Genomic DNA, 57,671 nt, shown 5'->3' with positions numbered 1-57,671 from the left:
CGGCGGAACAACGGGTTCACAAACCATCTCCGCGCTTCAGAACTTCCAGTTTGACCTGACATTTCTGGGCACATGCGGTCTTTGCCGTCAAAATGGTGTCAGCGCGTATGATGCCGAGGACGCGGACGTGAAGCGCGCGGCCATCCGAGCAAGCGACCGGGTTACAATCCTGGCGACAAAGGAGAAGCTCGACACCCGTTTGCCGCACCGGATCCTTGCTTTCGACGGGATCGACAGTCTGGTCCTGGAAGAGCAGGTGAGTGAAGAGTGCCGCCTTGAATACAAGACAGAGACAAACCGGATCGTGGTCGCAGCGCCCCCCGCGGCGCGACGGACGCTTGTCCGATGAGTGCGGATGCAGCCGGTCTTTCGCCTGATCGTCCCGAAACAAGGCTTGCCACGCGTCTTGCGTTTTTCGCAGCCGGGTTCGTGCTCGGATGCTGGTCGCCGCTCATTCCTTATGTGAAACAAAGACTCACCCTCGATGATGCCGGTCTCGGACTGCTTCTCCTCAGCCTGGGTGCAGGTTCGGTTGCGGCAATGCCGCTGGCCGGTATCGCCTGCACCCATTTTGGAACGCGCAGGGTGACGGTTGCGGGCGGCCTGGGTCTTGCGATCCTGTTCCCGGGTGTCGGGTTCATCGGTTCGGTGTGGACCATGGGCGCACTGGTCATCCTGATCGGGGCCTTTCTCGGCATGCTTGAAGTCGGCATGAATTCGCATGCGGTTGAGGTTGAACGCGCGTCATCGAACCCGCTCATGTCCGGGTTTCACGCCCTTTTCAGCATTGGCGGTTTCGCAGGCGCTGGTGGAGCAACGCTGTTGCTTTCGCTCGGCGCGATGCCTGCTTTCACCGCCGGTGCGTGCGCCGTAATGGCGCTGGCGGCTATTCTCGTGTCGTCTCCGATGTTGTTGAAAGCAGAACCGCGGGCAGAATCGAATGCCATTGTCTTTCCAAGAGGCATCGTTCTCGTGATCGCCCTGCTCACCGCCACGACATTTCTGGTCGAAGGGGCGATCCTGGACTGGGGCGCGTTGCTTGTCACCGAACAGGGGCTTGTCGGCATTGCAATGGGCGGCTTCGGCTACATGCTGTTTTCTGTCGCGATGACAGTGGGCCGGATATTCGGCGACAGGTTCGTTGCGGCCGTAGGCAGCCGACGTTGTCTCCTTTGGGGCGGGGGGCTGACGATCGCCGGGATACTGCTTGTGACGCTGACGCCCCATATTGCTGTTTCCGCAATCGGGTTTGTCGCGATCGGACTGGGTGCGTCCAACATCGTGCCGGTTCTGTTCAGCCTTGCCGGAACCCAGAAGGACATGCCGAGCGGGCAGGCGGTCGCTGCCGTCGCGACGACCGGCTACGGAGGCATCCTGCTTGGACCCGCCGCGATCGGTTTCGTGGCAAACGCCACCAGCCTTCAGACCGCCTTTCTGGCGCTTGCACTGCTCATGTGCCTGGTGCCGCTTCTGGCGGTACGCGTGACGCGGAAAACCTGACGTCAGGAACACTGCCAGGTTGTCATCACCACTTGGCTCGCGGGACGCTTGAAAATCAACGCCCGGATGCCTTGGTTAGAGGCCGAGACCGCCGAGGCAGTTGTATTTCACGTTGAGATAGTCATCGAGGCCGTATTTGGAGCCTTCGTTGCCAACGCCGCTTTCCTTGAACCCGCCGAAGGGGGCAACTTCGGTGGTGATCACGCCTTCATTGACACCGACAAGACCGTATTCAAGTGCCTCCATCACACGGAAACACCGGCCGAGATCCTGCGAATAGAAATAGCAGGCAAGACCGTATTCCGTATCGTTGGCCAGTTGAATGGCGTCGGCTTCGGTGTCAAAGCGGAATAGGGCCGCAAGCGGACCGAATGTCTCTTCGTGCGCGACCTTCATGTCCGGAGTGGCTCCAAGAATGAGTGTCGGCTCGTAGAAGGTGCCTTCGCCGTCAGGCCGGTTTCCGCCGGAAACGAGTTCGCCGCCCTTGCTGAGGGCGTCCTGCACATGGGCCGCTACCTTGTCGACGGCAGCCTCGTTGATCAGCGGGCCCTGGGTGACACCGGCCTCAAGACCATTGCCGACCTTCAGTTGCTCGGCCATCGCGGTCTTCAGCTTTGCCGAGAAGGCATCGTACACGCCCGCCTGCACGTAGATACGGTTCGCACAAACACAAGTTTGACCGGAGTTGCGGAATTTGCTGGCGATGGCCCCGGTGATCGCCCGGTCGAGGTCGGCATCATCGAAGACGATGAAAGGCGCATTGCCGCCGAGCTCCATCGAAATCTTTTTCATGTTCTTGCCGGCATTCGCGGCCAGCAGCTTTCCGACCCTGGTCGACCCCGTGAACGTAATCTTGCGCACAGCCGGGTTTTCGCACATTTCCTCGCCGATTGCCGGAGCATCGCCGGTGACGATATTGACGACGCCCGCCGGAAGGTCGACCTGGTCGGCCATGATTCCGTAGATCAGCGCTGAGTAAGGCGTGAATTCGGCCGGTTTCATGACCATCGTGCACCCGGCCGCAAGCGCAGCGCCGAGTTTCCTGGCGATCATCGAGTTCGGAAAGTTCCAGGGCGTGATTGACGCAACTACGCCGACCGGTTCCTTTGTCACCAGAATGCGCCGGTCCGCCCAGGGTGAGGGGATCGTATCGCCGTAAATGCGCTTTCCTTCTTCGGCGAAGAAGCGGATGTATTTCACACCAAGCGTGATTTCACCCTTGGCCTCGGCAAGGGGCTTGCCCATTTCCGTGGTCAGGAGCACGGCAAGGTCGTCAACCTGGTCCATGATGGCATCGCACAGCTTGTGCATGTAATCCGCGCGTGCGTCTGCCGTGAGCGCTTTCCAGGCGGGATGGGCCGTTTTTGCCGCCGCGATGGCGCGGGCCGTCTCGCCGCGTCCGCAATAGGGGATCGTTCCGACACTTTCGCCGGTCGCCGGATTGGCAACCGCGATTGTCTGGCCGCTGTCCGCATCAACCCATTCACCGTTGATGTAGACGTGCTGCTTGATTAGAGCGGTGTTCAAGGACATGGATCACTCCCGATTTTTATGCGCAGAAGGGCAGCCGAGAGGCCAGCCGGACCGGTTTTGAAAGAGATAGAGCGCCTCTCGGCTGTCTGGCAAGCGCTTTTCAAGCCGGAGGTGAAATTGCGTCTTGCGCGGCGACTGAAGCGATACGGGCGAATCCCCACAGACGCGGCACGCAGTTCCGGGCGGGGTGTTCGCAAAACTGTTCTGAAAGGAAAACGGGCCCGTCAGGGCCCGATAGGTTCGGTCAGGACCCGCTGAGGCGTTCCTGCAGCATCGCGATTTCATCTGCAAGTGCCTGGGCCTGCTTCTGCACCCGGTCGAGTGCGACCTTCATGCTGTCAAGGTCCGTGTTGTCATGATCTTCCGCAAACGGAGGAGATCCGCGGCCGACAAGAAGCCATGTCGGGCTGACATTGAGAACACCCGCGAGCAGAACCAGCTTGTTGGAACGCGGTTCGGAGCGGTCGCTTTCCCAGCTTTGCATCGTCGACGTCTTGATTCCGAGGCGGCGGGCAAGCTGAGCGGTCGACAGCCCGGAGGCGTCCCGCGCCTTGCAGATACGCTCGCCGAGAGTGTATTCGCTGCTTCGTGTCGTCATGACTGAACTCCCGTCGAGGCCGGTTCGATCCGTCACCAAATGAACGGTTTCGTTCGCCAAGAACGGAACATTTTTTCTGAAATTATGGGTCATGGCGCGCACACTTGCATGATCGGCCTGTGCAGTGCAACAGCTGCCGGGCGATTTGTCGCATTGAGAGCGTGCCGCGGCGGGATTGAGCAAATTGCTCAGTAGATTTGACGGTTTTGGCGGACCGTCAGTACTCGCGTTCGAAGAAGATTCCGGCCTTGGATTCCCCATCCGCACCCACTTCACCCCGGACCTTCAGCCCGCGATCAAGATCGATATCGACCTTGACACGGCTTGAGCCGGACCCGGTCCCCTGTTCGACGCCGAGATAGATATTGTCGTTGATGTATTTCCCGACGGCGACGGACGGTCCGTCCTCGCCATCCGTGTTGATGTCGATGGCGTCCAGTCCGAGCGATTTGCGAAGCGTCGCCAGCGGGCCGCTGTCACTGCCACCCGTCAGCGTCGCGATTGCAGCCGCCAGACTTGCTATTTGCGTGGCTGAAAGATTGCCGACACTTTTGCCGAACAACAACAGGGCCAGAACCTCGTCCTGGGGCAGTTCCGGCGAGGAGCTGAACGCGATTTCCGGGTCATCCGCCTGGCCGCTTACGGTGACCGTGATCGTGGTGTCGTTTACGGTCGTCGTCGCTGCGAAATCGATCAGCGGCGTCAGCGAGCCGTCAAAGGTTGCGCTTCCGCGCGAGAAGGTCAGGCGGCGCGTCAGAATGTCGAGCTGGCCGCGCTTGAGCGAAAACGCCCCGATGGCCTGTGGGTCCGCGGTTGTGCCGACCACCTTGAGATTGCCCTGAAGCTCTGCGTCCAGCCCACGCCCCCGGATGAATATCCGGCCCGGTGCGTTGAGCACGATGTCCAGACGCGGGGGAACCGACTTCTGTTCCGCCTGCGATTGCTTGGGTTCACCGCCCAGATCCGCAACCTGTTGCCGGATCGCCTGAGAGGCGTTCACGTGTTTCACGTCGACCGGCGGAATGGCACCCGGAAGATATTCCGGGATCGAAACATCTGCCTTGTTGATCGTTACGGTCCCGCCGATAAGCGCAGAATTTGAAGGAGAGGCGAGCGGTCCGCTGATCTTTATATCCGCGTCGACTTCTGCCGTTACCAGACCCGGGTCGACATAGCGTCCGCGATTGAGCTTGATTGCCAGGTCTGCCGGAAAGCCGTTATTCATCCCCACGGTGCCGGAGGCAGACAGTGAGCCTCCTGTGGCAAGCTCACCCGTAATCGAATTCAGCGACGCCTGTTCCTGTGTCACGGTTGCCGTACCGCCTATGTTCTGCACGGTCAGACCGGTCGACAGGCTGGTGACCTTGAGACCCGAAGGCGTCGCGGTGATCTGGTATGTCGGCGCAGAGGTGGAGCCACCAACCTTGCCTTTTAGGGAGACAGCGCCGTCACCCCGAATTCCGGCTTCGAGCATGGGGCGTTTCAACGCGTTGATCGGAACGGTCCCGTCGAGCGTGATCGCGATTGCGTTGGGCTGCGACAGGCCGACGGCACCGGAGGCGGTAAAGGCCAGTCCGTTCGGATCGTTGACCGTGGTTTCCTGCGATACCTGGTTGTCCTTCAGCGTACCCGCCGTCTTGAGAGAAAGGGCGGCAAGCCCGTTGTTTTTCAGCTCGGTTGCGGTCAGACCTGCGCCCGTGATCGACCAGGTCGCTTCCGGCGCTGTCGAACTGCCCTGGGCTTTTACCGATCCGGAGAGTGTTCCGCCGAGCCCGAGTGAAGGAACAAAGGCATTGGCGAGATTAAGCGGCACGGAGTTGAGTTCAGCGGACATGTCAAGCGACTGTCCTGCTTTGCCCGACAGCGCCAGTGACCCGTCGCCGAGCTTGAGCTTGAGTGGCTGGATATCCGCGGTTCCACCGGTATAGGAAATCCGCGTTGCCTCCAGCAACTGGCTTGCGAGACCCTGGTAGCGCATCGACAACTCGGAAAGGTCGACAACGTAACTGTCAGATGCCGGTTGCGAGACCCGGGCCGCCAGGGAAAGGCCGTCGTCATTGTCCTGGTCGATCTTGACGTCTGCATTGACAGATGTCCCATCTCCCTCAGGCTTTGCCAGCAGCCTGATTGCGTGAACCGGTGTTGCATCCGTGATGAGATCCGAAAGCTCGACATCTGCTGTCGCTGTTTGCGGAGAGTAGGGGGCCGCAATGTCCGCCTTCACTTTGACGCTGCCGATGCTGAGCGACGGAACATCAATGTCGGAGCCGGTCAGATCAATCGCGAGTTTCTTCGCGTCCGGATCGGCGAGCACACTTCCTTTCAGCTGTCCGCCGATTTCGGTCAGGACGAGCGGTGACAGTGACTCAAGATCCGGAGCGTTGATCTCAAGATCACCTTTCAGTGTCTCGACCGGCTTTTCCAGATCGGTGACCGCAAGTGCGCCTGTGACCGTGTTTCCGGCAAGTTTCACCGAAAGCGGATTGATATCGGCACCGCCATTCTCGCTCTTGAGCTCGATATCAACGGAAAGAGGCTGGCCCTTGAGACTGGCCGAAGAGGTTACCTTGGCGCTTGGTGCGGCCATGTCCGCGACCGCCGTCGCAGCGAACTCAAGTGCGTCCAATGGTGTGCCGGCAAGCAGGATCTGTTCGGAGGAAGCGTCCAATTCGACATTCAGTGCATCGACTGGCCCGGACGTCGTGGCGGTCAGCTTCGCGGCCCCTGCAAGCTGCGTATCAATCTTGCTCAGATCGGAAAGGTCAACTGAGACATTGGAAGCCAGCTCTGATTTTTCGTAATGAGCGGTTCCGTCGATCGCGATGGCGGCGTTCTTGATCGAAAGGCTTTCCAGTGTGATGTCGTCCACGCCCGCAAGAGCAACGACGGCATCGAATTGGGTTGATCCGGTCATCAGTGCGTCCGCCTGCGCAATGCCGGTTACCACGTCCTGTGTCGTGACCGCGGCTGTCGCCTTGCCGGAAATCCCGGCCGGGTCCAGGTCTGCTGAGAAGGTTGCGGATACGCTCCCACCGAGGTCACGCTGAGCGAGCTTTGCAAAGAGACCGAGATCAGCCAGCGAAAGCCGTCCCTGGCCGCTAACCTTGCTCGCCGACAGCAGCGTGTCCGTGAGGGTCAGTGCAGCTGCGGATGAGGTCAGCGCCAGATCGGAGATGCGGGCCTCTTGCGCGCTGCCATCCGCTGTTCCCGAAGCCTTGAGCGACAAACCGCCTGAGAGAGGCTCGGTCTCCGCCGTCAGGCCTTCGAGATCGGCGATTGTGACATCCAGGCCGAATGGTGAAGTCAGGACATCTGCTTGCAGGTTCGCACCGTTTCCGCTGGCTTCAAGCTCGATCGCGCCTGTCCTGGCCTCGGTCGTCTGGAAGGACCTCATGCCGATCCTGGTTGACCAGTCAGCTGCTGACTGGCTGCCGTTCACTGAGACGGTTGCGTCGAGGGGACCGAACACGATGCGTCGATCGCCAAGGTCGAGAGCGATTAACGCGTTGTCGCCTGCATTGACCGACATCTTGGCGGCAGCATTGATCTTGTCGTCGGCAAGGCTGGCAGACGCATCCAATGCCACGGTTTGGGTGTTGAGTTTGATTTCGCCCGACAATGGGGCGAATGCCTGCGTCAAGCGTGCGCTGCCTGCCGCGTTTGTCGTGCCGGTGAGAAAAGCTTTCGCCTGTGGCGGTGCGAGCGGCTCAAGGTCTCCGTCCAGATCGAACGTCAGAACCCGCTCCGCATCGTTTTCTGCAAGATTGGCGGACCCGGTGACGGTTGTCCGCCCATCCAGCGCGATCCCGAGATCTGCCGCCCAGTCCGTGAGCGGGCCGCTTCCCTTCAGCTCCAGCCGGATCGCCGGAAGATCGGGAACTTGGAGAATGCGGGCGGCCATTCCGCCACGCGGCTCAGACAGAACAAGATCGAAGGCGAGGGTCTCCGCGGAAGGTTCAAACTCGGCGGAGGCATTCAGTTTCGCGTCGATGCCGTCAACGCGTTCAACATCCAGCTTGCCCGAAACCAGGGCTGGGTCTTGCATGAACGCTCCGGAACCGGCGACCGAGAACGACACGGGTTCACCGATCACGGGAGCGCCGACATTGATCTCGTCGAGTTCCAGTTCTCCGAGGGAAATGTCCAGCGGCAGGGCAAGGCCGCCTGTCGCTTCGCTCGTTTCGGTTTCACCCTCGTTGGCCGCCGCCGGCTCAGAAGCGGGGAGCCGGTTGAGATCCATCCTGCCGGCCGTAATGGAGGCGACATCCAGGGTTCCCGATATGAGCTGGAGCGGATGCCAGTTCAGGCCGAGTTGCTCGGCTTCGAACCAGACGCCATCCTGATCGGCGAGCGAAATGTCCTCCACGGCGGCGTTCAGGCCGAAGCTGAGATAAAGCCCTTCAATCCTGATGGTCTGGCTTTCGCTCGAGGCAACCGAACTGACCACATTTGACACGAGGTTGCGACCCGAAGGGACCTGCAGAATCGCAATCAAGATCAACGGAATCGCGATCATGATTACGATGAGAAATCCGATAATACGCAGTGTCAGATTTAAAAAACGCATGAGGATCAGGGGATTATGCTGTCCGGTTCCAGGCGGCGGATCAATCGGGTTTCAGGTGTCTCGCGGATTCGGCAATCTGATTCCAGGCAGCCATATTGCCGAACGGGTGTTCCAGGCGCCAGGACACTAGAAGGCCTGACTCAGGCCCACATAGAGCGCGAAATCCGGATCGTCCTTACCGGGATCGAGTGGAATTGCGGCATCAACACGAAGCGGGCCTATGGGTGTAAAGTACCGCAAACCTGCGCCAACGCCCACCTTCAAATCTTCTGCAAAATCGGGAACACTGTCTTCATAGGCATTACCTGCATCGACAAACCCGACAACACCGATGGTTTCTGTCACCCGAACCCGAACTTCCCCTGACAGTTCTACCAGGGATCGCCCGCCGACAACGTCGCCATTTACTCTGGGGCCGACATTGCGATAGGCGTAGCCGCGGATGGATCCGCCGCCGCCTGCAATGAATCGGCGGCTTGCCGGAACCGATTCGACCGAAGGCGCGAAAATGGACCCGAGCGTGACCTTGCCTGCCAGAATGAAACGCTTGGCCTGGTCTACTGCATAGTAGCTGGAGACCGTCCCTCTCACGAAACCCATCGCATTCGAGTTGAGCGTATCGTAAGCAGGCTCGGCGAAGATCGAGGCAAACACGCCCTTGGACGGGTTGAGCTTGTCGTCTCTGTTGTCGAACGTGAGGTCTGCGGGCAGCCCGAGGAGCAGATACTCGTTTTCACCGAACGCGTCTTCCTCGTCGGCAAAGAAAACCTCCGCGCCGGCGCGCCCCTTGAGGGTGTCTGAAAACTCGCGGTTGAGAAAGGCGTTGAAGGTCGCAGTTCGGCTCTTGTAGGCATCAGGGTTTTCCTGCCGCGCTTCAAGACTTGTGGAGAAGCTTGTGAGAGGGCCGAAGACGCCGGGTTTCTCGAATGCTATCCGCGCCGAGTATTCCTGGTTTGCAAAGCTTTCGGTCCCGATGCGTCCGACAGAACCTTCCACCGAGAGAAGCTCGCCGCGTCCGAAGAGATTTCTGCGCCGCCAATATGCTTCCACACCGAAGCCCTCGGTACTCGACCAGGACGCCCCCGCGCCGATCACATGCCGTTTGCGCTCGCTGACCTCGATCGTGATCGGCAGAGTGCCGTCAGGGCCTGCGATGTCGCCCTCGACAAATCGGATCGACGAGAAGATGCCGAGATCGTTCAGCCGCTTGCGGGCGCGTGAAATATCTTCCGGGGAGTAGATGCCGCCTTCCGGCAGCATGGCCTGCTGTTTGACGAAATCCGGATCGGTCACGTCGGTTCCGTTGACCGCAACGGGACCGAACCTGGCTTGCGGTCCAGCATCGGCCACAAGCGTGACATCCAGCTTGTTGGAACTGTGGTCGGCAGTGATCCGGCGCTCGGCGATCTTCGCCTTCGGATAGCCGCGCCCGCGCAGGAGCGCAACAATACGTCCTTCCGCGGAGAGGATCTTGCCCGATTCGGCGGGCTCGCCCGGGGTCAGTCCCCAGAAGGACGGATCGGTCGACAACTCGCTCGTATTCGATGATATGGCGACATTACCGAATGTGAACACGGGCCCGGGATTGACGAGTATAGACACCTTCACGGGCCGTGCATTCGGCAAATCGCTTTGCTCAAGCGCGGTTTCCAGGGGAATGCCCGCCAGCGTGATCGACACGGTTCCACCATACCGGCCCTCAGAGTAGAGTTTGGCGACAAGCCGCTCGCGGTCGGAAAGGGCGCGTGCGATCAAGCCGGCCTCGCCGGAAGGCGGCTTGTCCTGCTGCTGCACCAGCAGGGAGGCTCCCTTCAGGTCGCCGGTCAGATCTTCGTCGCCGGTGGATACGGCAAGTTCAGCCTCATATGGGGTCGGGTCCGGGACAGCTTCGCCCTGTTCTTCCTCTTCACCGCCAAAGGGTTTCCACCCTAAGATTTCGAACGCAGTCGCGGGAAAAAGCGGCAGTGACAGGCCCAAGAGCAGGGTGCCGATTGCTACAGCAGATTTTGAAACACGAAAAGGGCCGGCCGCCGCCCTGGCAACCAACGTGCTTGATACGGTTGACACCGCGCTCCGGGGAGCCCCGGAGAAGCAAGACGGTAGACCCTTCACTAACTGCCGCCTGACGGGTTGGTCCGACCGGCCTTTCCGGAATTGAAAAGCGATCGATCGGATGCTTATGCAGCCCTACAATCGCAAGCGTATGCTGCCATGGTTAAATCTTGCTGAATCTTGATAGACCATGATGAATGGCTGAAAGCAAGAGAGAAGACAACGCAAGGGGTTGCCGCAAACAGTTGAAGCGGTGGTTTTCCGCATATTAACATTGCATTCCCTTACGGAAAAGCAAACGCGCCTGACAGGTCCGGCGCGTTTTACTTTCTTCTGGATGTTTCTTGTAATCAGAAGAGTGGCTCTTCTTCCGCAAGGCCCATGAGACGACGGGCCGCGGTCAGGGTATTGACCATGAGCATTGCGATCGTCATGGGACCGACGCCGCCCGGCACCGGCGTAATGGCACCGGCATGTCCCACGGCCTCATCAAAGGCGACATCACCAACCAGACGCGACTTTCCTTCACCGCGTTCCGGCGCCGGTATCCTGTTGATGCCGACATCGATTACGGTCGCACCGTCCTTGATCCAGTCGCCCTTGACCATTTCAGGGCGTCCGACCGCAGCAACCACAATGTCCGCAGCGCGCACGACATCGGGGAGGTTCTGCGTGCGGCTGTGCGCAATGGTCACCGTACAGCTTTCCTGAAGCAGCAGGCTGGCCATCGGTTTGCCGACGATGTTCGAGCGGCCGACAACAACAGCGTTTTTGGCGGAAAGCGTATCTCCGAGAGTGCGCTTCAGCAGTACGAGGCTTCCGGCCGGTGTACACGGAACCAGCGCACTGTCGCGTTCCCCGGCGGTCAGGAGACCGACATTGACGGGATGAAAACCGTCGACGTCCTTCTCCGGTCGGATCAGGCGCAGGACCTTGCTTTCATCGATATGGCCGGGCAGCGGAAGCTGAACCAGGATGCCATGAATTTCCGGATCATTGTTGAGCTGGTCGACCAGCGCAAGCACGTCGTCCTCGCTGGAGGAGGCATCAAGGGTGTGCTTGACCGAATGAAAGCCGCAAGCCTCCGCGGCGCGGTCCTTGTTGCGGACATAGACCTGGCTGGCCGGGTCTTCACCGACAAGCACGACGGCGAGCCCCGGTCGTTTCCCGCTTTCCTGTAGAAGGGCGGCTGCCCGGCGCGTGATCTCATCGCGCACCGATTCCGCAATGGCTTTGCCATCAATGATTTGGGCCTGGGGCATTCAGCCTCCTTGTCGCTGATACGATTGGAACAAACGAATTCGGCGACCAGCTATAGAATGGTGACCGGAATTGAAAAAGGCAGATTGCGTCGTTTCTTACTCTGGTTTCGCCACGGCGGCGGTCCGCCTTCCTCAGGAACTGCGCGCAAACCTGTCCAGTTCCGAAATCGCGCAAACGATATGATAAAGCGAGCTTGCAGGGGCGGGCTCATCGGCAAAACTGCCGTCAGGCGCCAGTTTGTCGAGGTAAAGACCAGTCGGAGCGTCTTCAAAATAGACCCGCAGTGCCGCGACGGACGCCGGAATATCCGCCAGATAGGCGTCTCTTTCCGGACCGCTGGAAATTTCGGCAAGAGCAACCGCCGCCTTGATCCATTCGGTCTGTCCCCAAAGACGCGCAACCGGGTTCTGAACGGTGAAATCGTCGTTGAGCGCCATGAAGGTGACACTCCGGTTCTCGTCGATGCCGTAGGTCCAGGCGATGTCGTAAAGACGCCTGGCGGCAACCAGGGCCCCCGCATCTTCCCGCGAACGACCCCACCTGCACAACAGCCACGCCCATTCGAACTGGTGCCCGGGCTCCATGATGCGGCCTTTGTCTCCGGGCATGGGCGTCCAGTCGAGATCGAAAAACTCTCTGAGACCGCCGCTCACCGGATCGATGAAATTGTTCATCGCAAGCTCTGCAATCTCGTCAGCCAGCGCGGACCAGACCGGATCATCGGAAACGGCCTCCCAGGCAAGGCAGGCCTCGAAAAGGTGCATGTGCGGATTGGAACAGAGGGGACTTTTGTCCGGGTTCGCTTCGCGGAATCCGGCCTCGCCGTGCCTGTAATTTTCCAGCAGGAAATTCAGAAGGTTGGCGGCATGCTCTTCCGCGAGTGCTTTCCTGCTTTGAACAGAAGCGGCGATGTTCGCAAAGCCGAACAAGGCAAAGGCCTGATTGTAAAGATCGAACGTGTCGTCGACGATCTCGTTGTTCAGATTCGCTGCGGCGGCAATATACCCGGCCTTTGGCAGATAAGTGCGGGTGAACCAGTCAAAGAGGCCGGCAGCGATGTCTTCGGCAGGTCCGTTCCATCCGAGCCTTGCTCCTTCGAGAAACGAATAGATCTGCCGTGGCACGATGCGTGCGCGGCGCGGCACATCTGTTGCCTTGCGGTCGACAAGGTCGATGGCTTCAAAACATTCACCTTTGGAAAGATCGATGCCCTCTGCAAGCCAGATCGGAAGGGCTTCGTCGTTCTGCCACTTGATGAGATCAGCGGAGAGCTGCTTGATCGGCCCAAGGCCTGTGTTCTGGGGTGCCATTGAAGTCCTCATGTCCGGGAAGGCGAACATTCAAAGAGAGTCGCCGTGGAACCTGTCAGAACGTTGTAGCGAAAAAGTTTTAAGAATAAAAAACACTGGAACTTAAGAAGGCACCGGTCTGTACCGATCAAGTGGCAGGTGCCCCGCGAACGCGGGGGCACCTGGAGCCGGTTCAGACATTGCTGTCCGGGAACGACGCCTTGCGTTCGGCCATGAAGCTGACCAGTGCGTCGTCGATGGCCGGATCAAGTTCTGGCCCGGTATAGGACCTCAGCATTTCCTTCCATTTGCCGTTGGCCCTGCGAGCAGAGTCGAGTTCGCCGTCTGCGAGCCACTGCTCGTAGGAATTGTTGTCGGCGATCGAGGAACGGTAGAACGCGCTTTCGAAGTTCCTCTGGGTATGAGCGGCACCCAGGAAATGTCCGCCCGGGCCTACTTCCTGCAGGGCGTCCATTGCAAGGGTTTCGTCATCGACCTCGATGCCCTTCGCCAGGACATGCATCATGCCGAGCTGATCGGCATCCATGACGAACTTCTCGTAGGACGAACACAATCCGCCTTCCAGCCAACCTGCTGAGTGCAGCGCGAAATTTACGCCCGACTGCACCGTTGCAAGAATGGTCTGGGCAGATTCCTGCGCCGACTGGGCATCCGGCAACTTGGACGCGGTGAAAGAGCCGCCCGAGCGGAACGGCAGGTTGAGCCTGCGCGCGAGCTTGGCGGCGCCGTTCAGAAGCAGCGAGCCTTCCGGGCTGCCGAAGGTCGGCGCGCCGGACTGCATGGAGATGGAACTCACGAAGGCACCGAACACGACCGGCGCGCCGGGTCGTACAAGCTGCGTCAGCGCGCATCCGGCCATTGCCTCGGCCAGAACCTGAGACAGCGTTCCGGCAACCGTGACGGGGCTCATCGCGCCAGCCAGAATGAACGGCGACACGATGCAGGCCTGGTTGTTCTTCGCATAAACCTTCAGCGCACCGAGCATGGTGGCGTCGAACACGAGCGGTGAATTCGCATTGATCAGCTGGATCATGACACAGTTCTGATCGACGAAGCCTTCACCGAAGGTGATCTGCGCCATCTTGACGGAATCTTCCGCGCGTTCCGGCGCGGTCACCGATCCCATGAACGGTTTGTCTGAATGCTTGATGTGGGAATAGACCATGTCGAAATGGCGCTTGTTCACCGGCAGATCGACCGGTTCGCAGACGGTGCCGCCCGAATGGTGCATCCAGGGTGACATGTAGGCCAGTTTCACGAAGTTTCGGAAATCCTCGATCGTGCCGTAGCGGCGTCCCTGGTCCAGATCGGTCACGAAGGGGGGGCCGTAGACCGGCGCGAACACAAGGTTGTTCCCGCCGATTTCGACGTTGCGGGCCGGGTTGCGCGCATGCTGGGTGAACTGGGACGGCGCGGTCTTCAGGATCTCGCGCAACATGTCCTTGGGAAAGCGGACGCGTTCACCGTCGACATCCGCGCCGGCGTCCTTCCAGATCCGGAGCACTTCCGGGTCTTCACGGAATTCCAGTCCGATTTCTGCAAGAATGCGATCTGCATTCGCCTCGATCTTCAGGACACTTTCCTCGCTGAGGACGTCGTAGATCGGGAGTTTGCGGGAAATGTAGGGGACAGCCTGGCCGGCCGGACCAGCTTGCCTGCGCTCGCGGCGGGCGGATCGGCCTCTGCGGCCCGACGGGGCGGCGTCTGACATCATTCAGCTCCAAGGGTGGTTTTTTGAGTTGTGCGTAGTCTTTCTCAGGCGCAAGTGCAACCCGGCTCCAGATGCGTCGCACTTTGCCATAAATGCGTCATGTCCCTGACTTGATCGGATTTGACCTGCCGGTGCCGGGAAGCGGGTAGTGTAGCACCCTTGAGGGAAACCGTCGCTTGGGCGCGACAAAATGGGTTCAACGATTGAAGTCCATAGGTTCGTGGCCGGATGGCTCGACCATGGCATCCATGCCGCTCAGTCGCCTTCGCGAAGTCGTGCCGGTTGACGCGTCAGGGCATGGATTGCCGGATCAGGTCCGGCAATGACGCCGTGCCATAGACTATGTTTGTCGTGGCTTCTCTTCAGATCGGTCATCCCCGACTTGATCGGGGATCCATGCCGTTTCGCGTCCACTTGTCAGTGCGTGCGTGGTTGATGCATCAGGGCATGGATTGCCGGATCGAGCCCGGCAACGACCGAGGGGGTGCGCGCCAAGGTTATCAACTCTCTCCGCTCGCCATCCCGGCCGAGCGGTGCGCGCCGGGACCGCGGAGGCGCAGGCGTTGGCGTTTCTGCCTGAAGCAATCGCGTTCACGGTGACAAATGCCTTGGAAACGAGGTGGCCCCGGATCTTCTCAGCGCTGCGTCCGGGGTGACGAACAGAAGGAATGACAAGATTTCAGCCCACATGCCCGCCTCATCCTGAGGAGCGCATGCGCGCGTCTCGAAGGATCGGCCGCGAGTCACGAGGTTTGCCGCCGATCCTTCGAGACGGACCTTGGGTCCTCCGCAGGATGAGGGGGCGGTTTGGCCACCTGCATCCCACATCGCTACATGAACAGGCGGAAACAATCCCGGAGTTGACCCGGCATCCATGCCGTTTTGTCCGGTGGGCGTTATCTGTGCCGATGCGTCAGGTGTGCGGATTGCCGGATCAACTCCGGCATTCCGCAAACCCGTCTTGATATGCTTTCGTCAGACGAAGTTGAAATCGTCCTGATGAAGATCGGCAACGGTGACGCCTTCGAGCGTGATGGTGGTGTTCGCGTCGATCGTGATCACCGTATTGTTGCCGTCGTCGGTCATAGCCGCGAGGAGGGCGTCATAGGTGGCAAACAGCGCAGCGTCGAATTCCATCACGTCCTCGCTGCCGGAGCCAGCAGTGAAATCCGCAATGGTGTCATGACCGGTGTCGCCGAAATTGAAGACGAAAGTGTCGGACCCGGTGCCACTGGACAGGATGTCGGACCCACCGCCACCGGTGATCACATCGTCGCCGTCGCCGGCATTAATCGTGTCTGAATTTTCGGTCCCCGTCAGAATGACCTGTCCGTGTTCGTCCAGTTGAATACTGCTCAGCGTGGTTCCATCTGCAAACTCGAATTTCTCGATGTGCCGACCCTCTTCGATGATCCGGACTTCGCCACTCGAAGTACCGTCGTCCCAAGACATTGTCAGAGCATTGCCCCACGCCTCAATCGGATTGGTCCGCGTGCTGTAGTTGAAGTAGCCGAAGGTGATGTCGGCGAGGGTAAGATCTTTGAAGACGAGTGTGTCTAACCCTGTCGCACCAATCTCGCCCCTATGAGTGCGGACGAGCACACTTCCGGATTCCTTGCCATAAAGGTAGGTATCGTCTCCCTCGCCACCGTAGAGGTATTGCCAGCTGCCAGCTGAAGCCCCTGCATCCAATGTGTCATTGCCTTCGCCGCCATATAGGTAGTCGTCTACTGCGCTTCCGATAATCGTGTCGTCGTCTAACGTCCCCCACACTTCGAGTTTGCCATCTTCCCGCAGCTCAATTCGACTTGCCGTGGTCCCATCGGCAAACACGAATTTCTCAATGTGCTGGCCTTCCTCGATTATCCGGACTTCGCCGCTCGAAGTACCGTCGTTCCAGCTCATTGTCAGAGCATTGCCCCACGCCTCAATCGGATTGGTCCGCGTGCTGTAGTCGAAGTAACCGAAGGTGATGTCGGCGAGGGTAAGATCTTTGAAGACGAGTGTGTCTAACCCTGTCGCACCAATCTCGCCCCTATGAGTGCGGACGAGCACATTTCCGGATTCCTTGCCATAGAGATAGGTATCATTTCCCTCACCGCCGTAGAGGTATTGCCACAAGTCGCCTGCTGCCCCCCCGGCATCCAAAATGTCGTCGCCTTCGTTTCCATAAAGCCAATCCCGGCCTTCACCACCCAGGAGGATATCATTGCCTTCTTTACCGTAGATCTTGTCGTGACCCGTACCACCGATCAGCGTGTCGTCCTCGTCCGTGCCGACGATGACCTGATCGGGATCCCGCACCATCAGGTCGAATACCTGAACTGCCGGTGTGGAGCCTGCCTGTCCGTCAATGGCTGTCACCACGATGCTCAAGGTTCCCGACCAGCCAGGGTCCGGCGTGCCGGAGAATGTGCCGGTATCGTGATCGAATTCGAGCCACTCCGGCCAATCGCCGTCCGCGGCCGTGGTGATCAGCGTCAGCGTATCGCCATCGACATCAATGAACGCGTCCGTGGGGATGGTGAAGCTGACATCCGTGCCTTGATCAAAGAACTGGTCGGCAATGATGGTTCCGACTTCCGGATCGTCATTCACCGGATCGATCGTGAGGGTGAACAGTTGCTCGGCATAGTCGCCGCCGTTTTGGTCGTCTGCCCGGATGGCGATGACAATGGAGCCGTTGTAGTCTTGTGGCGGGTCGCCAAAGAAGGTCCTGGTGTCCTCATCGAAACGAAGCCAATCGGGCAACTGCGAATAGAGGATCAGCGGAAATGGACCGCCTGACACCTGCTCCCACTGCCAAGCTTCGTACTCGAGCGGGTCCCCGTCAACATCGGTGAACGCATCGGAGGGGATGGTGAAGCTGAAGGAGCTGTCCTCGTCGAAATTCTGGTCGCTGATCGAGGTGCCGACTTCCGGATCGTCGTTGACCGGATCGATGACGAGATCGAAGGCCAGCGAAACGGGATCGGCGGTGCCGCCACTTGCGTCCAGCTTGATGCTGAGCGTGCCGTTGTAGTCCTGCGGCGGGGTGCCGGAGAAGGTGCCGGTGGACGGATCGAAACGTAGCCAATCCAGGGGCGAACCGTCCGCCTGGGTGGCCGTCAGTTCCGGTGAGACGCCGAAATAATCGATGTAGGCATCCAGCGGAATCGTGAAACTGACTTCCGTATCCTCGTCGAAGGACTGGTCCGGCAGGAAAAGAGGAAGCTCGCTTACGGTGAGCGTGACGTCGTCGAACTGGTAGAATTCCACTTCGCTGACATGATCGGTATCTGTCGGATCGCTGATACGCGTGATCTGAAACGATCCGTCTGCGAGCTGCTCGATCGTGAATTCGTTGATGTTGCCGTCAAAGACAGCGGTGTCGTCGCCGCCCCGGCCGATCAGCGTGTCCGCCCCGGCGCCGCCCTCCAGAATATCCGCGCCGTTGTTGCCGTAGAGAAAGTCGTCACCATCGCCGCCGTTCAGGTGGTCGCCTTCATGGCCGCCGATCAGGATGTCGTCGCCCCCACCGCCGTCAAGCGTGTCGCCGCCTTCGTAACCCAAGAGCGTATCGGCGCTGTCGACGGGAATGTCCGGGTCTCCGACGGACGCAGAGGACAGGTTTTCGTCTCTCCAGATCACATCTTTTTCGCGCAGTTCGACAACGATTCTTCTGGTTTCAACGAGATTGCCGTTGTTGTCATAAACATCGTAGACGAGGTCGACATAACCGGTGCCGTTGCCGTTTTCGTCTATGGTATAGTTGTAGCCGTCAGCTGCAAAAAGTTCAGTTGCCTCGTAGATATAGTAGCCGTCCGTTTCGGGAAAGAACCCGTCATTCTGGCGATGTCCGGGCGCATCCGCCGGAACGCCATAGGTGTAGCCAAGAGCTAGCTCTTCTGTGCTCAAAAGCCTGACTGGTGCCGTGATGGTGTAGTCGAGACTGCGGATGCCCAACACTGTCGCATCTTCGAGGCTCACGAAACCAAAGACGGGTACGGTGCTCATTGTCATGTCACTTTCTCTGTGTGCTTGTTTTGCAGAGGAAAAGACCGGTCATGGTGATGGTCTGACGCGCAGATGCGCAGACGCGCTGAGACGCGGTGATTTGAAACGGGAGAGCGGACGGTCCGCGCGGAGGACACGGCGCTTGCAGGACCGCCGAGTTACGAAGGCGGTATTTTCGGAAATGGTGAAAGCGAAGCAGATCCGTTCAAGCGCATCAAACTTACCTGACGCACTGTCGGGTCCGGAGTTCTCGGTCTTGCGGGATTTGGCCTGTATGCGTGACATTTTGGGACCGGCTGTACTTTTTGGTTCTTTGTCGGCAACCGATCCCCACTGTCACCTTCATCCAATCCTTGATTGTTGGTTAATTTGATGCAACCAACCGATATTCCCGCAAAAAGTGCAATTAGGTTGTGAAGCTGCAAAATTGTAAACAAGGTACGTGTAATTTTTACGAGTATTTCTGTTCATCTCGTAAACTTCAGCGGCCACAACCTGAAGATCCGGCTTATGTGAAGTTTAGGTATTCATTAACCGTTTCACGTGAGGTGTGTGCCCGTTCCGCCGTCCTTGTTTCAGACCTGCCACGGAGGGGGATAGGCGCATCCCGGTGCAGGCCGCGGCCTGCGCATCGCCATGAGCCCGCCACCTGGGTGCGCCAACACCGATTTGGCAACACCGTGTCGTGGTCATAATGTCGCCATGACGCATTCACGCTATTCGTGGTCCGGTTCTGTCGCGATACTGCGCCCCAAAGATCGATGCGTCGGTCGTGCACATTATGAGCGAACGAGGCGGTAACGTCGCAAGCCGCTTCCGCGTTTTGAAGAGGAATGAAACATGTCAGCATTTCCTGACAGGGCACAAGTCGTCATCGTCGGGCTCGGAGGCATCGTCGGGGCATCGGTGGCGCACCACCTTCTGGAGCGCGGCTGGACAGACGTGGTCGGCATCGACAAGTCCGGGATCCCGACCGATATCGGCTCGACGGCGCACGCCTCTGACTTCTGCTACACGACCAGTCACGATTATCTCTCCGTCTGGACGACACAGTATTCCATCGACTTCTTCGACAGGATGGGCCACTACGCGCGGGTCGGCGGCCTCGAGGTCGCGCGCACGGGTGACGACACCTGGATGGAGGAAATCAAGCGCAAGGTCACCTCGGGCAAGGCGTTCGGCACCAATGTCCGCCTGGTCAATCCGGCCGAGATCAAGGAACTGTTTCCGCTGATCGAGGAAGATCAGGTCCAGGGCGGCATGTTCGATCCGGACGCCGGCCTTGTTGTTCCGCGCTCGCAGACCGTGGCCGGACGGCTTGTCGACCTTGGCGAGAAAACCGGCAATCTCAAGGCCTTTGCAAACACGCCTGCACAGTCGCTGATCGTCGAGGACGGACGCATCAAGGGTGTCGTGACCCATCGCGGCACGATCATGGCGGATCACGTCATTGTCTGCGCCGGGCTCTGGGGGCGCCAGATTGCGGCAATGGTGGGCGAGGATCTTCCGGTCATGCCCGTCGACCACCCGCTGACGTTTTTCGGCCCCTATACTGAATTCGAGGGAACGGGAAAGGACATCGGTTACCCCTTGCTTCGTGACCAGGGCAACTCCGCTTACATGCGTGACACGGGTGATCCGAAGACCGCGGAAGGCGGGCAGATTGAATGGGGATACTACGAGACCGACAGTCCGCGCATGTGCCACCCGCGCGATCTGCTTGAAAAGGACCAGGCGCGCCTGTCACCGTCCCAGCGTGACCTTGAAATGGAACAGGTCATCGAGCCGCTGGAACGCGCCATGGAACTGACACCGATCCTGGGCGAGCTCGGCTACAACGAGGGTCATTCCTATAACGGCCTCTTGCAGGTTTCCGCCGCCGGCGGTCCGTCCTGCGGCGAAAGCCAGAAGGTGCGCGGCCTCTGGTACTGCGTGGCGATCTGGGTCAAGGACGGTCCCGGATACGGCAAGCTGATCGCCGACTGGATCACCGACGGGCGTACAGAGATCGACCACGCCCCGATCGACTATTCCCGTTTCTATGCCCACCAGATGACCGAGGACTTCATTGCCGGCCGCTGCTACGAGGCGGCGCAGAAGATCTATTTCCCGGCGATCCACCCCCGTGAACCCTATGCAACAGGGCGCGGTGTTAAGCGGTCCCCGTTCTACGAGCGTGAAGTCGAACTCGGCGGCCATTTCATGGAGCTTGGCGGCTGGGAGCGGGCGCATGGCTACGCCGCCAACGAGCATCTGCTGGAGAAATACGGCAACCGTGTCCCGGTACGCGAGGCGGAATGGGACAACCGGCACTTCTGGCGCGTCTCCAATGCAGAGCAACTGGCCATGAGCGAGGACTGCGGCATCATCAATCTGTCGCATTTCTACATGTTCGACGTTTCCGGGCCGGATCATGTAGCGCTGCTGGAGTGGCTCTGTGCAGCCAAGATTGGTGGAGACAACAATATCGGCAAGGGCATCTACACCCATTTCCTCGACGACGAGGGCAACGTGCGTGCCGACCTGACCGTCTTCCGCATGGCCGACAGGTGTCGCATCGTTGACGGGGCCGATGCCGGACCACGCGATTATCACTACGTCAAGCGCATCGCTGCGGACAAAGGCTTCGATGTGACGGTGACCGATGTCAGCGAAGAGTTCACGACAATCGGCATCTGGGGACCGAATGCACGCGAGAACCTCAAGAAGGTCGTCGCCGACCCGGCCGAGTTGGACATTGAGAACTTCCCGTTCGCCGCGATCCGGCAGATCGAGATCGCCGGAAAGTCCGTCTCCGCATTGCGCCTGTCCTACGTAGGCGAGCAGGGCTGGGAGCTGCACATGAAATACGAGGATGGCCTGGCCGTCTGGGATGCGCTCCGGGAGATTGGCGTGATGGCGGTCGGAGTGGAAACCTATGCAAACTCCCGGCGCATGGAAAAGAGCCTTCGGTTGCAGAACGCGGATCTCCTGACACAGTACAATCTGTACGAGGCCGATCTTGCGCGCCCGAAGGTCAAGGAAGCCGACTTCCGTGGCAAGGCGAAGCACCTGGAATACCGGGCACGCGACAAGCAGCCTGCGATGCTCTGTACACTTGTGATGTCGGAGAACACCGACGGGAGCGGCGTCAAGCGCTATCCGGTTGGGGCCATGCCTGTCATGGATCCCGAGACGGGCAAGACCCTGGTCGACAGTCTTGGCCGGATTTCCTACACGACATCGGTCGCCTTTGGGCCGACAATCGGAAAGAACATCGCGCTCGCGTATCTTCCTGAGGACTATTGCCAAGTCGGCCGCAAGCTGAACGTGGAGTACATGTCGGAGACTTATCCCGTGGAAGTCGCAGGTGTCGGCTACGCGCCGCTCTATGATCCGGAGAACGCGAAGCCGAGAAGCTGAGTGGCGGTTTCGTGCATGCCGCGCTTGGCCGTCTGAGTTTGTTCAGGCCTGCACCGGGACAACCGGCGAAACCCTCGTGGACATCTGCGCGGGTTCTGCTATTGCAGGCACCAGTATTGTTATGGGGTGGCCACGCCGCCTAAATCTGATTTGAAAGACCTCCGCATGTCGAAACTTGAAGACCTGCTTTCGCGCAAGGGCGCACTCCTTGCCGATGGCGCAACGGGAACCAACCTCTTTGATATGGGCCTGGTTTCCGGTGATGCACCTGAACTCTGGAACACGGACGAGCCTGACAAGATCCGGGCCCTTCATCAATCCTTCGTGGATGCGGGTGCCGATATCATTTTGACAAACACATTCGGCTGCAACCGCCATCGGCTGAAACTTCATCAGGCTGAAGGCAGGGTGAAGGAACTCAATGCCGCCGGTGTTGAGCTGGCACGCGAAGTTGCCGCGACCGTTGACCGTGAGGTTCTCGTCGCCGGGTCCATCGGTCCGACCGGAGAGCTGTTCCAGCCCCTCGGTGCCTTGAGTTTCGAAGACGCCGTCGCAGCCTTTCGCGAGCAGATGGAGGGGCTTGTGGAAGGTGGGGCCGATGCGCTCTGGGCCGAGACAATGTCCGCCGTGGAGGAAATGAAGGCCGTCGCGGAGGCTGCCAGGGACTTCGACCTGCCGCTCGTGATCACTGCAAGTTTTGACACGGCGGGCAAAACCATGATGGGACTGCCGCCCAAGGGCCTGGGCGATCTCCAGTCCGAGTTTGCGTGTACGCCGGTGGCCATAGGCTCCAATTGCGGCGTCGGCGCATCGGATCTGCTGGCAGCCATCATGGAAATCACGGAAGCTTATCCGGACGCGATCGTCGTTGCGAAGGCCAATTGCGGCATCCCTCAGATCCAGGGTGACGAAGTCGTCTATACCGGAACGCCGGACCTGATGGCCAGATACACTCACAAGGCGCTTGATGCCGGCGCTCGCATCATTGGCGGCTGCTGCGGCACATCGGCGGCGCACCTGGCCGAAATGCGCAAGGCGATCGACAGCCACTCAGCGGGCGCGCGCCCGACGCTCGACGACATCCTGAGCGACATCGGTCCACTCGTCTCGCCGCCGAACAAGGCAGCGGATGCTGCAAGGGCAGAGGGAGAGGGGTCTGCGACGAGCGGACGTCGGCGCGGACGGCGCAGGGCGTAAGCAAAGACGCCAAATGCCCGGCGGGCATCAGCAACTACCGGGCTTTGCATCCTCAAACGGCGTATCTGTTTCCTTGAGGCTTGCCGAGTCGATTGCCATTGGCTGGTAGGGCGGATCGGTCTGCATGCCTGGATTGCTCATGTGGATCTTGTAGCAACCGGAATAGACGAGGCTCTTGCCGTCTGTCTGCACGGCCTCGATGACCACGGGCAGGGCCCAGTAGATCTGACCCGCCCCGGGATCTGGCGCGGTTGATCCGAACTTGACCGTAACTGATTTGGTTTTGGCGTATCCGGCAGACCAGTCTTTGAAACTCTGAGGCCCTGTATCCGGTTTGAAATAGCCATAGGCTTGCGCGTAATATCGGTTGCTGATCGCATGGTAGTAGCTTTCTACAAGCTTCTGTGGGCTCGAGCGGTCGTCCATGTAGGTCCAGTTATCCGCAAGTGCTTCAACTCCTGGACCGTGAACCGTCAACAGGACGGCAGCGGAAAATAGGCCAGTGGCAAAACGGGTTTTTCGCATCCGGGTTTCCTTTGAAATCGACGGTTTTCTTTCTTCTGGTGGCTGGTTGGTCTGGAAGGAACTTCCTGCACTGCCGATCGTGACTGGAAGTCTGATCATTGTCGGCAGTGGCCTTGTTGCGCTGAATGCCACAATTGTAACAGGGCGCAACCGCGATAGACAGGAAGCAACCGAGTGACGTTTTCCGGGAACCTGCCCTTGCAATTATTCCACTTTGACGTTTACGTAAAAGAAGGTCGGAATACCGGCGTGAATTGAATGGGATAGGAGACGTTCATGCAACTCGTCATGACAGCTGAAGAGATTTCGGCATTTCTGGACCGCGAGTTTCCGCAGATCCATGCGGGCGGCCGCGCCTATTCCATCGAAGGCGTTTCGGAAGGCGAGGCTGTCATGCGTCTGGCGGCGACAGATATTCATTTGAGACCGGGCGGCACTGTTTCCGGCCCCTCAATGATGGCGCTTGCCGATCTTGCCGCCTACGTGGTCATCCTGGCGCATATCGGTCCGGTGGCGCTGGCCGTCACGACGAATTTCAACATCAACTTCCTGCGCAAGCCACAACCGGGAGATCTGCTCGGCACGTGCCGTCTGCTGAAACTCGGCAAGCGCCTGGCGGTGGTGGAATGCGGAATTGCCGGGGCAGGGTCGGAGCAACTTGTCGCCCACGCGACGGCCACCTATTCCGTACCGCCGAGAGATTGACGAACCACAAACTGTTGGTTCACGGCGTATTTGGGTGTATTTAATGAGGTATTATAATACCGTTTTTATAAAGATATGAAAAATATAGCGAAATTTGATCGCCTCTGAAAAAATCATTCTTGACCGTATATTTTCATCGGCGTATAAGCTGCCTCGAACGAATTCAGGGTCCGTTCGCTGGTTCAAATGAAACCGCGCGGGCCCTTTCTTTAACCAACCAAGTTGGATCAAACACATGAAGACCTTCTCTGCCAAGCCGGCTGAGGTCGAGAAAAAGTGGATCTTGATCGACGCAGAAGGCATGGTTGTCGGCCGTCTCGCCGCTTTCATCGCCAACCACCTGCGTGGCAAGCATCTGCCGACCTACACGCCGCATGTCGACACCGGCGACAACATCGTCGTCATAAACGCCGACAAGGTCGTGCTGACAGGCCGTAAGTACGACAACAAGAAATACTACTGGCACACCGGTCACCCGGGCGGCATCAAGGAGCGCACTGCGCGTGGCATCCTGGAAGGCCGTTTCCCGGAGCGTGTCCTGGAAAAGGCCGTGCAGCGCATGATGCCGGGCGGCCCGCTGTCCAACAAGCAGCTCAAGAACCTCAAGGTCTACGCTGGTCCGAACCACCCGCACGAAGCTCAGTCGCCTGAACTGGTCGACGTCAAAGGCCTCAACGCAAAAAATGACGGCAGGAGGGCTTAAGAATGGCTGAGCTGCAATCCCTGGAAGAACTGGGTGGCGCGGTCGATACCGCTGCTCCTGAAGCTCCGGTCCATGTCCAGAAGCTGGACGCACAGGGCCGCGCATACGCAACCGGCAAGCGTAAGGACGCGATTGCCCGCGTCTGGATCAAACCGGGCACCGGCAAGATCTCCGTGAATGGCAAGGACTTCACCGAGTATTTCGCCCGTCCGGTCCTGCAGATGATCCTGCGTCAGCCGATCATGCTGACCGACCGCGATGGCCAGTATGACGTTATCGCGACTGTCACCGGTGGAGGCCTGTCCGGTCAGGCCGGTGCCGTGCGCCACGGTCTGTCCAAGGCTCTGACCCATTACGAGCCTGAACTGCGCGGTGTGCTTAAGAAAAACGGCTTCCTCACCCGCGACAGCCGTGTGGTCGAGCGTAAGAAATTCGGTAAGCGCAAGGCGCGCCGTTCGTTCCAGTTCTCCAAGCGTTAATCGCCCGAACAACTGGTTTAAAGATTTCGAGGAACCCGCCGGAACGATCCGGCGGGTTTTTCTGTTTTCGGGCGGCAAGCGGAAGGACACGGCTTCTGCCCGCAGGAATTTTCAGCTAGGGTCAGGATCCATACGCCTTGCGTCACCGGATCTGACCCGGTCCCGCGAGCCGACCCCGACCAGGCCACATGTCCCAGGCACGTTTTCTTGAAGGCAACCTGTTCCGCCATGTCACGGTGATGTCGTTGACGTCTTCCGTCGGCCTGATGGCGATTTTCGCTGTCGACTTTGTCGACATGATCTTCATTTCCATGCTCGGCAAGGACGAACTGGCGGCTGCGATCGGCTACGCGGGTGCGATCCTCTTTTTTACCACCTCCTTCAACATCGGCGTTGCCATCGCCGCCGGAGCGCTGGTCGCGCAGGCACTCGGGGCAGGGGACAAGGAACGGGCGCGCCAGCGGGCATCGAATGCGCTCACCGCGGGTTTCCTGTTCGCAGCCGCGTTCGCGCTTGGCGTCTGGCTCTTGCTCGGCGAGCTTGTCACCCTGATCGGAGCAAGCGGCGTCACCCATAAATTGGCGGTGCTTTACCTTGCCATCATTGTTCCGACGCTTCCCATATTGCTCCTCGGCATGGCGGGCGGGGCGATCCTGCGCGCGCATGGTGATGCCAGACGGGCCATGATGTCGACCATCGTCGGTGGCATCGTCAACGCAGTTCTCGACCCGATCCTGATCTTCGGTCTGGACCTGGAACTGACCGGAGCGGCGCTTGCCAGTGCGATCTCTCGCATTGCGATCGCTGTCTACGCGCTTGCCCCGATCATCCGCTATCACGGTGGTCTCAGCCTGCCACGTCCGCTGCAGCTGTTCAGGGATCTGCCGCCCGTGTCCGCCATTGCCTTTCCGGCGATCCTGACCCAGCTGGCGACACCGGTCGGACAGGCCTGGGTAACCCGTTCCATGGCCGAATTCGGCGAGGACGCCGTTGCCGGAATGGCCGTCATCGGGCGCATGACACCATTGGCCTTCGCGACCATCTTCGCACTGTCAGGTGCCGTCGGACCGATCGCCGGCCAGAACTACGGCGCGGGGCGGTTCGACCGTGTCCGGGAGACCCTGCGTGATGCCCTGTTGTTCACCGCGCTTGTTGTCGCCGTCGCCGCATTGACGCTCTACATGCTGCGTGAGCCGATCGTGCGGCTGTTCGATGCCGACGGCATGGCGCTCACTCTGATTTATCTTTTCTGCGGTCCGCTTGCGCTCGTCTTCTTCTTCAACGGCATCCTCTTTGTGTCGAACGCCTTCTTCAACAATCTCGGGCGACCGTTTCTTTCCACGTGGATGAACTGGGGACGCCACACGCTGGGTACCATTCCGTTTGTCTGGCTAGGCGGAACCTATCTCGGTGCACCCGGCGTCTTGGTAGGGCAGGCCGCAGGCGGCATCGTCTTCGGGCTCCTCGCGCTCGTTCTGGTGCGGCAGGTGGTCCGGGACGTGGAAAAGCACCCGGTTCAGCCAAAAAGCCCGGGCATTTTCCAGCGCCAGGCGCGTCAGGTGATCCTGTTCTTTTCCAGAAGGTAGCGTCCGTTCTTTGGTTTGCGCCGAGAGCCCACACGCAGCAGCTTCCTGAAACGCGGACATTCCATGTGCGACGGTGCGGTGCACACGGCAACATGACGGATCATGTCTCTGAGACTGGCAAGGTGCCTGATCTGCTCATCCAGATCATCCGCTTTCCGGGTCAGTTTTTCGCGCGAGATATCGGGGCGGCCGTCCGGACCGAACATGTCCCTGATCTCGTCGAGCGAAAACCCGGCGGTCTTGCCGAGCGTGATCAGCGCAAGCTGGTCGAGCACCTCCGGACCGAAAAGACGTTTCAGGCCCCGCCGTCCCAGAGACGTCAGAAGACCCTTTTCCTCATAGTGACGAATGGCCGAAGCGGCAATGCCTGTCTGATGAGAAATTTCCGAAATATCCAGTAACTTCATGCCTTGACCTCAAGTCGACTTGAATTGGTAACGTGGCGCGCTCCTGTCTGAATTGCAAGGAAAATCCATGTCTCATTTTCAACGGAACTCATGGCGGCCATCCTGGTTGGACGCTGCAGCAATTGGTCTGCTTCTGACCGCCAGCTTGAAGATCATGGCGAATGCCACCATCAGTCCGGCCCTGCCGGCACTGGAAGCAAGTTTTTCAGGGGATCCGACTGCCGCTTATCTGACACGCTTCCTCGTTGCTGCACCGTCGCTGACCGTCATTTTCGTTGCGCCCGTTGCCGGTCTGCTTGCCGATAGGATTGGAAAAGGAACGCTTTTGATTGTTGGCGTTGTCCTTTTTGTTCTCGCCGGAAGCGCAGGCGCTTATCTTCCGGATCTTCAATCCATTCTGATAAGCCGCTTCGTGCTCGGAGCGGCGGTGGCACTCACAATGACAGCTCAGGTCGCGCTGGTCGGTGATTTCTATGAGGGATCCCGGCGCAACGCCTTTCTTGGATGGCAGACCGTTGTGATCAACTTCAGCGGCCTGGTCTTCATCGGATTGGCCGGCACACTCGCGGGCCTGTCTCCCAGGTTCCCGTTCCTCGTCTATCTGTTGCCTGTTTTCCTGGTTCCGTTTTTGGCCGGAATACGCCGCCAGGCGCGCAGGGTGCCGCCGCCCGGCAGCGATGAGGCAGGAGCCGGGTTGCCGGGAACGAATGGACGCTGGCTCGTCGCTGTGGCGATCATTTTCGGCCTGACGATGTGCACCGTTATGCTTTTCTTCCTGTTGCCGAGCCAGATACCGTTTTACCTGGTGGAAATTGGCATCGACCCGGCTTCGGGGACTGCCGCAACCCTTGGCGCGCTCATGCTTTCCGGTGGCTTAACTGCGATGCTGTTCAAGCACTTGAGTGACAGGCTCGGGCTCCCGGCGGTCCTTTCGGCCGGCTTCGTGACAATGGCCGCGGGGTTCGTCACCATCGTCTCCTACCCGATCTGGCCGCTGGTCCTGGCTGGTGCTGCACTGATCGGCGCAGGGTACGCCCTCGTGCAACCCGGATTTTTCGTTCTCGCCCTGAAGGTCGCGCCGGGCAATCGCAGGGGCAGCGTTTCGGGACTGGTGACCACTGCTGTGTTTGCCGGTCAGGTCATCTCTCCGCTGCTGTTGACAGTCTGGTTGCAGGAGGCCGGTTTTCGGCCTGTCTTTTTTGGCGCCGCATGCGTGTTTGCCGCATTCGCGGCAGGGGCGCTTGCCACGGCCATATTCGGCGCCCCCGGGAAGGCGGAGGCCTGATCGGATCAGACGTTAAGGGACGGAAGACGGTGTTTCTGCGGCGTGCCGGCAACATAGGTTTCCACCACGCAGCGGTCATCACCAAGTGTCTGCAGCAGGAACAGCTCTTCCGGCAGCGTTTCAACGGTTTCCATGCGCAGCGCCTTTGCCGGTGTTGCATGTGCGTCGAGCACCACCAGATCGGCATCTGTTCCAGGATCCAGCGTCCCGACCCTGTCGGCGAGCGACAGGGCTTGTGCATTCCCGAGTGTGATCCAGTAGAAGCTGGTGAGCGGGTGCATGCGTTGGCGTTGGAGCTGCAGGATCTTGTAACCTTCGTCGAGCGTTCGCAGCATGGAGTAGTTTGTTCCGCCGCCGACATCCGTTGCGATCGCCGTTCGTATCCCTGCGCTTTCTAGGCCGGACTTGTCGAAAAGACCGCTGCCGAGAAAGAGATTCGAGGTCGGGCAGAAGACGGCCACAGATCCTGTCTCGCGCATCACGTGAAGCTCGTGCCCGGTCATGTGGATGCAATGACCCAGCAACGTTTTGGGACCCAGGAGATCGAAGCTTTCGTAAACCCCGAGATAGTGCGCGGCGTCCGGATAAAGCTCACGCGTATATGCAATTTCGTTGTGGTTTTCGTTGATGTGGGTCTGCAGATGGCACCCCGGATGTTCCCTGAGCAGGCTACCGGCAGCCTCCAGTTGCGCAGGCGTCGACGTGATCGCAAAACGAGGCGTTATGACGTATCTTGCGCGTCCCTTTTCGTGCCATTTGGCAAGCAGCCTCTTGCTGTCGTCATAAGAACTCTGTGCCGTGTCGCAGAGATCCGGCGGTGCGTTCCTGTCCATCATCGTCTTGCCGCCAAGCATCATCATGCCCCGGCGTTCCGCCTCTTCGAAATAGGCCTCGACAGAATTCGGATGGCTGGAGCAATAGGCGACCGCTGTCGTTGTCCCGTGTGCGATGAGTGCATCGTAAAAACGAGCTGCGATCCGGTCTGCGTGCGCCTTGTCGGCAAACTTCAGTTCGGCCGGAAACGTGTAGTCGTTCAGCCAGTCCAGCAACTGGTCCGCCCAGGAGGCAATCACCTGTGCCTGCGGAAAGTGGATATGCGTGTCGATGAACCCGGGAAGGATCAGATGCGGACGGTGGTCGACCACCTTGGCATCGTCCGGTGCACGTTCAGAAATTTCCGAAAAGTTGCCGCAAGCCTCGATCATGCCGCCGGACAGGAGCAGGGCGCCGTCTTCAAGGTAAAGATAGGCATCCTTGTCGTCCGCTCCGCGAGGACACGCGTTGAAGGTGAGCAGCCTGCCGCGCAGGAGTGTACTTGTCTGGTCTGCCACAGCGTGAGGTCCTTGATGAGTCTGCGAGAAGCGGGAAGAGCCCCAGTTTTAGTCTTGCTGGCGCCCGGGAACAATGGGGTGCGTCAACCTGTTGAAAAATGCTGGTGAGGGGCGCAGCATCCGCGGTGCGCAGGATCGCGCAATGCCGACAGCGTTTCGATTGGCAGGAACCGATCTCCTCTGATAAAGACCGATTGAAGCAGGTGAAGGTTGCATGCAGCCAGGCAACGCGCTGAAAAAAGGAAGATGAAATGCCCTCAGATTTGCCCCGTCCGACGGACAATGCCTTTCTTGGAAAGTCGCTGAAGGGTGGGTCTCATGAATCGACTTATGCCGGCGCGCTGTCCTTCATGAGGCGGCGATACAGCAGGGACCTTGATGGTGTCGACCTTGCGGTCTGGGGCATTCCTTTCGATGCTTCGGTTTCCAACCGTCCTGGGGCACGTTTCGGACCGCAGGGCGTTCGCAGGGCATCAGCCATATTCGACGGTGATCCGCAGTACCCCTTTCACATGGACCCTTTCGAAAACCTGGCCTGCGTCGACTACGGAGACTGCGTGTTCGATTACGGCCGCACCGCCGATGTTCCCGGGCACATCGAAGCCCAGGCCGCCGACATACTGGCAACGGACACACATCTTTTTTCAATAGGTGGCGATCACTTTGTCACCTATCCGCTGTTGCGCGCGCATGCGGCCAAATACGGTCCGCTCGCCCTGGTCCAGTTCGACGCACATCAGGATACATGGCCCGACGAGGGCGACCGGATTGATCACGGCACATTTACGGGCCGTGCCGTCCGGGAAGGCCTGATCGATCCTGAAAAATCGATTCAGATCGGCATCCGCACGCATGCGCCTGAAACCTGCGGGCTGGACATCATTTTCGGCCATGAACTGGAAGAACTCGGGGTCTCCGGCGTGGTCGATCTCGTGAAGCGTCGCGTGGGTTCCGCGCCCTCTTATATGACCTTTGACATTGATTGCCTGGATCCGGCCTTTGCGCCCGGAACCGGGACACCTGTGTCAGGGGGACTGACATCGCGCGAGGCGCTCTGCATTTTGCGGGGCTTGCGTGAGATAGACTTCGTTGGGGGAGATGTTGTCGAAGTCGCGCCGGCCTACGATCATGCCGATATCACATCTATTGCCGGTGCCAGCGTTGCATTGACCTATATCGGTCTGTTGGCCGAAAGACGGGAAAACGCCGCTACGTAGGACTGAAACAAGGCTGTAGAAGCCCTCAACAATCCTTGTCCTGCGGGCGCAAGCGTCCGGATTATGCGCTTTTCGCAGAGTTGTCGTTGTCGGGTGCCGTTGACCAGAACCGGTAGAGCGGTGACGTGTCCTTCATCTGCCGGAAGAGCAGGGCCAGTTTCTGGAAACAGACAAATTGCGCCGAATAGGCGACAGCCAGTCCGGTGCTCGTCAGGAGCAGGGACGTCATAATCCCTCCCGAGTAGGCAATCACGGCACCGAGCCAATAAACAAGATAAAGCGTTGTGATGCGCGCGCTTAGTTTGTCAGGTATCGGTGTATGCAACCGATTGAGCCAGATCCGTTCGCCAAAACCAACAGCGTTTGCCCAGGTCGGCTTTGTCGACGACATCATCCGTTGACGCTGAAGAAAAAGAAGCCCCGCCATCGTAAGGACGGTAAGGGCAAGGGCGGCAGAGGTTCCGATCCAGATATGTGACCAGATCGAAAGGGTGAGGAGAGCGGGCGTCAGGATCTTGGCATAGGTTGCGTGCGTGCTTGCCTGCTTCACCCCAGCCGACTTTTGCAGGTGCCCGATTACGGAGTTTGCAGGGTGCCCCCTGTGGTGCGCCGCCTGAACTCGCTGGAACTGGTGTCGTTCGGGTGTTTGCATGGTTAACGCTGCGTTTACAATCGGAGCGCAACCATACCCTCAGTCCCGGACACTTGGCAATCTCGGTTGGTCACAACGCCTAAAGTGACGCAGGGCAAGGCAAGCGACCGGAGACAAGTCGTGATCACTGCCTGAGTGGCTTTTCTTTGCGTAATGCGCCTCTTCACTTCTAACTTCCTCTGCATATTTATTGTTTATTAGGTGCAAAATACATAAAATGTCGAATTATCCGATGAACCCGACAGGTGAATCGATCGAATGACAAACCAGACAATGCTTGCCGGTAATAAACACGTCCATTTGACGAACGGAAAGACCCTCGCGGAGGAACTCGACCGCATCAACATGCTTGACCACCTTGAAAGAGGTGATCAGCTGCATCTGAGCGACGATTGGGTTCAAACGTTGTTCAACAATGTTTCGGACTACATTTTCGCAAAGGACCGTCATCACCGGTTTGTCATGGCGAACCGTCAGGTTGCGCTTGATCTCGGCCTTCAGGACCCGTCCCAGGTAATTGGCAAGACGGATCTCGAGCTGCACCCGCTGGAGACCGGCCAAGTGTATATGGACACGGAAGCCGAGATCATGGCGTCCAAGGAAGCCCGGATCGACTACGAAGAAATCGCGACGCCGAAAAACGGCGCGCGGCGTTGGTTGTCGACATCGAAGTACCCGGTCTTGAACGACAGAGACGAAGTCGTTGGTATCGTCGGGATCTCGCGCGACATCACTGAACGCAAGAAAGCCGAGCTCCTTCAGCAGGGGCAGAACAAAGTTCTTCAGGACATTGCGACGTCCAAACCGTTGCACGAGGTTCTCGAAACCCTGGTTTTGACCATGGAAAGCCAGATGGATGGCGTCATGGCCTCCATCATGCTGGTCAGCGAAGACGGTGAACACCTGCGTCCGGCGGTCGCCCCGAACTTGCCCGCGCGCTACGTCGAGTTGTGTCAGGGGACCCCCGTCGGACCGAAGGTTGGATCATGCGGGACCGCTGTTTACAGGCGGGAGAGCGTGTTCGTGGAGAACATGCTGGAACACGAGCTTTGGAGTGACTTCTGGGATCTCATCCGTGAGTTCGACATGCGGTCCTGCTGGTCGGTGCCGTTTTTCGGCAAGGACTCGCGTGTCCTCGGCACCTTCGGGCTCTACGCGAATGAAGTGCGCGGGCCGACGGAACACGAACACAAACTCGCCGTGGAGGCGGCCCGCCTGGCGTCGATCGCGGTGGAACGGGAGCGCGCAGAGACCGAAATACGGTACCTGGCCAATCATGACGTTCTAACCGGACTTCCGAACCGGCACGATTTCAAGTCCAAGCTGTCCGAGAAAGTGGCCGAGAGCCTGACCTCCGGTGACCCGGTCGCGGTTCTGTTTGTTGATCTGGACGACTTCAAGCTCGTCAATGACAGTTTCGGCCACGCCGTGGGTGATCAGGTTCTCATGATTATTGCCGAACGCATTTTGTCCGTGCACAGCGGTCAGCATGAATCAGTGCGTTTCGGGGGAGACGAATTTGTCCTGATCGTGGAAGGGGAGCACGCGCAGAAACTGGCGCTTGTCGACCTGATGACGAGGCTCAGGAACGAAATCACCAAGACAATCTCAATCGGCGATCTTTCATTTCACGTGACCTGCAGCATCGGCGCAGCAAGCTGCCCGTCGGACGCCCAGGATGCCGAACAGCTTCTGAAGAATGCCGACAAGGCCATGTTCGAAGCCAAGTCCCAGGGGCGGGACGGTTTCAAGTTGTTTGAACATTCAAGGCCGAAGAAATCCTTCAATCGGCTGACCTTGCTGGAAGAAATGCGTCGCGGCATTGAAAACGGCGAATTCCATCTCGAGTATCAGCCCCAATACGATCTCTTCAGCGGAAGAATTGTCGGCGCCGAAGCGCTGGTGCGCTGGCGGCATCCGTTTCTCGGAAGGTTGATGCCTGACGATTTCGTTCCACTGGCTGAAGATAGCGGCCTGATCGTTCCGCTTGGGCGATGGGTGTTATATGAAGCCTGCCGTCAGAACAGGGAATGGCAACGCCAGGGCCTGCCGACGATCACGATTGGCGTGAATGTGTCTCCCAGGCAGTTTCGCGATGCGGCACTGACCGGTGATGTCTGCGACACGCTCGCGCAGACCGGACTTTCGGCGCAACACCTCGAACTGGAAGTCACTGAGAACCTTCTGATGAAGAATGCGGATCAAGCGGTCAAGCTCATGGACGATTTCCGCAAGATCGGTCTGAAGCTCGCGATCGATGATTTTGGAACGGGATATTCCAGCCTCATCGCCCTGAAGAACTTTCCGCTGACGCGCCTGAAGATCGACCAAAGCTTCATTCGGGACCTCGAAACGGACGAGAATGATCGCAGCATTGCACGCGCCATCATCTCACTCGGTCGGGAACTCGGATTGAACGTTGTGGCTGAAGGGGTTGAAACCGCAAAACAGCAGGCGTTCCTGGCCAGTTGCCAGTGCGAAACCGTACAGGGTTTTCACTTCGGCAAACCGATGCCTGCGGAAAGACTCGGCAAGCTTTTGGGCATGTCGCTTACCCCCATAAGCGCGCAGTTCGGCTAGAATTGACGGGCTTTCTCAGGTCGGTCAAAAGCCTTGGCCATAAAGACCGACAAACCTCGAGAGGATCTTGGCCTTTGTTTCTCGATCAAAACCGTCATCTGCGAAAATCTGCTTGATTGCGCGCCCTGCGGCACTTTCCTCTTCGAATATGTACGGAACATGCCCGCCGCACATCGCGCTCATAAGAATGTTCTCCTTGTTTCCGGAGCCGGGCGGGTGTTCAAAGTCGTAGCTCCGCACGACAAATATGTATCGGGCACCAGATGTGGGAGGGTCGTGCCTGTGTATGCTGTGGTAGTGAAGAACAATGCTCTCCGGCAGAGACTTCTTGCTGTGGAGTACGTCCTTGATGTCGAAGTGCAGCCTGTTCTTCAAAAATTTGCTGTCACGATCTTGAATGCTGGATTCGGCGATCAGCTCACCAATCAGCACGCCTCCGGATTTGAGCGTACTGGAGAGACTGATTGAGTGGAAACCCTGGCAAGCGAACGCTGCCTGGCCCGATAAAAGCAGCATTGCGAAAAGGAAATGACCTGCAGCGAACGTAAATCCATAAAAAGCTCTTCGCATGAGACCTCTGTTTCGCATCAAAACAGCAATTGATGCGAAGCAGACTAAAACCTGAAATTGGCTGTTTTTGTGACTACACTTTCTGCATGACATACGATCCGGGCGCGTCTTCAAGGATCTTGACCCGGTTGGCGCCCGGCTTGCGCGCCTTGACGGTCGCCCCGTCGTTCTTACGGATCCATTGATCCCAGTAGGGCCACCAGGAACCCGGGTGTTCTTCCGCATTCTTGAGCCAGTTCTCAAGCGTTCCCTTTGCTTCGCCACCGGTCCAAAACTGGTACTTCTTCTTCGCAGGGGGATTGACGACACCGGCGATGTGCCCGGATCCGGCCAGAACATAGTCGACGCGGCCGCCGAAGCAGCCGGACCCGAGAAAGACCGATTTGGGCGGCGCAATGTGATCCTCTCGCGTGGCGAGATTGAAGATCGGAATGGTGACCTTGGAGAGATCGAGCGTTTCGCCGGCAACTTCCATCTCACCCTTGGACAGCTTGTTATCCAGATAACAATTGCGCAGGTAGAACGAATGGTTCGCAGCCGGCATGCGCGTTGAATCGGAGTTCCAGTAGAGAAGATCGAAAGGGAAGGGATCCTGGCCTTTGAGATAGTTGTTCACCACATAGGACCAAATCAGGTCATTCGATCGCAGCATGTTGAACGCAGAAGACATTTTGGACCCGTCCAGATAGCCTTGTTCCGCCATCCGTTTTTCCAGGACCGATATCTGTTCTTCGTCCACGAACACCTTGAGATCGCCAGCAAACGTGAAATCGACTTGTGTCGTGAAGAACGTCGAGGTCTTGATGCGCTCATCGCCGGCTTTCGCCATATAGGCCAGCGTCACAGCCAGCAGCGTTCCGCCGACGCAGTAGCCGATCGCGTTGACCTCCTCTTGCCGGGTGGCGCGCTTGATGACGTCCAGAGTGTTGAGAATACCCTCCTGCATATAGTGCTCGAAGCTCTTCTGAGCTTGCCGCTCGTCAGGGTTGACCCAGGAGATGACGAACACCGTATGTCCCTGATCCACGGCCCATTTGATGAAGGACTTTTCCGGGTTCAGGTCGAGGATGTAAAACTTGTTGATCCAAGGCGGAACGATCAGCAGGGGCCGCTTGAGGACCTCGCCGGTCGTTGGGGTGTATTGAATCACCTGGCAAACATCGTTCTGCGCGATCACCTTGCCCGGTGTGTTGCCGAGGTTGTCGCCCAGCTTGAACTTGGATGGATCCGTCTGCCTGATCTTGAGTTCGCCCTGACCCGTTTTCAGATCCTCCGCCAGGTGCTGCATGCCCTTTACGAGGTTTTCGCCATTGCTTTCCATGGTCAGGCGCAGCAGTTCCGGATTGGTCAGAACGAAATTCGACGGGGACACCGCATTTGCGATCTGGGTGACGTAGAACTCGGCCTTGTGACGCGTGTGCTCATCGAGCCCCTGCGCATCGTGCACCATCTCTTCGGCCCACTTGCTGGTGATGAGATAGAGCTGTTTGATGAAATCGAAATACTGGTTGTCGTTCCATTCGGGGTCCGAAAAACGCCTGTCCTTTGCAGGTGTCTTGACAGCCGGTTCCGCCTGCTCGCCCATCATGCGTTTCAGGGACGAGTTCCACAATTCGATGTAACCGCCCCAAAGCCTTGACTGCGCTTCCAGGGCGCGTTGCGGGTCGGAGGCCCAGTATTCTGTCACCTGGGCCAGGGTCTTGACCACGCCGGTCAGTTCGTCTGTCGATTCGTGCTTCACCTTGCCTTGTTCGCGCGGCTCGATATAGGCGGCCAGCGCCTTTCCCGCCTGCTCCAGCGTCTTTGCAAGGTTTTGGGCAAACGCTTCCGGATTGTTGATAATGTAATGCAACATCGGATGCGGGCGGTCGTCAGACATCGGTGTGGTTTCCTCCGGTGTATTCTTTGTGCCGCCGCCAGATCCTGACGAGCGGTGTTGGTCTTCAAACGCGTTATCTGGTTGTCATTTCGCCAGTATTCTTCCGCCATTCCTATATGGCATATGGCGCGCGCTCAGTCGATCCGTATTGAACCTCATCAAGTCGGTAGCGCCAGCGTCGGGAACGCGCAATGCCACCGCCTGAACACGCGCCTGTTCTCCGGCAGGAAACCTTGATACCTCTGGAAAAAATCCGAAACATGCCGCATGGCGGGAAAATACCTGATAGCGTTCCGGGAGAGACCGGTGCTGTCTCGGATGCACCGCTTCGGGAGGAACACGGTGAGGTTGACTGGCATGCGCGCAATTTCGGGCGCCATACTTCTCTGCTTTGTTCTGACGGCGTGCGGCGTCGGGCCGGGTACGCCGCTGATCGTGGCCCTGAAACGTGACAAATCCCAACTGGACGGGAATGTTCCCAAACCCAAGGGCTATGACCGACCGGTCAACTCGGGCGTTTCCAGCGGACTTATCAATCCTGACGATCGCAAGGAGACGGCCGAGTACCTAGAATCGCTTGCGACACCGCAGTAAGCCTCACACATCGAACATGTTTTCGAGGCGCTTGACGCAGGCATCACCCGCATCCGGGCCGTATGCTCTCGAACTTGCATCGAATTGATGCGAACAGCGTTTCTGCCTTAATCGTTTTAATTCGGGTGGCACGGATCGTCCTGGAAATTTCTTTTCGGAAAACCAGCCAAAATTAGTTGGCTAGTTTCGCAAAGACGGATGCGAAAACGCTTTGAGGCTGCTAAAAGAGCCCCGCCGCGCGGTCATTTCGTGTCTGCGTGCTGCCACATAGTCAATTCGCAAGGATCAGCGCCATGGAGGAATTCCATAAGATCAAACGGCTGCCGCCGTATGTCTTCGAACAGGTCAACCGTCTGAAGGCAAAAGCGCGCGCTGCAGGTGCTGACATTATCGACCTTGGAATGGGAAATCCGGATCTGCCGACACCGCGGCACATTGTCGATAAGCTGACTGAGGTGGTGCAGGACCCCAGAACACACAGGTACTCGGCGTCAAAGGGCATCCAGGGTCTTCGAAAGGCGCAGGCTGCCTACTATGGGCGCCGCTTCGGAGTGAAACTCGATCCCGATACTCAGGTGATCGCGACGCTCGGGTCGAAGGAAGGGTTCGCGAACATGGCGCAGGCGATTTCCGCGCCCGGGGATGTGATCCTGAGCCCGAACCCCAGCTATCCGATCCACACCTTCGGTTTCCTCATGGCCGGCGCATCGATCCGCAACGTGCCAGCCGAACCCGGGCCGGCCTTTTTCGACGCGCTCGAGCGCGCGGTCATCCATTCGGTTCCGAAGCCGATTGCAATCATTCTTTGCTACCCTGCAAACCCCACGGCCTATTGCGCCGATCTCGACTTCTACAAGGACGTCGTTGCGTTCGCGCGCAAGCATGACATCTTCATTTTGTCCGACCTTGCCTACTCGGAAATCTATTTCGGGGCGACGCCGCCACCCTCCGTTCTCCAGGTGCCCGGTGCAATGGACGTGACCGTCGAATTCACATCGCTTTCCAAGACATTCTCGATGCCCGGCTGGCGGATGGGGTTCGCCGTTGGCAATGAACGTCTGGTGTCGGCCCTGTCGCGGGTGAAGTCTTATCTCGATTATGGTGCGTTCACACCAATCCAGGTCGCCGCAACTGCCGCGCTGAACGGTCCCGAGGAATGCATCGCGGAAACCAGGCAGGTTTACAAGAAACGCCGGGACGTCGTGGTGGACAGTTTTGGCCGGGCCGGATGGGACGTTCCGGCACCCGAAGCCAGCATGTTCTGCTGGGCACCGATCCCTGAGAAGTTCCGGGCACTCGGCAGCCTGGAATTCTCCAAGCTCCTCCTTGAACGCGCCGATGTGGCTGTCGCTCCGGGCCTGGGTTTCGGCGAACACGGAGACGATTTCGTGCGCATCGGCCTGGTCGAGAATGAACAGCGGCTTCGGCAAGCTGCGAGAAATGTTCGCCGCTTTCTTGAAACTGCAGACCAAAAGCTGCACAACGTCATCCCGCTTGAGACTTCTGGCTGAATTGAACTGGACAATAATCTGTATGGCTGAGGCATTGAAAATTGGCGTCGCTGGTCTTGGCACCGTCGGCACGTCGGTTGTGCAATTACTGGAAAAACACGGTGAGCAGATTGCCCGAAAGACCGGAACAGCCGTGACGGTCACCGCCGTGAGCGCCCGCGATCGTTCCAAGGATCGCGGCATTGATTTTTCCGCCTGCGCTTGGTTCAGCGATCCTGTCGAGATGGCACGGACCGCGGACATTGACATCTATGTGGAGTTGATTGGTGGTGAATCCGGTGCTGCGGAGGACAGTGTCCGTGCTGCGCTGGGACGCGGCGTCCATGTCGTGACCGCCAACAAGGCCTTGCTTGCCCGCCACGGTGTTGATCTTGCGGAGCTTGCCGATGCAAACAACGCAGCCCTGAATTACGAGGCAGCGGTCGCCGGCGGAATTCCCATCGTCAAGACGCTGCGCGAATCCATGGCAGGCAACGACATAAGCCGCGTTTACGGGATATTGAACGGAACGTGCAATTACATCCTCACACGCATGGAAGCGGAAGGGATCAGCTTCGAGGATTGCCTTAAAGACGCACAGCGTCTGGGCTATGCCGAGGCGGACCCGACCTTTGACATCGAGGGCAACGACACCGCGCACAAGCTGGCGATCCTGACCAGTCTTGCGTTCGGGACCAGGATTTCGAGCGACACGATATTCATGGAAGGCATTACGTCCATAACCACGGCGGATATCCAGGCAGCGGACGAACTCGGCTTCCGCATCAAGCTCCTGGGTGTGGCACAGCGTACCGACACGGGTATTGAGCAGCGCGTACATCCCACGATGGTGCCGAAGTCGTCGGCAATCGCGCGGATCGACGGTGTCCTGAACGCGGTTGCGGTCGACGGCGACTATGTCGGTGAGATCGTGCTGGTTGGACCGGGCGCGGGTGGAAATGCAACTGCATCATCCGTGGTCGCCGATATCGCCGACATTGCCCGTGGAGACGCAACCACCGCGCTCGGAATGCCGGCGCGTGACCTGAAAGACTACCAGCGTGCGCGTATGCGGCTGCACGAGGGCGGCTATTACATCCGTCTGTCCGTGTTCGATCGTCCCGGCGCCTTCGCCGAGATTGCACGGTGCATGGGCGACGCCGGCATTTCACTGGAATCGATTGTTCAAAAAAGGCAGTCCGCGGAAGAACCGCCGGTGTCCTTCGATGCCGCGCAGCCTCAACCTGTCATCTTGATCACGTATGAAACGACCGAGGTTGCGATCAAGGAGGCTCTGGATGTCATCATGTCCAAAGGCGTCGTTGCCGAACCTCCGCAGATGATACGCATTGAAAAGCTGAACTGATAGCAAGGTACCCACCGCTCGGCGCGGGGGAGAGACTGGAGATTTTGATGTCCGACACAGAAAATCAGCCGTCGAGTGGACTGGACCGGATTCTGACCCTTGAATTGGCTCGCGTGAGCGAAAGGGCGGCCGTGTCTGCTGCGCGTCTTCGGGGACACGGAGATGAAATGGCAGCTGATCAGGCGGCGGTCGACGCCATGCGCCGTGAGCTGAACCGCTTGCCGATCGACGGCACGGTTGTTATCGGCGAGGGCGAACGCGACGAAGCCCCGATGCTCTACATAGGTGAGAACGTTGGAACGAAGCAGGGACCTCAGGTCGATATTGCGCTCGATCCACTGGAAGGCACCACCATCTGCGCCAAGAACCTTCCGAATTCGCTGGCTGTTATCGCATTGGCTCCGGCCGGCGATCTGCTCAACGCCCCCGACAGCTACATGGACAAGATCGCCATTGGCCCCGGCTATCCCGCTGGTCTGATCGATCTTGACGCACCGGTCGCCGACAACATTGCCGCTGTTGCAAAGGAAAAGGGTGTTGCTGTTTCCGAAGTGACGGCATGCGTTCTTGACCGTCCCCGTCACGCGCGCCTGATCGAGGATATTCGTGCCACCGGCGCTGCAATCCGTCTGATTGGTGACGGCGACGTGGCCGGCGTCATTCATACCACCGATCCTGACGAGACCGGCATTGACATCTATGCCGGCATCGGTGGAGCTCCCGAAGGGGTTTTGGCGGCTGCCGCTCTGCGCTGTATCGGCGGCCAGATGCAGTCCCGGCTGGTCATCACGCGCGACGAGCAGGTCGACCGTGCCCACCGCATGGGTATCGAAGACATAAAGAAAAAGTACACGCTGGAAGAAATGGCGGGACCGGATGTTCTGTTCGCGGCCACGGGCGTGACAGACGGAAACTTCCTTCAGGGCGTCCGGTTTGGGCGCGAGCACATTACCACCCACACAGTGGTGATGCGCTCTTCGACGGGAACAGTGCGCTACATCAAGGCCCAGCATCATGATCTGGAGAAATTTCACCTGGATTGAGCGCTGGACCAAAGGGCTTTTGAGGGTCAGGATCCGGTTGTTGTTTGAATGATCATGAACTCCGATGAGGAAGACGGGCGGCTCGTACTGGGGGTCGCCAAATCTGCAAACGACAACGCCTGGCGCGAGCGCCTAAGCGCATCCGAAACGCGGACAGCGTTGGCAATTGCGCAGATGGAGGGCATTCCGGACGTTTTGGCGCGCGTTCTGGCCGCGCGCGGCGTGGCGCAGGAAAAGGCCACCGATTTTCTGGAGCCAACCCTCAAGTCCCTGATGCCCGATCCCTCCAGCCTGCAGGACATGGACGCTGCCGTGGAGCGGGTCGCTGACGCTGTTCAAGCGTCGAGGAAGATTGCGATCTTCGGAGACTACGACGTCGACGGTGCAACGTCTTCCGCCATTTTTGCCAAGTACCTCAATTGGCTTGGCCTGGACCCGATCATTCATATTCCCGACCGCATCGTGGAAGGATACGGTCCCAACGGCCCGGCAATTGAACACCTGCATGCAAGCGGTGCTGAATTGCTGGTTACTCTGGATTGCGGCAGCACCTCTGCTGAAGCCTTTGAAACGGCCCGTTCGCTCAATCTCGATGTGGTCGTGATCGATCACCACCAGGTTGGTGAAACGCTTCCCGAAGTCGCGGCACTGGTCAACCCGAACCGTCAGGACGATCTGTCGGGGCAGGGTCATCTGGCCGCGGTTGGCGTCACGTTCCTGTTTTTGGTCGGCCTGAACCGGGAACTCCGGAAACGCGGCGCGTTCGGGAGCGGCCGGCAGCCGGATTTGATGTCGCTGCTTGATCTTGTCGCCCTTGGAACGGTCTGCGATGTCGTTCCGCTCAAGGACCTCAACCGGGCTTACGTGACCCGGGGTCTGGCGGTGATGCATCAGCGGCAAAATCCCGGCCTTACGGCGCTTGCAGATGTGGCCCGGGTGAACGGCAAGCCCGTTCCCTACCATCTGGGATTTCTTGTCGGACCGAGAATCAACGCAGGCGGCCGGATCGGCGATGCTGCCCTTGGCGCGCGCCTGCTCACCACGCAGGATAGCCACGAGGCCCGCGCAATCGCGGAACGGCTTGATCAGTTGAACAACGAACGCCAGGCCATGGAAGCGCATATGCTGGAAGAAGCGGGGGCCGAGGCGATGGCGACCATCGACGCGCGTGATCCGGCTGTGCTTCTCACCGGTTCCGACGACTGGCACCCCGGGATCGTGGGCTTGATCGCCTCGCGTCTGAAGGAGACACACAGACGTCCGGCTTTCGCCATTGCCTACGATGCGTCGGGCAAGGGAACCGGGTCTGGCAGATCAGTTTACGGTGTCGATCTTGGCAGCGCCGTCCGCAAGGCAGTTGAAAACGGGCTTCTTGAAAAAGGCGGCGGCCACGCAATGGCCGCCGGCCTGACCGTGCAGCGCGATAAAGCTGATGAGCTGGAGGTTTTCTTCAACAAGATTCTCAAGGATGATGTTGAAGAGGCGACAAAAAAGAGAGAAATCCGAGTCGACGCGGCGCTGACAGCAACCGGCGCGACTCTCGATCTGGTGGAAATGCTGGAAAAAGCCGGACCCTTTGGAGCAGGGCAAGCCGAGCCTGTTTTTGCGTTTCCCGCACATCGCATCTCTTTTGCCGATGTCGTTGGAAAGGGACACGTCCGGGCAACCATTGCCTCCGGAGACGGGGCGTCATTGAAGGCGATCTGTTTCAAGGCGGAAGACAAACCCCATGGGAAGATGTTGCTGGAAGGCAGGGGGCGCAATCTCCATCTGGTCGGCACGCTTTCGATTGACACCTGGCAGGGCACACCCAAGGTGCAGCTGCGCATCCTCGATGTTGCCTATCCCCGGAAAAGCCGCCTTTGAAGCGTCCCCGGGCAAGTGGCCATTAACCAAACCCTAAGGCTCGTTCCATAAGCTTTCATCACGAAGGAATCGTGAGGGAAAGATATGCGCGCTCAGAATGAGCTTTCGCCATACTTCGCGGAAATTGACAAACGCACGGACAATGCGCTGAAGGGCATTCGTGAGGTGCGCCGGTCCGCGAAACTGAAATCCTTGCCATCGGAACCGAGAGGGACAGTTGTGGGAGGCGGGTTCTTTGTTCTATTCGCGGTTTTTATCGGTTTCTTTCTGGATTGATCCGGACTCCTATTCGCACTTGAAATCAAGCGGCCACCGCTCTTATGTCTGACAACTGAACTGTTGGAGACACCTGCGGCATGACCGATTATCCCATTGCGCTCTGGTCCTTTAACCTCGGTCGAGCTCCAGCCTCGGTGGCGGCCTTGGCACGCATCATTGACGAAGAAATGTTGAAGGCTGCAGCAAGCGGTGCGAAGCTGCTCATGCTTCCGGAATACTTCATCGAATGCTGTCTCGCTTTCAAGCCGGCAGGACTGCCACCTGACCGTGAAATGGCATTCCTCGCGGACGTGGGCGATGAATTGCTGGACTTGCTGGCGCCCCTGCCTCAGAAGCACAAGGTTGCTCTTCTGGCCGGAACAATGCCGGTAAGAGCAGACGACGGCATTACGAACACCGCGTTTCTGCTGACAGCGGATGGCCGCAGGATCAGGCAGGACAAGCTTTGTCTGACACCATTTGAGCAGGACCCCGAAACCTGGAACCTGACACCAGGGAATCAACTCTCTGTTTTTGAGCTTGATGGTTTAAGAATGGCGATCCTGATTTGTCTGGATATCGAGATGCCCGCGCTGAGCTGCCTGCTTGCAAAAGCGAAACCGGACCTCATTCTGGTGCCGTCAATGACGGAAAAACACTCGGGCTACCACCGTGTCTATGGCTGCGCCAAGGCCCGGGCGGTTGAATTGATGTGTGCTGTCGCCGTGTGCGGTGTTGTCGGTGTCTCGAAGGGAACGACACAAAACGAGTCCAGTGTTTCGGGAGCCGCTCTTTATGTGCCATGCGAGGAGAGCCTTGGCTTCACGGGCATTGCGGCCGATGCTGCGCCGACAGACGGAGCCTCTTCCGAAGAGCCTTACCTGACATGTGCCGTGCCGTTGAAAGAGCTGAATGACCTGAAAGGCGGCAAGGCGGAAGTGTGGCCGGGTGCCTGGAGCGCGGACGCGGTTTCGTTGAAAGCCGATGACTTAACGTAAATTGTGATTAAGTAGTAAGCCCGATGCACAAAGTGCGCTTTTGTCTAGACAAGTCCGGTGAATATCATTAAGTACACACCTCCATCAGAGAAAGGTGTGAAAGTGAGTCTGTCCAGATCGTTTGTTAAGGGGGATGCGTCTTGGCTGCAGGGGCTGCTGGGTTTGTTTTACAAGCCGGCCCGTTTGCAGATCGCTGCCCTGTGCATGCGACCGGGTGTGACCGAGAATGAAATTCTTCTCGTTTCGACACGGGATACGGGTCGCCTAATTCTACCGAAAGGTTGGCCGGAATCTGACAAACAGGACCATGAAACAGCCGCAACGGAAGCTTATGAGGAAGCGGGCGTCGTCGGGCGGGCCGACCCGTGCGCGCTTGGGACTTTCAGTTCCTACAAGGGCCGGTCTGACGGGTCCAAGTTACGAACCAGAGTGTTGGTCTTCAAGCTGCAATTCGAGAAACAGCTGAGCAAGTTCCCGGAGCTGGGGCAGAGGCAAATTTTGTGGCTGCCTTTCTCCGAAGCCGTGGACCGGGCCAACGAAAACAACCTGAAGCGCTTTCTCCGCCATCATCGAGCTGAAATTGCCTAGGGTGCGGACTCATAAATGAAGTCAATTTGGTTTGGATCGTTTTGACCAACTGCGAGAAGCGAAAGCGCAGGAAATGTGGTTCATTTTCAAGCCTTTCGCGACGTGGCAGATGGTCAAAACGGCCAAGTCCGAAGGACGGCAAAATGGCTGTACCTCGCAGCGTCACCGCGCTTGACCGGGCAAAAAGCCCGCTCTGCACGCGCTTCCTCCCGAGTTATTGCCATTTCTGCCGCCAAATCGGCTTCATTTATGCGTCCGTACCCTAGTCACCTGAATCTGAAGTTCGACTCATTTTGCAGCGGTCTTCGAACGAACTTCAGATTCAAGAAGGTGACTAGCAAGTCCATGTTTCTAGTGCGGTTTGCGAATTTGAAGTTCGCTTCGGAGTCTGCAGAAGCAATGATGCGAACTTCAAATTCACCGCACTAGGAAATCCCTTCGGATCGTTTTTCCGCGCTGACGGACAGGTGTCCGGACGCTTCGAGCGAAAGATGTGCCCAGACCGGTAAATGGTCGGACGCAACGCGCGCGGTCCTGGATTTGTGAACGCCCGCCTTTTGCACGGTGAATTCAGGGCTCGTGATGATCCGGTCAAGACTGCCGACAGGCAACGGGGCCGGAAAACTCTTGCCCGGTGTCGTGACTTCGTAGCGTTCTTCAAAAAGCTTCAGGCTGCGCGCCGTGTCGCGCCACTCGTTCAGATCGCCGATCAGAACGGTCGGCAGATAGTCGAGATTTTCATGCAACTGGTGCATCAGCGAGCTGATCTGTTTCTTGCGGAAGTGCCCCAGCAGGCTGAGATGCATGGCGGCCACGCGGATCTTTTCGCCGCCAATATCGAGATCCACCGCGACGGCGCCGCGCGGCTCAAGCGTCGGCAGCTCCAGCTTGCGGAAATCGATGATGCCGATCGAGTCCCGGACCAGGATCGCGTTGCCATGCCAACCCAGGCTCCTGCCGTTTTCTGAAAAGGGGACTGGCCGGTACCCGGTTTCTGCAAGGATCGTGACCCGGTCCAGCGTGCTTTCGCGCGGACCGAAGCGCTTGTCGGCTTCCTGCAGCGCCAGGATATCGCAATCGAGTTCGCGGATGACCTTCAGGGTCCGTTCCGGGCGGCGGCGGGCATCGACGCCGATTGCTTTTTGTATGTTGTAGGAACCGATCTTGAGCATGCCGCAGAGAGATGCGGGATTTGGCAGCTGTTTGCAAGTCAACGCTTCGAGAAACCCATGGATGAGTGGATGTGTCTATTTCAATTCGCGTTGAGATTTGGCCCCCGGAAAGAAAAAGCCCCTGGGGAGCAGTCCTCAGGGGTTTTGAACGATAGCGGGGTCGCATCAGGCCGCTTCCAGTTCTCCGGCGGACTGGACCAGCAGTCCGGCAACGTAGTCCATGAAGGAGACCCACGCTTCCACGACAAATGTATCCGGACCGGTTCGCCACACCAGCACGGGAGATTTGTGGAAGATCGTTCGTGAAACCATGCCGACCGGAAACGCATCGAGTGAAAAGTCGATGAAGATGCCCGTATTGAGCAGCCAAACAGCCTTTTCACCGCTCACGATGATCGCTTCCGATCGCTCCGATATATCCACCAGTGCGTGCGGCTGGTCCTTGAGGCGGGTTTCGATCGCCTCGAACACGGTGCCCAAGTCGTCTTCCGGAGCCAGGAGGGTCCATTCGTCCGGGCCCATCCACAGGGCGGCGCGCTTGTCTCCGAGTTCGCAGGACATCGGCTTGATTGGCAGAGCGGCACCGAATGCACTGCCGGCATCATCCAGGGCGTCAGGCCGCGCACGGAATGAGAGCCGCGTCACCGGCGCTGCCTTGAGGATCGATACCTCGCCGAGGCTCAAAAGCGGGTCGGCCCCGGCGTCGGGCGTGATCAGGTCATTTGCCAGAACGTCAGACATTGATCCGTGCTCCTTCCTTGTCATAGAACACCGGACCAGTCACTTCGACCGGGATGCTTCCGTCCGGCATGGGGACATAAAGCGTCTTGCCTTCAAGGGCATGACCGTTCTTGACGACGGCCAGCGCAATCGTCCGGTCAAGAGCCGGGCTGAAGTAGGAAGATGTGACATGGCCGTCCGCGGGGGTTCCGGTAGCCGGATTTTCCGCGGTCGTAATCTGCGCACCTTCCTCCAGCTTCACTTTCGGGTCCTTGGTGAGCAGCCCGACGAACTGCTTGCGGTTCTCCGCGACGAGATCGGGACGTTCCAGCCCGCGTTTGCCGACGAAGTCGAGTTTCTTTTTGCCGATCGCCCAGGTCATGCCTGCGTCCTGCGGGGTCACGGTTCCGTCCGTGTCCTGCCCGACAATGATGTAGCCCTTTTCGGCACGCAGGACGTGCATGGTCTCCGTGCCATAGGTGGTGCCGTCATGCTTCCCGATTTCCGTTGCCAGCGTCTCCCACATCATCTTGCCGTGGCGGCGCGGCACATTGATTTCGAAACCGAGTTCACCCGTGAAAGAAATCCGGAAGAGCCGGCAGGGGACGCCGCAGAATGTGGCCTCGCGGACACTCATGTGCGGAAACGCTTCGTTGGAAAGATCGACGCCCTCAATGAAAGGGGCGATGACGTCGCGCGCCTTCGGTCCCTGAACGGCCGCAACGGCGTATTGTTCGGTTGTCGAGGTGATCCAGACGTCCAGATCCGGCCATTCGGTCTGAAGATAGTCTTCCATGGTCGCGAAAACGCTCGGCGCGCCGCCTGTCGTGGTGGTGACATGGAAACGGTCATCTGCAAGTCGTCCGATCACGCCGTCGTCGGTAATGAAACCGGCGTCATTGAGCAGAAGACCGTAGCGGCAGCGCCCGGGCGCGAGCTTCTTCCACGGATTGGTATACATGCGTTCCAGGAATTCCGCCGCATCCGGTCCGACAACCTCGATCTTGCCGAGGGTCGACGCGTCGAACAGGCCGACACTGTCGCGAACTGTCTTGCACTCGCGCGCGACGGCGGCATGCATGTCTTCGCCCGGTTTCGGAAAAAACCAGGTCCGCTTCCATTGTCCGACGTCTTCAAATACACCGCCGTTGTCTACAACCCAGTCATGTGACGGGGTCTTGCGGACGGGGTCGAAGAAGTCGCCGCGGGCCACGCCTGCAAAGAGGCCAAACGTGGTCGGCGTGTACGGCAAACGGAACGTGGTCAGACCGACGTCGGTCATCGGACGCTCCAGCGCTCCGGATGCAATCTGCAGCGCGTTCATATTGGATAGACGGCCCTGGTCGGTCGCCATGCCGGTCGTCGTGTAGCGCTTGATGTGCTCGATGGAATGCATGCCTTCGCGAACGGCCAGCTTGACGTCCTTTGCGGTGACATCGTTCTGGTAGTCCACGAATGCCTTGACCCTGGACACGTTGCGATCATGAGGCAGGGCGCCGAGCGTACCGCCTTCACCGGCTTCACCGCCGCTGGCCGCCGCGTATGTAACCTTCGCGGACTTGCCGGTTGCAGCCTTTGCGGCCTCCTCACCGGCGGCATACCCGTCTTCAAGCGTTGCCTGCAGGCCGTAGAGGCCTTTTGCTCCTCCAACGGAACGCTCTTTTTGCACGGATTTTCCGGGGACATAGGCGCCCTTGTCGCCATCCCAGACAACCTTGCCGCGGGACTGGGAATAGAGACTGACCGTTGGCGTCCAGCCGCCGGACATCAGCAACGCATCGCAATCGACCTGTCCGCCCGAGGCAACCTGACCGGATGTCATCAGTTTGCCAAGGAGCGCAGCCTTGATGCGCTTGCGCCCGAGCGTTCCGGTGACAACGCAACCGGCCTCGACACGTATGTTCCGGGCCTTGGCGATCGACATGAGGCTCTCGGGCGGCGTTTCGCGCATATCGGCGATCGCGGCTATCTCTACACCATGGTCGGCAAGATCGAAGGCGGCCTGCCAGGCGCTGTCGCACGCCGTCGCGATCACCACCTTGTGGCCGACCTTGACCCCGTACCGGTTCAGGTAGGTGCGCCCGGCCTCGGCCAGCAGGATGCCGGGACGGTCATTTTCCGGAAACACCATCGGTCGCTCGATCGCGCCCGAAGCGATGACAACTTGCTTTGCCCTCACTTGCCAAAGCCGTTCCCGGGGAAGTTTGGGGTCGGGCTGTGAGAGGTGTTCGGTCACACGTTCGGCAAGCGCAACGTAGTTATGCGCGAAGTAACCGAAGGCGGTGGTCCTGGACAGCAGTCTGACATTGTCCATTGTGGCGAGTTTGCCGACGGTCTCCCCGACCCATTCTGCAGGGGTCTTGCCATCAATAGCCGCGTTGGTCTCTGTCAGCAGCGAGCCACCGAACTCCGCCTGTTCATCGCACAGGATAACGCTCGCTCCGGTTTCCGCTGCCGCAAGCGCAGCTGCAAGACCGGCCGGTCCCGCGCCCGCAATCAGCACATCGCAGTGTGCGTACTGGTTTCCGTAAAAGTCCTGATCCGGGTTCTTTGGCGGTTTGCCGAGCCCGGCAGCGGCCCGGATCACCGGTTCATAGACCTTGTCCCAGAAGGACTTCGGCCACATGAAGGTCTTGTAGTAGAACCCGGCCGGAAAGAACATCGACAGCCGGTCGTTGATCGCGCCGACGTCAAAGCCGAGCGAGGGAAAGCGGTTCTGGGAAATCGCTTCAAGACCCTGGTAGAGCTCGACCTGGGTTGCGCGAAGATTTGGTGTCTGGTCGCCATGCCGGTAAATCCCGACCAGAGCATTCGGTTCTTCCGAACCGGCGGTGACGATGCCGCGTGGGCGGTGATACTTGAACGATCTGCCGACCAGGTGAACACCGTTGGCAAGCAAGGCGGAGGCAAGCGTGTCGCCTTCGTGACCTTGCATCTGTTCACCATCAAAAGTGAAACTGATCTGGCCGGCCCGGTCGATCCGGCCGCCTTTCTCTGTACGGAATGGCTGGCTCATTTGCCGGCCTCCTTGGCACCGTTTTCAAGGTCGGGCATCGGTTCGCCCGCCTTGTAGAAACTGAGGAATTTGTCTGAGACCGTGTCGCGAACCGCGTTGAAGAAACGTCCGCATCCGTGGATATGACGCCATCTTTCCGCGTAAACGCCTTTGGTGTTGCTTCGCATGTAAAGGAAGTTCACCCAGTCTTCGTCGCTTGTATCCGACGGATCGGCAGGGCGCGCGATGTGGGCCTGACCACGGCACGAAAACTCCGTTTCCGGGCGCTCGACACCGCAATAGGGGCAGTAAACCAGTAACATCTGATGAAATCTCCCCTCAGTGAGCCACGGCGGCTGCGGCCGCTTCGTCGATGAGACGCCCGGTGCGGAACCGGTCGATTGTGAATGGTGCGTTGATCGGATGCGGTTCGTCCCTGGCAATCGTGTGTGCAAAGACGTGACCGGATCCAGGTGTCGCCTTGAAGCCGCCGGTGCCCCAGCCGCAATTCACGTAAAGCCCCTGGACCGGTGTCTTGGACAGAATCGGTGAACGGTCCGGCGTCACGTCGACGATACCGCCCCAGTTGCGCAGCATGCGCATGCGCCTGAAATGGGGAAACAGCTCGCAGATCGCGTCGATTGTGTGGTTCGAAATGTGGATGCCACCGGTCTGGGAATAGGAGATGAACTGATCCGTTCCGGCACCAATTACAAGTTCGCCCTTGTCCGATTGCGAGATATAGGCGTGGATCGTGTTGGACATCACGACGCATGGGAAGGCGGGCTTGACCGGTTCGGAGACGAGCGCCTGAAGGGGGTAGGATTCAAGCGGCATGCGCACGCCGGCCATATCCATGACGGTCGATGTGTGCCCGGCTGCAACGACGCCGATCTTTTTGGCCTTGATGAAGCCTTTCGAGGTTTCGACGCCTTCTACCGCACCGTCCGCTCCGCGGCGGATGCCCGAGACGGCGCAATTCTGGATAATGTCGACGCCCATGTCATCCGCACCGCGCGCATAACCCCAGGCAACAGCGTCGTGACGTGCGGTCCCGCCGACGCGCTGCAGGGCCGCGCCCATGACGGGATAGCGGATGTTCTTCGAGATATTGAGGGGCGGACAGTAGTCCTTGGCCTGTTCGGGCGACAACCACTCGTTCTGGACCCCCGCGAGCCTGTTTGCGTGGATATGGCGCTGCGCGACCTGAACATCGTGGACCGTATGCGCCAGCATCATCACGCCACGTGCGGAATACATGACATTGTAGTTGAGTTCCTGCGACAGTCCCTGCCAGAGACCGATTGCGTGATTGTAGAGCGCAGCGCTTTCTTCCCAGAGATAATTGGATCGAACAATCGTCGTGTTCCGGCCGGTGTTGCCCCCTCCGAGCCAGCCCTTTTCAACAACGGCGACGTTGCGCACTCCGTGTTCCTTGGCAAGATAGTAGGCCGTTGCCAGACCATGTCCGCCAGCGCCGACAATCACGACATCGTATTCTGATTTCGGTTCAGGAGAGCGCCACTGACGTCCCCAGTTCTGGTGCGCGGAAAAGGCGTTCTTGGCCAGTTCCAGGAAGGAATATCGCTTCATAAAGCAGCGGCTCCGCACGTTTCGCGCTGTTTGCAGACATCGACGGTCATGAACACAGCGCGGCTTGATTGAATTTTCAGGCGGCGACCATAACGGTGCGTTTATGGGCCGTCCATTGCCGGGCATAATTACGATTGAGCCCCTATGTGCGTATAAGGTTTCAGTCGCCTGCTTGTCAGAATACGACATAGGTGTCGTATTGCCCGCGTCCATTGGAAGCAACATGGGCGAAAATCATTGAAACGAAACAACTTACCGGAATTGAAGGAGACGTGTTGTCTATGATGATTCCGTTCTGATTTTCGCTTTCCGGACACCTGAAGTCGTTTCGGTTCTTGCAATTCAGACCGGGGCCGGTAACTCTCGTCGCAGAGCTATTTCAGGGAGGTCTTTCAATGGAAGTTCGTGCAGCTGTGGCCGTGGGGGCCGGAAAACCGCTTGAGGTGACCACGGTCAATCTTGAGGGTCCGCGTGCCTTTGAGGTTCTTGTTGAGGTGAAGGCGACGGGTATCTGCCACACGGACGAGTTCACGCTGTCCGGTGCTGATCCGGAAGGACTGTTTCCGGCGATCCTGGGCCACGAGGGTGCCGGTGTCGTTGTGGAGGTGGGGCCGGGGGTGACCACGCTGAAGCCTGGCGACCATGTCATTCCGCTCTACACGCCCGAGTGCCGCAACTGCGAATACTGTCTGAACCCGAAGACCAATCTGTGTCAGGCGATCCGCTCCACCCAGGGGCAGGGGCTGATGCCGGACGGTTCGTCCCGTTTCACCACGCTCGATGGCGATCCGATCCTGCATTACATGGGCACCTCGACCTTTGCCAACTACACGGTTGTTCCGGAGATCGCGCTCGCCAAGATCCGTCCCGACGCACCGTTTGACAAGGTCTGCTACATCGGCTGCGGCGTGACCACCGGCATTGGCGCGGTCATCAACACGGCCAAGGTGGAAGAGGGATCGCGGGCGATCGTCTTCGGCCTTGGCGGCATCGGTCTCAACGTGATCCAGGGCCTGCGCCTTGCCGGTGCGGACCAGATTGTGGGTGTGGACCTGAACCCGGCCAAGGTGGAGTTGGCGACCCGTTTCGGGATGACGGATTTTGTCAACCCGTCCGAGGTCGAGGGCGACCTTGTGCCTTATCTTGTCGATCTGACCAGCGGCGGTGCGGACTACACCTTCGATGCGACGGGCAATGTGAGCGTTATGCGGGCGGCGCTTGAATCGGCCCACAAGGGCTGGGGCGAAAGCATCATCATCGGTGTGGCTCCTGCCGGAGCGGAGATCGCAACGCGTCCGTTCCAGCTGGTGACGGGCCGCTCCTGGCGCGGCACGGCCTTTGGCGGTGCCCGCGGGCGTACGGACGTGCCCAGGATCGTCGACTGGTACATGGACGGCAAGATCGAGATCGATCCGATGATCACCCACACCATGCCGCTCGAAGACATCAACAAGGGCTTCGATCTCATGCATGCAGGCGAATCCATCCGGTCCGTCGTGCTCTACTGATCTCACGGGACCGGGGCACTCCCGGTTTCAGCGCCTCCGGGCCAAGATCGACGGCATGGGTAACGGAACGACCCGATCAGAATGTGTTCCGGCAAGAGAGCTGTTTCGGTTTCGAAGCGGCTCTCTGTCTTCCAACAGGCAGGAAATCATGAAAACCATTTCGGAAAACAAGGCTTTCGGCGGCGTCCAGGGCGTCTACTCTCACGAATCGGAGGCTTGCGGATGCGAAATGACCTTTGCGGTTTATCTGCCGCCGCAAGCCCAGGAAGGCCCGGTTCCCTGCCTCTGGTACCTGTCGGGTTTGACCTGTACGCACGAAAACGCGATGACCAAGGCGGGCCTGCAGGCACATGCAGCTGAATTCGGTATCGCGATCGTCTTTCCCGACACCAGCCCCCGTGGAGAAGGGGTTGCCAACGACGAGGCCTATGATCTCGGTCAGGGAGCAGGCTTCTACGTCAATGCCATCCAAGACCCCTGGGCTCCGCATTTCCAGATGGAAACGTATATCGCCAGCGAGTTGCGGGACCTCGTAACCGAGAACTTTTCGGTCACCGTTCATCAGGGGATCACCGGTCACTCGATGGGGGGACATGGGGCGCTCACCCTGGCGATGAAATTTCCGGGACAGTATCAATCGCTCTCCGCTTTTGCTCCCATCTCCAATCCGTCCGCATCCGACTGGGGTAAAAAACAGCTTGGTGCCTACCTCGGTACAGAGGAAAGCCTCTGGCGCGCCCATGACGCCTCACTGCTGCTGAAGGACAAGGGCTGGGTTGGAGATGTGCTCGTCGACCAGGGCGGCGACGATCAGTTTCTTGAACTCCTGAGACCCGCCGCGCTCGCAACTGCGCTCATCGAAACCGGCACGGCCCATTGTTACAGGCTTCAGGAGGGTTACGATCACTCCTATTACTTCGTTGCGAGTTTTGCCCGCGATCACGTCGCCTGGCACGCAGAAAGACTGAAGAGTTGAAAAGCGCTTCAGGGTTGACGCGGGACGATCTTCAACGCACCGAGCGCGAGGGAGATCCATCCCACGATCAGGAACATGCCGCCGATGGGCGCCGCCATTGGGAAGAGCCCGCTCCCCAAGAAGGCGCGGCTGAGAAGATCACCGCAGAAAAGGGTCAGGCCGACAAAGAGAAACAGCGCCGTAACCGGAAGAAGCAGCACCTTGCGGAGTTGGGCAAGAACGCCGATGCCGAGGAAAACGGGCGCGTGAAACATCAGCATTCGCGCTGCGGTGCCAAGCGAGGCAGACCCGTCCGAGTGTGCGGCCAATGCAAGCGAGACCACTCCGAACACACCCGTCAGGCCACTGATTGCAAGGCAGAACTTCAACAGGCCTGCGGTCGGTTCTGGTGGCGGTGCCATCGGTTTTATCATGCGAAATCCCTGAACGGTCGAAACCGGCCGGTTAAGTACCGGCCAGCCGACATTCAGGCCGCAAATCCGCGCTTTTTCAAGAGGGCGTCGATTTTCGGCGGACGTCCGCGGAAAGCTTTATAGGTTTCATCCGGGTCGGGCAGGCCGCCGGCTGAATAGATGTGGGTATGCAGACGGGCCGCCGTTTCCGGGTGGAAGATATCTCCCGCCTCCTCGAATGCACCAAAGGCATCCGCGTCCATGACTTCGGACCACATGTAGCTGTAGTATCCCGCAGAGTAGCCGTCGCCTGAAAACACATGCTGGAAATGAGGAATACGGTGGCGCATCGTAATGGCGTCGGGCATCCCGATCTTGCCGAGTTCCGTCTTTTCAAACGAGCGGATATCAAGCTCGCCCGGTTCTTCCAGCAGATGAAGCTCCAGATCCATCAGGGCAGAGGCCGTGTATTCCACCGTCGCAAAACCCTGATTGAAATTAGCGGCGGCGAGAAGCTTCTCCAGAAGCTCCGGCGGCATCGTCTCGCCGGTCTTGTAATGCGTTGCAAATTTCGACAGCACCTCTGGTTCGGAGAGCCAGTGTTCATAAAGCTGCGAGGGCAGCTCGACGAAATCACGCGCGACGCTTGTCCCGGAGATCATTGGATAGGTGACGTCGGAAAGCAGCCCGTGCAGTCCGTGCCCGAACTCGTGAAAAAGGGTCCGCGCGTCATCGAACGTGAGCAAGGTTGCTTCGCCGGGGGCACCCTTTGAGAAATTCATCACGTTGACGATGATCGGCGTGACGTCTCCATCCAGCTTGTGCTGCGAGCGGAAGGCGGTCATCCAGGCACCGGACCGTTTTGAGGGCCGTGCGAAATAGTCGCCGAGAAAGAGCCCGACATGATTGCCATCGGAGCCAAGCACCTCATAGACGCGGACATCCGGATGATAGACCGGAACATTGTCCAGTTCCCTGAAGGTCACGCCGAACAGACGCGTGGCGGTGTCGAAAGCCGCTTCGATCATGTTTTCCAGCTGCAGGTATGGCTTCAATTCGGCTTCGTCGAGATCATGTTCCGCCTTGCGGACCTTTTCTGAGTAATACCGCCAGTCCCAGGCTTCGATCGTGTGATTTTCACCTATGCTCGCCGCCATTTCGGCGAGCTTTTCCTGCTCTTCGCGTGCCTGGGTAACGGCAGGTTCCCAGACCTTGGTCAAAAGGTCCCGCACGTTAGCTGGCGTTTTCGCCATGGTGTCATCCAGCTTGTACTGTGCGAAGTTATCAAAGCCGAGCAGCCTTGCCTTTTCTGCACGCAGGGCAAGCGTCTCGGCTATGATCGCCTCATTGTTCGTATCACCGTCCAGTTCACCGCGCGAACTCCACGCGCCGAACGCTTCTTCGCGGAGCCGGCGGTTGGTTGAGAACTGGAGGAACGGCTCGATGCTTGACCTTGAAAGCGTGATCACGTGTTTGCCGTCCTGGTCGCGCTCGCGTGCTGCTTCCGCGGCAGCGGTCAGAAGGAAGTCCGGCAGGCCCGCCCGGTCTTCCCCGGTTTCGAGCACAAGCTGATACTCCGATTCGTCTTTCAGGATGTTCTGGGAAAACCGGGTGCCGAGCGTCGCCAGCCGTTGCGATATCTCGGCCATCCGCGCCTTGCCGGCTTCGTTCAGTCCCGCACCGGCGCGCTGGAACATCTTGTGATACCGCTCAAGCACCTTCGCGTTTTCGTCTGACAGTCCGAGCGAACCGCGTCTCTCCCAAAGCGTGGCAACGCGATTGTAGAGTTTCTCGTTCAACAGCATGTCCGAGGAGTGTTTGGCAAGTTTCGGTGCAATGTCGCGCTCAACCTTCTGAAGCGTTTCATTGGTATGCGCGCTCGTGAGATTGTAAAACGTCCGCGCAACCCTGGTCAGTTGCTCACCGGATTTTTCCAGGGCGGCAATCGTATTTTCAAAGTCCGGCTCGCTTGTTTGCCCGGCAATCGCATCGCTCTCCCGGCGCGCTTCCGCCATGGCGGCTTCGAAGGCTTCTTCAAAGTGGCCCGGTTCGATCTTGTCGAACGGGGGAAGTTCGAACGGGGTCGTCCATTCGGCTAGCACCGGATTTGTCGTCATGTTGGTCCTCGGTAAGATGAAGTCTGTTTGCAGGTTCATATGGAGAGGCAGAGCATTTCAGCCAAGTGCTGTCGCAACGATGGCAAAGAAAAGCCCGGCCCCATCGGCGGATGTCCGGTCTGCTGAGCAGTGCCGGCCTCGCACATGGATGGGTGGGGGCTACCACATGCTTTTTGCTGCGCGGCCGGGCCACTCCGCATCATAGGCGTCGCCGTCAAAACCTTGCTTGATCTCCTGCATGATCATCCCCGGTGACGGCAGGGAGGAGGGGTCCCGCAGGTTCTCCGGCTTCCAAAGGCCGGCGCGCATAATGGCACGCGCGCATTGAAAATAGACCGTTTCGATGGTGATCACGATCACTGATCGCGGGAGATGTCCCTCCATATCGAAGGACGCCAGAAGGTCCGGGTCAACGGAAATCGCGGCGCGCCCGTTGATCCGCAGAACGTTGTTCCAGCCGGGGATCATGAACATGAGCGAAACACGCGGATCGCGGATGATGTTGCGGAGCGAATCGATACGGTTGTTTCCGCGGCGGTCCGGCATCTGAAGCGTCCTGTCGTCCGCAACACGAACGACAGACCCGTCGTCTCCACGCGGCGAGCAGTCAAGACCCTCCGGGCCGCAGGTGCTCAACGCGCAAAACGATGACGATTCCACGATGCTGCGGTAGTGAGGGCTCAAGCAACCTATCTCTTTTATGGTAGAGGCTTCACCTGCAACACCATAATAGCTGTGCAGGTCCTCGAGCGACTCGATGAATGACATGTGGCGAAATCCTGATGAAAAATTAGGCGGTTTGCTTGCTGATGGAACATTACTGCGATGCCTCGCGGCGCGTCAATTTCGTTGGCCACAACCTATTGGAGGTGCATGCGTGCAACTTTGGTCTAAGTGGTTGATCAGGTTATAAAAATCAGGCAGTGATCAATAGTATTTTTGCGTTG

At 58.7% G+C, this 57,671-nt stretch carries 43 protein-coding genes (1 of these 43 running past the window's edge); 21 read left to right on the top strand and 22 right to left on the bottom strand.

Annotated elements, in window-relative coordinates:
• Together RDA78_RS23380 and RDA78_RS23375 are read left to right on the top strand one after the other, a co-directional pair.
• Nucleotides 1-349: the 3' end of a DeoR/GlpR family DNA-binding transcription regulator gene (locus RDA78_RS23380; protein WP_434052167.1), read on the top strand. It extends 455 nt beyond the left edge of the window; the window shows 349 of its 804 coding nt (coding positions 456-804); its start codon lies off the left edge, out of view; it ends in the stop codon at nucleotides 347-349.
• Nucleotides 346-1,500 carry an MFS transporter gene (locus tag RDA78_RS23375; protein WP_434052166.1) on the top strand — a complete coding sequence of 385 codons (1,155 nt, stop codon included), beginning with the start codon at nucleotides 346-348 and terminating at the stop codon, nucleotides 1,498-1,500. Before RDA78_RS23380 ends, RDA78_RS23375 begins: the two co-directional genes overlap by 4 nt.
• Before the next feature lie 75 nt (nucleotides 1,501-1,575).
• Here the strand turns inward: RDA78_RS23375 and RDA78_RS23370 are convergent, their stop codons facing one another.
• The 8 genes from RDA78_RS23370 to RDA78_RS23335 all read right to left on the bottom strand — a co-directional run bounded on the left by RDA78_RS23370 (nucleotide 1,576) and on the right by RDA78_RS23335 (nucleotide 18,530).
• Complete coding sequence (locus RDA78_RS23370) at nucleotides 1,576-3,033, bottom strand: NAD-dependent succinate-semialdehyde dehydrogenase (RefSeq protein WP_434052165.1); 1,458 nt, start codon at nucleotides 3,031-3,033, stop codon at nucleotides 1,576-1,578.
• A gap of 244 nt (nucleotides 3,034-3,277) precedes the next feature.
• Entirely contained in the window at nucleotides 3,278-3,631 is a 354-nt protein-coding gene (locus RDA78_RS23365) for a helix-turn-helix domain-containing protein (RefSeq protein ID WP_434052164.1), read from the bottom strand.
• A gap of 217 nt (nucleotides 3,632-3,848) precedes the next feature.
• Nucleotides 3,849-8,087 carry a translocation/assembly module TamB domain-containing protein gene (locus RDA78_RS23360; protein WP_434052163.1) on the bottom strand — a complete coding sequence of 1,413 codons (4,239 nt, stop codon included), beginning with the start codon at nucleotides 8,085-8,087 and terminating at the stop codon, nucleotides 3,849-3,851.
• Nucleotides 8,088-8,324: 237 nt separating this feature from the next.
• A complete protein-coding gene (locus RDA78_RS23355; protein WP_434052162.1) occupies nucleotides 8,325-10,175 on the bottom strand; it encodes an autotransporter assembly complex protein TamA in 1,851 nt (616 codons plus the stop codon).
• A gap of 425 nt (nucleotides 10,176-10,600) precedes the next feature.
• Nucleotides 10,601-11,512, bottom strand: a complete 912-nt coding sequence (gene folD, locus RDA78_RS23350) for a bifunctional methylenetetrahydrofolate dehydrogenase/methenyltetrahydrofolate cyclohydrolase FolD (protein WP_434052161.1) — start codon at nucleotides 11,510-11,512, stop codon at nucleotides 10,601-10,603.
• Between the two features lie 132 nt (nucleotides 11,513-11,644).
• Complete coding sequence (locus tag RDA78_RS23345; RefSeq protein WP_434052160.1) at nucleotides 11,645-12,823, bottom strand: AGE family epimerase/isomerase; 1,179 nt, start codon at nucleotides 12,821-12,823, stop codon at nucleotides 11,645-11,647.
• Between the two features lie 172 nt (nucleotides 12,824-12,995).
• Entirely contained in the window at nucleotides 12,996-14,534 is a 1,539-nt protein-coding gene (locus tag RDA78_RS23340; RefSeq protein ID WP_434052159.1) for a trimethylamine methyltransferase family protein, read from the bottom strand.
• A gap of 975 nt (nucleotides 14,535-15,509) precedes the next feature.
• A complete protein-coding gene (locus RDA78_RS23335) occupies nucleotides 15,510-18,530 on the bottom strand; it encodes a putative Ig domain-containing protein (protein WP_434052158.1) in 3,021 nt (1,006 codons plus the stop codon).
• An 840-nt stretch (nucleotides 18,531-19,370) separates the two neighbouring features.
• On the opposite strand from RDA78_RS23335, the gene RDA78_RS23330 reads away from it, so the two are divergent.
• Complete coding sequence (locus tag RDA78_RS23330; protein ID WP_434052157.1) at nucleotides 19,371-21,932, top strand: GcvT family protein; 2,562 nt, start codon at nucleotides 19,371-19,373, stop codon at nucleotides 21,930-21,932.
• A 165-nt stretch (nucleotides 21,933-22,097) separates the two neighbouring features.
• Entirely contained in the window at nucleotides 22,098-23,129 is a 1,032-nt protein-coding gene (bmt, locus tag RDA78_RS23325) for a betaine--homocysteine S-methyltransferase (protein WP_434052156.1), read from the top strand.
• A 27-nt stretch (nucleotides 23,130-23,156) separates the two neighbouring features.
• Here the strand turns inward: bmt and RDA78_RS23320 are convergent, their stop codons facing one another.
• Nucleotides 23,157-23,654, bottom strand: coding sequence for a hypothetical protein (locus RDA78_RS23320; protein ID WP_434052155.1), 498 nt, complete (start codon nucleotides 23,652-23,654; stop codon nucleotides 23,157-23,159).
• Between RDA78_RS23320 and RDA78_RS23315 the strand changes: the two genes are divergently transcribed.
• The 5 genes from RDA78_RS23315 to RDA78_RS23295 all read left to right on the top strand — a co-directional run bounded on the left by RDA78_RS23315 (nucleotide 23,632) and on the right by RDA78_RS23295 (nucleotide 27,127).
• The gene (locus tag RDA78_RS23315) at nucleotides 23,632-23,832 is read left to right on the top strand and encodes a hypothetical protein (RefSeq protein WP_434052154.1); all 201 of its coding nucleotides are present in this window, start codon (nucleotides 23,632-23,634) and stop codon (nucleotides 23,830-23,832) included. The genes RDA78_RS23320 and RDA78_RS23315 overlap by 23 nt on opposite strands.
• A gap of 98 nt (nucleotides 23,833-23,930) precedes the next feature.
• Complete coding sequence (locus RDA78_RS23310) at nucleotides 23,931-24,359, top strand: PaaI family thioesterase (RefSeq protein ID WP_434052153.1); 429 nt, start codon at nucleotides 23,931-23,933, stop codon at nucleotides 24,357-24,359.
• Between the two features lie 235 nt (nucleotides 24,360-24,594).
• Entirely contained in the window at nucleotides 24,595-25,062 is a 468-nt protein-coding gene (gene rplM / locus RDA78_RS23305) for a 50S ribosomal protein L13 (RefSeq protein WP_319387201.1), read from the top strand.
• Between the two features lie 2 nt (nucleotides 25,063-25,064).
• Entirely contained in the window at nucleotides 25,065-25,541 is a 477-nt protein-coding gene (gene rpsI / locus RDA78_RS23300; RefSeq protein WP_422038875.1) for a 30S ribosomal protein S9, read from the top strand.
• 188 nt (nucleotides 25,542-25,729) lie between these two features.
• Nucleotides 25,730-27,127, top strand: coding sequence for an MATE family efflux transporter (locus RDA78_RS23295; RefSeq protein ID WP_434052152.1), 1,398 nt, complete (start codon nucleotides 25,730-25,732; stop codon nucleotides 27,125-27,127).
• Here the strand turns inward: RDA78_RS23295 and RDA78_RS23290 are convergent.
• The gene (locus RDA78_RS23290; RefSeq protein ID WP_434052151.1) at nucleotides 27,097-27,534 is read right to left on the bottom strand and encodes a helix-turn-helix domain-containing protein; all 438 of its coding nucleotides are present in this window, start codon (nucleotides 27,532-27,534) and stop codon (nucleotides 27,097-27,099) included. The two genes, RDA78_RS23295 and RDA78_RS23290, sit on opposite strands and share 31 nt — an antisense overlap.
• Nucleotides 27,535-27,601: 67 nt before the next feature.
• Here RDA78_RS23290 and RDA78_RS23285 point away from each other — a divergent pair, with 67 nt between their 5' ends.
• Nucleotides 27,602-28,819, top strand: a complete 1,218-nt coding sequence (locus RDA78_RS23285; protein WP_434052150.1) for an MFS transporter — start codon at nucleotides 27,602-27,604, stop codon at nucleotides 28,817-28,819.
• Nucleotides 28,820-28,824: 5 nt separating this feature from the next.
• On the opposite strand, the gene guaD is transcribed toward RDA78_RS23285, so the two are convergent.
• On the bottom strand, nucleotides 28,825-30,150 hold the full coding sequence (guaD, locus tag RDA78_RS23280) for a guanine deaminase (protein ID WP_434052149.1): 1,326 nt from the start codon (nucleotides 30,148-30,150) through the stop codon (nucleotides 28,825-28,827).
• Between the two features lie 251 nt (nucleotides 30,151-30,401).
• Between guaD and speB the strand changes: the two genes are divergently transcribed.
• Nucleotides 30,402-31,367 (top strand): agmatinase, encoded by a 966-nt coding sequence (gene speB, locus RDA78_RS23275; protein ID WP_434052148.1) that lies wholly within the window; start codon nucleotides 30,402-30,404, stop codon nucleotides 31,365-31,367.
• 61 nt (nucleotides 31,368-31,428) lie between these two features.
• Here the strand turns inward: speB and RDA78_RS23270 are convergent, their stop codons facing one another.
• Nucleotides 31,429-32,019, bottom strand: a complete 591-nt coding sequence (locus tag RDA78_RS23270; RefSeq protein WP_434052147.1) for a DUF6653 family protein — start codon at nucleotides 32,017-32,019, stop codon at nucleotides 31,429-31,431.
• Nucleotides 32,020-32,277: 258 nt separating this feature from the next.
• On the opposite strand from RDA78_RS23270, the gene RDA78_RS23265 reads away from it, so the two are divergent.
• Nucleotides 32,278-34,599 carry a sensor domain-containing protein gene (locus RDA78_RS23265; RefSeq protein WP_434052146.1) on the top strand — a complete coding sequence of 774 codons (2,322 nt, stop codon included), beginning with the start codon at nucleotides 32,278-32,280 and terminating at the stop codon, nucleotides 34,597-34,599.
• 24 nt (nucleotides 34,600-34,623) lie between these two features.
• Here the strand turns inward: RDA78_RS23265 and RDA78_RS23260 are convergent, their stop codons facing one another.
• On the bottom strand, nucleotides 34,624-35,283 hold the full coding sequence (locus RDA78_RS23260) for a hypothetical protein (RefSeq protein WP_434052145.1): 660 nt from the start codon (nucleotides 35,281-35,283) through the stop codon (nucleotides 34,624-34,626).
• Nucleotides 35,243-37,048, bottom strand: coding sequence for a PHA/PHB synthase family protein (locus RDA78_RS23255; RefSeq protein WP_434052144.1), 1,806 nt, complete (start codon nucleotides 37,046-37,048; stop codon nucleotides 35,243-35,245). The genes RDA78_RS23260 and RDA78_RS23255 overlap by 41 nt, the downstream gene beginning before the upstream one ends.
• Before the next feature lie 357 nt (nucleotides 37,049-37,405).
• Here RDA78_RS23255 and RDA78_RS23250 point away from each other — a divergent pair, with 357 nt between their 5' ends.
• The 7 genes from RDA78_RS23250 to RDA78_RS23220 all read left to right on the top strand — a co-directional run bounded on the left by RDA78_RS23250 (nucleotide 37,406) and on the right by RDA78_RS23220 (nucleotide 45,251).
• The gene (locus RDA78_RS23250) at nucleotides 37,406-37,642 is read left to right on the top strand and encodes a hypothetical protein (protein WP_434052143.1); all 237 of its coding nucleotides are present in this window, start codon (nucleotides 37,406-37,408) and stop codon (nucleotides 37,640-37,642) included.
• A gap of 293 nt (nucleotides 37,643-37,935) precedes the next feature.
• Nucleotides 37,936-39,153: an LL-diaminopimelate aminotransferase gene (locus RDA78_RS23245; protein ID WP_434052142.1), complete on the top strand. Its 1,218-nt coding sequence runs from the start codon at nucleotides 37,936-37,938 to the stop codon at nucleotides 39,151-39,153.
• A gap of 22 nt (nucleotides 39,154-39,175) precedes the next feature.
• Nucleotides 39,176-40,498 (top strand): homoserine dehydrogenase, encoded by a 1,323-nt coding sequence (locus RDA78_RS23240; protein ID WP_434052141.1) that lies wholly within the window; start codon nucleotides 39,176-39,178, stop codon nucleotides 40,496-40,498.
• A gap of 47 nt (nucleotides 40,499-40,545) precedes the next feature.
• On the top strand, nucleotides 40,546-41,541 hold the full coding sequence (gene glpX / locus RDA78_RS23235; protein ID WP_421982792.1) for a class II fructose-bisphosphatase: 996 nt from the start codon (nucleotides 40,546-40,548) through the stop codon (nucleotides 41,539-41,541).
• Between the two features lie 48 nt (nucleotides 41,542-41,589).
• Nucleotides 41,590-43,407 (top strand): single-stranded-DNA-specific exonuclease RecJ, encoded by a 1,818-nt coding sequence (gene recJ / locus RDA78_RS23230; RefSeq protein ID WP_434052140.1) that lies wholly within the window; start codon nucleotides 41,590-41,592, stop codon nucleotides 43,405-43,407.
• A 356-nt stretch (nucleotides 43,408-43,763) separates the two neighbouring features.
• Complete coding sequence (locus RDA78_RS23225; protein ID WP_434052139.1) at nucleotides 43,764-44,663, top strand: nitrilase-related carbon-nitrogen hydrolase; 900 nt, start codon at nucleotides 43,764-43,766, stop codon at nucleotides 44,661-44,663.
• 96 nt (nucleotides 44,664-44,759) lie between these two features.
• The gene (locus RDA78_RS23220) at nucleotides 44,760-45,251 is read left to right on the top strand and encodes an NUDIX hydrolase (protein WP_434052138.1); all 492 of its coding nucleotides are present in this window, start codon (nucleotides 44,760-44,762) and stop codon (nucleotides 45,249-45,251) included.
• Between the two features lie 425 nt (nucleotides 45,252-45,676).
• On the opposite strand, the gene RDA78_RS23215 is transcribed toward RDA78_RS23220, so the two are convergent.
• The 5 genes from RDA78_RS23215 to RDA78_RS23195 all read right to left on the bottom strand — a co-directional run bounded on the left by RDA78_RS23215 (nucleotide 45,677) and on the right by RDA78_RS23195 (nucleotide 51,731).
• A complete protein-coding gene (locus RDA78_RS23215) occupies nucleotides 45,677-46,423 on the bottom strand; it encodes an endonuclease/exonuclease/phosphatase family protein (RefSeq protein ID WP_434052137.1) in 747 nt (248 codons plus the stop codon).
• 165 nt (nucleotides 46,424-46,588) lie between these two features.
• Nucleotides 46,589-47,164, bottom strand: coding sequence for a sarcosine oxidase subunit gamma (locus RDA78_RS23210; RefSeq protein ID WP_434052136.1), 576 nt, complete (start codon nucleotides 47,162-47,164; stop codon nucleotides 46,589-46,591).
• Nucleotides 47,157-50,159, bottom strand: coding sequence for a sarcosine oxidase subunit alpha family protein (locus RDA78_RS23205; protein WP_434052135.1), 3,003 nt, complete (start codon nucleotides 50,157-50,159; stop codon nucleotides 47,157-47,159). Before RDA78_RS23205 ends, RDA78_RS23210 begins: the two co-directional genes overlap by 8 nt.
• Complete coding sequence (locus RDA78_RS23200) at nucleotides 50,156-50,461, bottom strand: sarcosine oxidase subunit delta (protein WP_434052134.1); 306 nt, start codon at nucleotides 50,459-50,461, stop codon at nucleotides 50,156-50,158. The genes RDA78_RS23205 and RDA78_RS23200 overlap by 4 nt, the downstream gene beginning before the upstream one ends.
• 16 nt (nucleotides 50,462-50,477) lie before the next feature.
• Nucleotides 50,478-51,731: a sarcosine oxidase subunit beta family protein gene (locus tag RDA78_RS23195; protein ID WP_434052133.1), complete on the bottom strand. Its 1,254-nt coding sequence runs from the start codon at nucleotides 51,729-51,731 to the stop codon at nucleotides 50,478-50,480.
• Nucleotides 51,732-52,126: 395 nt separating this feature from the next.
• Here RDA78_RS23195 and RDA78_RS23190 point away from each other — a divergent pair, with 395 nt between their 5' ends.
• Both RDA78_RS23190 and fghA read left to right on the top strand, forming a co-directional pair.
• Nucleotides 52,127-53,239: an S-(hydroxymethyl)glutathione dehydrogenase/class III alcohol dehydrogenase gene (locus RDA78_RS23190; protein WP_434052132.1), complete on the top strand. Its 1,113-nt coding sequence runs from the start codon at nucleotides 52,127-52,129 to the stop codon at nucleotides 53,237-53,239.
• A gap of 148 nt (nucleotides 53,240-53,387) precedes the next feature.
• Nucleotides 53,388-54,215, top strand: a complete 828-nt coding sequence (fghA, locus tag RDA78_RS23185) for an S-formylglutathione hydrolase (RefSeq protein WP_434052131.1) — start codon at nucleotides 53,388-53,390, stop codon at nucleotides 54,213-54,215.
• 8 nt (nucleotides 54,216-54,223) lie between these two features.
• Here the strand turns inward: fghA and RDA78_RS23180 are convergent, their stop codons facing one another.
• From RDA78_RS23180 to RDA78_RS23170, 3 genes are all read right to left on the bottom strand, one after another.
• Entirely contained in the window at nucleotides 54,224-54,616 is a 393-nt protein-coding gene (locus tag RDA78_RS23180) for a DUF423 domain-containing protein (protein WP_434052130.1), read from the bottom strand.
• A gap of 65 nt (nucleotides 54,617-54,681) precedes the next feature.
• The gene (locus RDA78_RS23175; protein WP_434052129.1) at nucleotides 54,682-56,724 is read right to left on the bottom strand and encodes a M3 family metallopeptidase; all 2,043 of its coding nucleotides are present in this window, start codon (nucleotides 56,722-56,724) and stop codon (nucleotides 54,682-54,684) included.
• Nucleotides 56,725-56,883: 159 nt separating this feature from the next.
• The gene (locus tag RDA78_RS23170; RefSeq protein ID WP_434052128.1) at nucleotides 56,884-57,492 is read right to left on the bottom strand and encodes a pyridoxamine 5'-phosphate oxidase family protein; all 609 of its coding nucleotides are present in this window, start codon (nucleotides 57,490-57,492) and stop codon (nucleotides 56,884-56,886) included.
• Nucleotides 57,493-57,671: the final 179 nt, after the last annotated feature.

Origin of the sequence: Roseibium sp., from assembly GCF_051016195.1 — a bacterium.
In the GTDB taxonomy this organism is placed as follows: domain Bacteria; phylum Pseudomonadota; class Alphaproteobacteria; order Rhizobiales; family Stappiaceae; genus Roseibium.
This window is presented reverse-complemented; position numbering and strand designations above follow the sequence as displayed.

What these genes read in the sequence shown, in the direction of transcription:
- RDA78_RS23195 (WP_434052133.1), bottom strand. Translation starts at nt 51,731, where the DNA reads ATGAAGCGATATTCCTTCCTGGAACTGGCCAAGAACGCCTTTTCCGCG.
- glpX (WP_421982792.1), top strand. Translation starts at nt 40,546, where the DNA reads ATGTCCGACACAGAAAATCAGCCGTCGAGTGGACTGGACCGGATTCTG.
- RDA78_RS23310 (WP_434052153.1), top strand. Translation starts at nt 23,931, where the DNA reads ATGCAACTCGTCATGACAGCTGAAGAGATTTCGGCATTTCTGGACCGC.
- RDA78_RS23205 (WP_434052135.1), bottom strand. Translation starts at nt 50,159, where the DNA reads ATGAGCCAGCCATTCCGTACAGAGAAAGGCGGCCGGATCGACCGGGCC.
- RDA78_RS23210 (WP_434052136.1), bottom strand. Translation starts at nt 47,164, where the DNA reads ATGTCTGACGTTCTGGCAAATGACCTGATCACGCCCGACGCCGGGGCC.
- RDA78_RS23295 (WP_434052152.1), top strand. Translation starts at nt 25,730, where the DNA reads ATGTCCCAGGCACGTTTTCTTGAAGGCAACCTGTTCCGCCATGTCACG.
- RDA78_RS23245 (WP_434052142.1), top strand. Translation starts at nt 37,936, where the DNA reads ATGGAGGAATTCCATAAGATCAAACGGCTGCCGCCGTATGTCTTCGAA.
- bmt (WP_434052156.1), top strand. Translation starts at nt 22,098, where the DNA reads ATGTCGAAACTTGAAGACCTGCTTTCGCGCAAGGGCGCACTCCTTGCC.
- RDA78_RS23240 (WP_434052141.1), top strand. Translation starts at nt 39,176, where the DNA reads ATGGCTGAGGCATTGAAAATTGGCGTCGCTGGTCTTGGCACCGTCGGC.
- RDA78_RS23215 (WP_434052137.1), bottom strand. Translation starts at nt 46,423, where the DNA reads ATGCTCAAGATCGGTTCCTACAACATACAAAAAGCAATCGGCGTCGAT.
- RDA78_RS23375 (WP_434052166.1), top strand. Translation starts at nt 346, where the DNA reads ATGAGTGCGGATGCAGCCGGTCTTTCGCCTGATCGTCCCGAAACAAGG.
- RDA78_RS23255 (WP_434052144.1), bottom strand. Translation starts at nt 37,048, where the DNA reads ATGTCTGACGACCGCCCGCATCCGATGTTGCATTACATTATCAACAAT.
- RDA78_RS23335 (WP_434052158.1), bottom strand. Translation starts at nt 18,530, where the DNA reads ATGAGCACCGTACCCGTCTTTGGTTTCGTGAGCCTCGAAGATGCGACA.
- RDA78_RS23365 (WP_434052164.1), bottom strand. Translation starts at nt 3,631, where the DNA reads ATGACGACACGAAGCAGCGAATACACTCTCGGCGAGCGTATCTGCAAG.
- rplM (WP_319387201.1), top strand. Translation starts at nt 24,595, where the DNA reads ATGAAGACCTTCTCTGCCAAGCCGGCTGAGGTCGAGAAAAAGTGGATC.
- RDA78_RS23225 (WP_434052139.1), top strand. Translation starts at nt 43,764, where the DNA reads ATGACCGATTATCCCATTGCGCTCTGGTCCTTTAACCTCGGTCGAGCT.
- RDA78_RS23345 (WP_434052160.1), bottom strand. Translation starts at nt 12,823, where the DNA reads ATGGCACCCCAGAACACAGGCCTTGGGCCGATCAAGCAGCTCTCCGCT.
- recJ (WP_434052140.1), top strand. Translation starts at nt 41,590, where the DNA reads ATGATCATGAACTCCGATGAGGAAGACGGGCGGCTCGTACTGGGGGTC.
- RDA78_RS23200 (WP_434052134.1), bottom strand. Translation starts at nt 50,461, where the DNA reads ATGTTACTGGTTTACTGCCCCTATTGCGGTGTCGAGCGCCCGGAAACG.
- RDA78_RS23170 (WP_434052128.1), bottom strand. Translation starts at nt 57,492, where the DNA reads ATGTCATTCATCGAGTCGCTCGAGGACCTGCACAGCTATTATGGTGTT.
- speB (WP_434052148.1), top strand. Translation starts at nt 30,402, where the DNA reads ATGCCCTCAGATTTGCCCCGTCCGACGGACAATGCCTTTCTTGGAAAG.
- fghA (WP_434052131.1), top strand. Translation starts at nt 53,388, where the DNA reads ATGAAAACCATTTCGGAAAACAAGGCTTTCGGCGGCGTCCAGGGCGTC.
- RDA78_RS23340 (WP_434052159.1), bottom strand. Translation starts at nt 14,534, where the DNA reads ATGTCAGACGCCGCCCCGTCGGGCCGCAGAGGCCGATCCGCCCGCCGC.
- RDA78_RS23290 (WP_434052151.1), bottom strand. Translation starts at nt 27,534, where the DNA reads ATGAAGTTACTGGATATTTCGGAAATTTCTCATCAGACAGGCATTGCC.
- RDA78_RS23180 (WP_434052130.1), bottom strand. Translation starts at nt 54,616, where the DNA reads ATGGCACCGCCACCAGAACCGACCGCAGGCCTGTTGAAGTTCTGCCTT.
- RDA78_RS23370 (WP_434052165.1), bottom strand. Translation starts at nt 3,033, where the DNA reads ATGTCCTTGAACACCGCTCTAATCAAGCAGCACGTCTACATCAACGGT.
- RDA78_RS23285 (WP_434052150.1), top strand. Translation starts at nt 27,602, where the DNA reads ATGTCTCATTTTCAACGGAACTCATGGCGGCCATCCTGGTTGGACGCT.
- RDA78_RS23320 (WP_434052155.1), bottom strand. Translation starts at nt 23,654, where the DNA reads ATGCGAAAAACCCGTTTTGCCACTGGCCTATTTTCCGCTGCCGTCCTG.
- folD (WP_434052161.1), bottom strand. Translation starts at nt 11,512, where the DNA reads ATGCCCCAGGCCCAAATCATTGATGGCAAAGCCATTGCGGAATCGGTG.
- rpsI (WP_422038875.1), top strand. Translation starts at nt 25,065, where the DNA reads ATGGCTGAGCTGCAATCCCTGGAAGAACTGGGTGGCGCGGTCGATACC.
- RDA78_RS23190 (WP_434052132.1), top strand. Translation starts at nt 52,127, where the DNA reads ATGGAAGTTCGTGCAGCTGTGGCCGTGGGGGCCGGAAAACCGCTTGAG.
- RDA78_RS23265 (WP_434052146.1), top strand. Translation starts at nt 32,278, where the DNA reads ATGACAAACCAGACAATGCTTGCCGGTAATAAACACGTCCATTTGACG.
- RDA78_RS23270 (WP_434052147.1), bottom strand. Translation starts at nt 32,019, where the DNA reads ATGCAAACACCCGAACGACACCAGTTCCAGCGAGTTCAGGCGGCGCAC.
- RDA78_RS23175 (WP_434052129.1), bottom strand. Translation starts at nt 56,724, where the DNA reads ATGACGACAAATCCGGTGCTAGCCGAATGGACGACCCCGTTCGAACTT.
- RDA78_RS23330 (WP_434052157.1), top strand. Translation starts at nt 19,371, where the DNA reads ATGTCAGCATTTCCTGACAGGGCACAAGTCGTCATCGTCGGGCTCGGA.
- RDA78_RS23250 (WP_434052143.1), top strand. Translation starts at nt 37,406, where the DNA reads ATGCGCGCAATTTCGGGCGCCATACTTCTCTGCTTTGTTCTGACGGCG.